The organism is Pontibacter sp. Tf4, from assembly GCF_014212495.1.
Taxonomy (GTDB): Bacteria; Bacteroidota; Bacteroidia; order Cytophagales; family Hymenobacteraceae; genus Pontibacter.
The window spans coordinates 1-57,671 of record NZ_JACKZC010000013.1 but is presented as its reverse complement, the minus strand read 5'-3'; the positions used below and the strand labels follow the sequence as shown (position 1 = coordinate 57,671).

The 57,671-nt window shown below is 44.7% G+C and carries 48 protein-coding genes and 1 pseudogene (1 of these 49 running past the window's edge); 25 read left to right on the top strand and 24 right to left on the bottom strand.

Going from position 1 to position 57,671, the window contains the following annotated elements; translation table 11 throughout:
• Nucleotides 1-2,042 carry the 3' portion of a copper-translocating P-type ATPase gene (locus tag H7F15_RS18540; RefSeq protein WP_185198496.1) on the top strand. The gene continues 61 nt to the left of window position 1, outside the view, so the window shows 2,042 of its 2,103 coding nt (coding positions 62-2,103); the start codon falls outside the window, past its left edge; its stop codon occupies nucleotides 2,040-2,042.
• A gap of 266 nt (nucleotides 2,043-2,308) precedes the next feature.
• A complete protein-coding gene (locus H7F15_RS18535; protein ID WP_185198495.1) occupies nucleotides 2,309-2,980 on the top strand; it encodes a DUF305 domain-containing protein in 672 nt (223 codons plus the stop codon).
• A gap of 237 nt (nucleotides 2,981-3,217) precedes the next feature.
• Here H7F15_RS18535 and H7F15_RS19370 read toward each other — a convergent pair whose 3' ends face one another.
• The 13 genes from H7F15_RS19370 to H7F15_RS18480 all read right to left on the bottom strand — a co-directional run bounded on the left by H7F15_RS19370 (nucleotide 3,218) and on the right by H7F15_RS18480 (nucleotide 19,079).
• On the bottom strand, nucleotides 3,218-3,520 hold the full coding sequence (locus tag H7F15_RS19370; protein WP_221627127.1) for a DUF6122 family protein: 303 nt from the start codon (nucleotides 3,518-3,520) through the stop codon (nucleotides 3,218-3,220).
• Nucleotides 3,521-3,586: 66 nt separating this feature from the next.
• A complete protein-coding gene (locus tag H7F15_RS18530) occupies nucleotides 3,587-6,229 on the bottom strand; it encodes a multicopper oxidase domain-containing protein (protein WP_185198494.1) in 2,643 nt (880 codons plus the stop codon).
• 1,010 nt (nucleotides 6,230-7,239) lie between these two features.
• Nucleotides 7,240-7,572: a hypothetical protein gene (locus H7F15_RS19365; RefSeq protein WP_221627126.1), complete on the bottom strand. Its 333-nt coding sequence runs from the start codon at nucleotides 7,570-7,572 to the stop codon at nucleotides 7,240-7,242.
• 451 nt (nucleotides 7,573-8,023) lie between these two features.
• Nucleotides 8,024-10,051: a heavy metal translocating P-type ATPase gene (locus H7F15_RS18520; RefSeq protein ID WP_185198493.1), complete on the bottom strand. Its 2,028-nt coding sequence runs from the start codon at nucleotides 10,049-10,051 to the stop codon at nucleotides 8,024-8,026.
• Between the two features lie 17 nt (nucleotides 10,052-10,068).
• Nucleotides 10,069-10,434 (bottom strand): DUF3703 domain-containing protein, encoded by a 366-nt coding sequence (locus H7F15_RS18515; protein WP_185198492.1) that lies wholly within the window; start codon nucleotides 10,432-10,434, stop codon nucleotides 10,069-10,071.
• A gap of 65 nt (nucleotides 10,435-10,499) precedes the next feature.
• Complete coding sequence (locus tag H7F15_RS18510; RefSeq protein ID WP_185198491.1) at nucleotides 10,500-10,910, bottom strand: Fur family transcriptional regulator; 411 nt, start codon at nucleotides 10,908-10,910, stop codon at nucleotides 10,500-10,502.
• Between the two features lie 24 nt (nucleotides 10,911-10,934).
• Entirely contained in the window at nucleotides 10,935-11,264 is a 330-nt protein-coding gene (locus H7F15_RS18505) for a YnfA family protein (RefSeq protein WP_185198490.1), read from the bottom strand.
• 11 nt (nucleotides 11,265-11,275) lie between these two features.
• Nucleotides 11,276-12,466: an efflux RND transporter periplasmic adaptor subunit gene (locus H7F15_RS18500; RefSeq protein ID WP_185198489.1), complete on the bottom strand. Its 1,191-nt coding sequence runs from the start codon at nucleotides 12,464-12,466 to the stop codon at nucleotides 11,276-11,278.
• 26 nt (nucleotides 12,467-12,492) lie between these two features.
• On the bottom strand, nucleotides 12,493-16,884 hold the full coding sequence (locus H7F15_RS18495; RefSeq protein WP_185198488.1) for a CusA/CzcA family heavy metal efflux RND transporter: 4,392 nt from the start codon (nucleotides 16,882-16,884) through the stop codon (nucleotides 12,493-12,495).
• 110 nt (nucleotides 16,885-16,994) lie between these two features.
• Nucleotides 16,995-17,312 carry a DUF6660 family protein gene (locus tag H7F15_RS19695; protein WP_370523762.1) on the bottom strand — a complete coding sequence of 106 codons (318 nt, stop codon included), beginning with the start codon at nucleotides 17,310-17,312 and terminating at the stop codon, nucleotides 16,995-16,997.
• A 334-nt stretch (nucleotides 17,313-17,646) separates the two neighbouring features.
• On the bottom strand, nucleotides 17,647-17,973 hold the full coding sequence (locus tag H7F15_RS19690) for a GIY-YIG nuclease family protein (protein ID WP_185198487.1): 327 nt from the start codon (nucleotides 17,971-17,973) through the stop codon (nucleotides 17,647-17,649).
• Entirely contained in the window at nucleotides 17,974-18,258 is a 285-nt protein-coding gene (locus H7F15_RS18485; protein WP_185198486.1) for a hypothetical protein, read from the bottom strand.
• A 62-nt stretch (nucleotides 18,259-18,320) separates the two neighbouring features.
• Nucleotides 18,321-19,079 carry a ParA family protein gene (locus H7F15_RS18480; protein ID WP_185198485.1) on the bottom strand — a complete coding sequence of 253 codons (759 nt, stop codon included), beginning with the start codon at nucleotides 19,077-19,079 and terminating at the stop codon, nucleotides 18,321-18,323.
• 309 nt (nucleotides 19,080-19,388) lie between these two features.
• Between H7F15_RS18480 and H7F15_RS18475 the strand changes: the two genes are divergently transcribed.
• Nucleotides 19,389-19,595 carry a hypothetical protein gene (locus tag H7F15_RS18475; protein WP_185198484.1) on the top strand — a complete coding sequence of 69 codons (207 nt, stop codon included), beginning with the start codon at nucleotides 19,389-19,391 and terminating at the stop codon, nucleotides 19,593-19,595.
• Here the strand turns inward: H7F15_RS18475 and H7F15_RS18470 are convergent.
• The 7 genes from H7F15_RS18470 to H7F15_RS18440 form a co-directional block, all read right to left on the bottom strand.
• Nucleotides 19,590-20,675, bottom strand: coding sequence for a replication initiation protein (locus H7F15_RS18470; RefSeq protein ID WP_185198483.1), 1,086 nt, complete (start codon nucleotides 20,673-20,675; stop codon nucleotides 19,590-19,592). The two genes, H7F15_RS18475 and H7F15_RS18470, sit on opposite strands and share 6 nt — an antisense overlap.
• Before the next feature lie 1,064 nt (nucleotides 20,676-21,739).
• Nucleotides 21,740-22,165 (bottom strand): hypothetical protein, encoded by a 426-nt coding sequence (locus tag H7F15_RS18465; RefSeq protein ID WP_185198482.1) that lies wholly within the window; start codon nucleotides 22,163-22,165, stop codon nucleotides 21,740-21,742.
• 821 nt (nucleotides 22,166-22,986) lie between these two features.
• Nucleotides 22,987-23,397, bottom strand: coding sequence for a hypothetical protein (locus H7F15_RS18460; protein WP_185198481.1), 411 nt, complete (start codon nucleotides 23,395-23,397; stop codon nucleotides 22,987-22,989).
• On the bottom strand, nucleotides 23,373-23,612 hold the full coding sequence (locus tag H7F15_RS18455; RefSeq protein ID WP_185198480.1) for a hypothetical protein: 240 nt from the start codon (nucleotides 23,610-23,612) through the stop codon (nucleotides 23,373-23,375). The genes H7F15_RS18460 and H7F15_RS18455 overlap by 25 nt, the downstream gene beginning before the upstream one ends.
• A gap of 255 nt (nucleotides 23,613-23,867) precedes the next feature.
• The gene (locus H7F15_RS18450; RefSeq protein ID WP_185198479.1) at nucleotides 23,868-24,737 is read right to left on the bottom strand and encodes a cation diffusion facilitator family transporter; all 870 of its coding nucleotides are present in this window, start codon (nucleotides 24,735-24,737) and stop codon (nucleotides 23,868-23,870) included.
• Between the two features lie 478 nt (nucleotides 24,738-25,215).
• Nucleotides 25,216-26,712, bottom strand: a complete 1,497-nt coding sequence (locus tag H7F15_RS18445; RefSeq protein ID WP_185198478.1) for a sorbosone dehydrogenase family protein — start codon at nucleotides 26,710-26,712, stop codon at nucleotides 25,216-25,218.
• A gap of 359 nt (nucleotides 26,713-27,071) precedes the next feature.
• A complete protein-coding gene (locus H7F15_RS18440; protein WP_185198477.1) occupies nucleotides 27,072-27,386 on the bottom strand; it encodes a hypothetical protein in 315 nt (104 codons plus the stop codon).
• 67 nt (nucleotides 27,387-27,453) lie between these two features.
• On the opposite strand from H7F15_RS18440, the gene H7F15_RS18435 reads away from it, so the two are divergent.
• The 6 genes from H7F15_RS18435 to H7F15_RS18410 all read left to right on the top strand — a co-directional run bounded on the left by H7F15_RS18435 (nucleotide 27,454) and on the right by H7F15_RS18410 (nucleotide 34,443).
• The gene (locus tag H7F15_RS18435; protein WP_185198476.1) at nucleotides 27,454-28,551 is read left to right on the top strand and encodes a DUF4856 domain-containing protein; all 1,098 of its coding nucleotides are present in this window, start codon (nucleotides 27,454-27,456) and stop codon (nucleotides 28,549-28,551) included.
• A 132-nt stretch (nucleotides 28,552-28,683) separates the two neighbouring features.
• A complete protein-coding gene (locus H7F15_RS18430; protein ID WP_185198475.1) occupies nucleotides 28,684-29,757 on the top strand; it encodes an imelysin family protein in 1,074 nt (357 codons plus the stop codon).
• A 14-nt stretch (nucleotides 29,758-29,771) separates the two neighbouring features.
• Nucleotides 29,772-31,145 (top strand): HTTM domain-containing protein, encoded by a 1,374-nt coding sequence (locus tag H7F15_RS18425; protein ID WP_185198474.1) that lies wholly within the window; start codon nucleotides 29,772-29,774, stop codon nucleotides 31,143-31,145.
• Between the two features lie 2 nt (nucleotides 31,146-31,147).
• Nucleotides 31,148-33,559 (top strand): TonB-dependent receptor, encoded by a 2,412-nt coding sequence (locus H7F15_RS18420; RefSeq protein ID WP_185198473.1) that lies wholly within the window; start codon nucleotides 31,148-31,150, stop codon nucleotides 33,557-33,559.
• A gap of 70 nt (nucleotides 33,560-33,629) precedes the next feature.
• Nucleotides 33,630-33,950, top strand: a complete 321-nt coding sequence (locus H7F15_RS18415) for a hypothetical protein (protein ID WP_185198472.1) — start codon at nucleotides 33,630-33,632, stop codon at nucleotides 33,948-33,950.
• Between the two features lies 1 nt (nucleotide 33,951).
• Nucleotides 33,952-34,443 (top strand): DUF2231 domain-containing protein, encoded by a 492-nt coding sequence (locus H7F15_RS18410; RefSeq protein WP_185198471.1) that lies wholly within the window; start codon nucleotides 33,952-33,954, stop codon nucleotides 34,441-34,443.
• A 261-nt stretch (nucleotides 34,444-34,704) separates the two neighbouring features.
• Here the strand turns inward: H7F15_RS18410 and H7F15_RS19585 are convergent, their stop codons facing one another.
• Nucleotides 34,705-36,525, bottom strand: a complete 1,821-nt coding sequence (locus tag H7F15_RS19585) for a DNA/RNA non-specific endonuclease (protein WP_255481324.1) — start codon at nucleotides 36,523-36,525, stop codon at nucleotides 34,705-34,707.
• A 689-nt stretch (nucleotides 36,526-37,214) separates the two neighbouring features.
• Here H7F15_RS19585 and H7F15_RS18400 point away from each other — a divergent pair.
• The 6 genes from H7F15_RS18400 to H7F15_RS18375 all read left to right on the top strand — a co-directional run bounded on the left by H7F15_RS18400 (nucleotide 37,215) and on the right by H7F15_RS18375 (nucleotide 43,392).
• Nucleotides 37,215-37,790, top strand: a complete 576-nt coding sequence (locus H7F15_RS18400; RefSeq protein ID WP_185198470.1) for a recombinase family protein — start codon at nucleotides 37,215-37,217, stop codon at nucleotides 37,788-37,790.
• 939 nt (nucleotides 37,791-38,729) lie between these two features.
• Nucleotides 38,730-39,284 (top strand): hypothetical protein, encoded by a 555-nt coding sequence (locus tag H7F15_RS18395; protein WP_185198469.1) that lies wholly within the window; start codon nucleotides 38,730-38,732, stop codon nucleotides 39,282-39,284.
• 127 nt (nucleotides 39,285-39,411) lie between these two features.
• The gene (locus H7F15_RS18390; protein ID WP_185198468.1) at nucleotides 39,412-41,277 is read left to right on the top strand and encodes a S41 family peptidase; all 1,866 of its coding nucleotides are present in this window, start codon (nucleotides 39,412-39,414) and stop codon (nucleotides 41,275-41,277) included.
• A 95-nt stretch (nucleotides 41,278-41,372) separates the two neighbouring features.
• The gene (locus H7F15_RS18385; RefSeq protein WP_185198467.1) at nucleotides 41,373-42,011 is read left to right on the top strand and encodes a hypothetical protein; all 639 of its coding nucleotides are present in this window, start codon (nucleotides 41,373-41,375) and stop codon (nucleotides 42,009-42,011) included.
• 88 nt (nucleotides 42,012-42,099) lie between these two features.
• A complete protein-coding gene (locus H7F15_RS18380) occupies nucleotides 42,100-42,723 on the top strand; it encodes a hypothetical protein (RefSeq protein ID WP_185198466.1) in 624 nt (207 codons plus the stop codon).
• Between the two features lie 120 nt (nucleotides 42,724-42,843).
• Nucleotides 42,844-43,392 carry a DUF6252 family protein gene (locus tag H7F15_RS18375; RefSeq protein WP_185198465.1) on the top strand — a complete coding sequence of 183 codons (549 nt, stop codon included), beginning with the start codon at nucleotides 42,844-42,846 and terminating at the stop codon, nucleotides 43,390-43,392.
• Nucleotides 43,393-43,570: 178 nt separating this feature from the next.
• On the opposite strand, the gene H7F15_RS18370 is transcribed toward H7F15_RS18375, so the two are convergent.
• Complete coding sequence (locus H7F15_RS18370) at nucleotides 43,571-44,152, bottom strand: hypothetical protein (RefSeq protein ID WP_185198464.1); 582 nt, start codon at nucleotides 44,150-44,152, stop codon at nucleotides 43,571-43,573.
• A gap of 545 nt (nucleotides 44,153-44,697) precedes the next feature.
• On the opposite strand from H7F15_RS18370, the gene H7F15_RS18360 reads away from it, so the two are divergent.
• Nucleotides 44,698-44,946, top strand: a complete 249-nt coding sequence (locus tag H7F15_RS18360) for a DUF1016 N-terminal domain-containing protein (RefSeq protein WP_185198462.1) — start codon at nucleotides 44,698-44,700, stop codon at nucleotides 44,944-44,946.
• Nucleotides 44,947-45,141: 195 nt separating this feature from the next.
• Here the strand turns inward: H7F15_RS18360 and H7F15_RS18355 are convergent, their stop codons facing one another.
• Entirely contained in the window at nucleotides 45,142-45,555 is a 414-nt protein-coding gene (locus H7F15_RS18355) for a type IIL restriction-modification enzyme MmeI (RefSeq protein WP_185198461.1), read from the bottom strand.
• Nucleotides 45,556-47,063: 1,508 nt separating this feature from the next.
• Between H7F15_RS18355 and H7F15_RS18350 the strand changes: the two genes are divergently transcribed.
• The 3 genes from H7F15_RS18350 (at nucleotide 47,064) to H7F15_RS18340 (ending at nucleotide 51,810) form a co-directional block, all read left to right on the top strand.
• Nucleotides 47,064-48,692: an RNA-binding domain-containing protein gene (locus H7F15_RS18350; RefSeq protein WP_185198460.1), complete on the top strand. Its 1,629-nt coding sequence runs from the start codon at nucleotides 47,064-47,066 to the stop codon at nucleotides 48,690-48,692.
• A gap of 140 nt (nucleotides 48,693-48,832) precedes the next feature.
• Nucleotides 48,833-50,746: a Piwi domain-containing protein gene (locus H7F15_RS18345; RefSeq protein WP_185198459.1), complete on the top strand. Its 1,914-nt coding sequence runs from the start codon at nucleotides 48,833-48,835 to the stop codon at nucleotides 50,744-50,746.
• An 11-nt stretch (nucleotides 50,747-50,757) separates the two neighbouring features.
• Nucleotides 50,758-51,810, top strand: a complete 1,053-nt coding sequence (locus tag H7F15_RS18340) for an SIR2 family protein (RefSeq protein WP_185198458.1) — start codon at nucleotides 50,758-50,760, stop codon at nucleotides 51,808-51,810.
• Between the two features lie 217 nt (nucleotides 51,811-52,027).
• On the opposite strand, the gene H7F15_RS18335 is transcribed toward H7F15_RS18340, so the two are convergent.
• Complete coding sequence (locus H7F15_RS18335; protein WP_185198457.1) at nucleotides 52,028-52,276, bottom strand: helix-turn-helix domain-containing protein; 249 nt, start codon at nucleotides 52,274-52,276, stop codon at nucleotides 52,028-52,030.
• Nucleotides 52,277-52,384: 108 nt separating this feature from the next.
• On the opposite strand from H7F15_RS18335, the gene H7F15_RS18330 reads away from it, so the two are divergent.
• The 6 genes and pseudogenes from H7F15_RS18330 to H7F15_RS18310 all read left to right on the top strand — a co-directional run.
• Nucleotides 52,385-53,203, top strand: a complete 819-nt coding sequence (locus H7F15_RS18330; RefSeq protein ID WP_185198456.1) for a hypothetical protein — start codon at nucleotides 52,385-52,387, stop codon at nucleotides 53,201-53,203.
• Nucleotides 53,139-53,375, top strand: a complete 237-nt coding sequence (locus H7F15_RS19580) for a GDCCVxC domain-containing (seleno)protein (RefSeq protein WP_370523765.1) — start codon at nucleotides 53,139-53,141, stop codon at nucleotides 53,373-53,375. The genes H7F15_RS18330 and H7F15_RS19580 overlap by 65 nt, the downstream gene beginning before the upstream one ends.
• Before the next feature lie 270 nt (nucleotides 53,376-53,645).
• Nucleotides 53,646-54,077 carry a hypothetical protein gene (locus H7F15_RS18325; protein WP_185198455.1) on the top strand — a complete coding sequence of 144 codons (432 nt, stop codon included), beginning with the start codon at nucleotides 53,646-53,648 and terminating at the stop codon, nucleotides 54,075-54,077.
• Nucleotides 54,078-54,233: 156 nt separating this feature from the next.
• A complete protein-coding gene (locus H7F15_RS18320) occupies nucleotides 54,234-55,520 on the top strand; it encodes an efflux RND transporter permease subunit (RefSeq protein WP_185198454.1) in 1,287 nt (428 codons plus the stop codon).
• Nucleotides 55,521-55,548: 28 nt separating this feature from the next.
• Nucleotides 55,549-57,447, top strand: coding sequence for an efflux RND transporter permease subunit (locus tag H7F15_RS18315; protein ID WP_185198453.1), 1,899 nt, complete (start codon nucleotides 55,549-55,551; stop codon nucleotides 57,445-57,447).
• Nucleotides 57,425-57,671 (top strand): annotated as a pseudogene (locus tag H7F15_RS18310) (hypothetical protein); the annotation flags it as partial. The gene H7F15_RS18315 and the pseudogene H7F15_RS18310, both read left to right, overlap by 23 nt.

Here is a 57,671-nt window from a genome sequence, read left to right as displayed (position 1 = left end):
AGCTGACTGAACGACTGGAAGAGAAGACCCTGCATGGCCACGAACATGCCATGCATAAAGACACGACCGGCCATCCGCCCCACGGCTCGCATGGGCACGATCATCACCGCATGATGATTGATGACTTCAAAAAGCGGTTCTGGGTATCGCTTGCATTGTCTGTACCCGTGATTATCCTGAGCCCAATGGTGCAGCACATCCTGGGCTTTTCGGTAGCTATACCTTATAGCATGTACCTGGCTTTTGTGCTCTCTTCCATCATCTACTTTTATGGCGGCTGGCCTTTCCTAACTGGCCTTGTAGAAGAGCTGAAAAAAGGTGCCCCAGGCATGATGACCCTGATCGGCGTGGCCATCACGGTCGCTTACCTCTATAGTACAGCTATTGTATTTGGCTTGGAGGGAATGGACTTCTTTTGGGAGCTCGCCACCTTGATTGTGATCATGCTGCTCGGGCACTGGATCGAGATGAAATCAGTACTGGGCGCCTCTAAAGCCCTGGAGTTGCTCGTAAGCATGATGCCTGCTGAAGCCATGCTGATCCAGAATGGGGAAACTGTTTTGGTGCCACTTGAAGACTTGAAAAAAGGGGATCTGATCCTGGTTAAACCCGGCGAGAAAGTTCCTGCTGATGGGGCGGTAGAGAAGGGCGAAAGCTACCTGAACGAAAGCATGCTAACGGGTGAAAGTAAGCCCGTTAAAAAAGCACAGGGGGATGCGGTGATTGGCGGCTCGATCAACGGCAACGGTTCGCTGCAGGTGCGGGTGGCAAGTACAGGAAAGGATAGTTACCTGAATAAAGTAATCACCCTGGTGCAGGAAGCACAAAAGACAAAATCGGAGACCCAGCGCCTGGCTGACCGTGCAGCAAAATGGCTGACCTATGTGGCGCTGATCGCTGGCTTTGGCACGTTTGCCGTTTGGCTTCTACTGGGTCAGGATTTGGCTTTTGCGCTGGAGCGGATGGTGACCGTTATGGTTATCTCCTGTCCACATGCCCTAGGATTAGCAGTGCCTTTGGTTGTGGCTATTTCAACCGCTGTTTCTGCTAATAACGGCCTGCTTATCCGCAACCGTACCGCTTTCGAAAATTCCCGCAAAATTACCACCATCATCTTTGATAAGACGGGTACGCTTACGCAAGGCTCTCATGAGATTGCCTCGGTTGTCATGTTTAGCCACGACATAGATCCACGAGAAATGCTGCGTTTAGCAGCTGGGGTGGAGCAGAACTCCGAGCATTTTATCTCGCAGGGCATACTGCGCAAAGTCAAAGAAGAAGGAATCACGGTGCCCCCTTCCGAAACATTTACCTACCTGCCCGGCAAAGGACTGGAAGGCATGGTAGAAGGCAAAGAGGTGAAAGTAGTAGGCCCTAACTACATCAAAGAGTTCAACATCCAGATACCTGCCAGTCAGGCGGAAGAAGGTGTTGAAACTGTTGTTTATGTCCTGCTAAACGGGCAGCCGGTGGGGTACATTTCCATGCGCGACCAGATACGGGAAGAATCAGCAGAAGCCATCCGCATCCTGAAGGCTAATGGCATCAAGAATTTACTATTGACGGGTGATAACGAGCGGGTCGCGAAAAGTGTCAGTGACAAACTAAAGATGGATGGTTACCTGGCCAACGTATTGCCGCACCAAAAACAGGAAAAGGTAAAAGAACTGCAGGCTAAAGGTGAGTTTGTGGCCATGACGGGTGACGGTGTAAACGACGCCCCAGCCCTGGCACAGGCTGATGTAGGCATTGCCGTTGGCTCAGGAACCGATGTAGCCGCTGAAACAGCCGATATTATACTCGTTAACAGCAATCCGCAGGATATAGCTTCGCTGATCCTTTTTGGCAAAGCAACTTACCGCAAGATGATTCAAAACCTGGCCTGGGCCACCGGTTACAATGTGGTCGCATTGCCATTGGCCGCAGGTGTGCTTTATGAGCAAGGCATTATGATCTCGCCGGCGGTGGGTGCTGCGTTGATGAGCCTGAGTACCGTCATTGTTGCTATTAACGCCCAGCTGTTACGAAGGCAAATAAAATAGTACCAACGCTTTATTCCATTTTCAACAGCCTGAAGATCAAACCGTATACATTTAACTTAACTTAATAAACTGAAGACTATGAAAAAACACGTAACACAAATCTCCTTTATACCCCTTATGGTAGCAGGGCCGTTTCATTCTCATAAATTAAGTTACCATGGCGCGAGCGTCCTCGCTCGTGTCGGACTATAGTTGGGCCTCTGGCCCAGTCGGATTGCAAATCCGACTTTATAAGCAAGTCACGGATCGCAGATCCGCGCCAGCAAATGGAGAATGAAACGACCCTGCTTATGGTAGGGGCCTTCCTGTTTATAGCAGCATGTGGTGGAGGGGAAAGCACAACAGAGGAGACTACTACTACTGAAGTGACAACGGGTGAAACTTCAGAAGCTGCCATGGATACCGACATGGCGCCAGGTAGCATGCTGGATCTTATGCATCAGAACATGCAGCAAATGCAGGACATGACTGGTAAGATGACAGGTGATCCCGATTATGATTTTGCACTGTTGATGGAAGTGCACCATAAAGGGGCTGTTGAGATGGCTGAGGAAGAGCTGGCTAACGGCACTGATAGCCAAATGAAAGAAATGGCACAGAAAACAGTGGATCAACAGTCAAAAGAAATGAATGAACTGCAGGCATTTATAAACCAGCACAAGCCTACTTCCGGAGATACTGCTACAACTATGAAAATGGTGCATGCGATGCAAAACATGATGGGAGAGATGCACCAGGACGATAGGAGCGCTAGGAACACGGATCAATCATTTGCACAGATGATGATCCAGCACCATCAAATGGGGCTCGACATGACGAAAGCGTATCTCAGCATGGGCAAAGACCAACAACTCAAGCAAGAGGCGCAGAAAACAATGGATCAACAGTCAAAGGAAATCAAAGAGCTGGAAGCCTGGCTGCAAGAACAGCCTAAATAATGCTTTAACTAAATGTATGAAGTGGTGTGAGGTCTTTGAGGCTTACTTCTTTTCGAAGACTTCACACTTTTTACTCATGCCTGCCCACTTTCTATCACTTGGTAGATCCTTATCCTTAAGTAGCTCACCCCTTTCCTTAAGTGTAGCCCCGGATGCAGGAAACAGGTTGTTTTATGGCTGATCATGCCATTTTGTCCTTTTTGAATTTACTATTTAATTTATTGTTCAGCAAGGTGGTTAAAGACATTCGAGCCAATCAAGCACAATATGGATAACAAGACCGAGGCCCAAAAGCCTGGACTTCGGCCAAAAGCAAAGTAGCACATAAACAGGTATCAACCAGTAGCTATGTAACAGGTGAAACCCTACACTGCACCGTGTGGGATCTACAATGGGATCAGCCAAAAGATGGTCCAAATCAATTAAGATAGCAGAAAACATAATGAGCGAAGCTCGTCTAAAATTAGTGCGAAAGAAAAGCCAAGCAACCAGTATGGGCACTAGCAGGTGTAGCACTAGGTGCCAAACAAAACTTATCATGGAGTTTTTATTTTCTGAAACAGGATCTGCTTCTGATTAAACGAAGTAAGATTTATCTTTAGATGTTTAATAAACAAAAGTAAGTCCAGCACCATACTTCATGTCGCTGTCGTAATGCGTGGAAAGCGAAACATACTTGGTTACCACGTATCGCAGGCCGGCCATGTACTCTTTATCGGTGTTGCCCATCAGGTTCAGGCGCAAGCGACTTGTAAGCGGAATATCCTCCCGGCGTAACTGAAATCGAAACTTACCTTCACTATCAGCTCTGGCTTCTGCCAGAAATAACATTGGCAAAGTATACTGCACACCGGCTACAAAAGCTTTCCGGTTGTTCTGATTGCTTGTCTGGCCCAGCAACGTTTCCTCCGGCTCATTCTTCACACTATTGTAGTGATAGTCAAACCCTATAAACGGGAACAGCCACTGCATTTTACCGAAATAACGGCCAAAGTAGGTCTCGCTCTCAATGCCATACGCCTTCTTAAAACCGATACGCCACTCGGTGGAAAGCTGGTAACGAGAGTTGGCTAGTATAAATTCTCCGTCGCTGCCGTTGCTTTCCAACCCTACCATCCCTGAAGGCAAAAACATCTTCTCTTCCTTATTTAACCTTTTCCAGGCTAGCTTCTGGTCCGGAAGCTCCGGGTTAGGCGGGGAGTTCTGGTAGGTAAACACCCGGCCCATGCCGGCCATCATGTGGTAGAGAATGTGGCAATGGAAAAACCAGTCGCCACTCTCCGAAGCTGCAAATTCTATCGTATCGGTTTCCATTGGCAAAATGTCAACTACATTCTTGAGGGGCGCATTCTCCCCCTGCTTATTGAGCACCCTGAAATCGTGCCCATGCAGGTGCATCGGGTGGCGCATCATGGAGTTGTTAAACATGATAACTTTCACGTTTTCCCCCTTTTTGATCAGGATCTTATCTGACTCCGAAACTGTCTTGTTGTCAAGAGTCCAGACATAGCGGTTCATGTTACCGGTTAGCTCAAAACGCAATACTTTTTCAGGACCGGGTTTAAGGGTCGTTTTTTCAGGAGCACGCAACATGCCATAATTCAGGGTTACTATCTCACCATTGCTTCCACCCATGTTCTGCATGTCGTGCCCCGGCATGTTATGGCCCTGGTGTGAGGTGGTGTCCGCTTCTTTCTGCTTTATTTTCATACTGCTGTCGATAGCGGGTGCAGTGGATTTTTCTTCGTGCATGCTGTGGTCCTCCTCTGCGGATTCCGGATACATCACGCTGTTCATGTCCATCTGCTGGTTGCTCATTTCCATGCCCATCGGTTCCATGTCCCCGTTCATTTTCATCATGTCGTTCATCATCTTCATACCCTCGAAATATTTGAGCTTGCCCAACCTCTGTGCCTTCATTTTCATGCCCCTGCCCAGCCACAGCGAGGTGGTATTGGTGCGGTCTTCGGCAGTCGCCAGGAACTCGTATTGCATGTTGTCAGGTATAGTTACCAGCAGATCATAGGTTTCTGCAGGCGCGATAATCAGGCGGTCCACTTCCACGGGCTCTACATCGTTGCCATCGTTGCCAACCACCGTAATCTTACTACCGGAATACGTCAGCCAGAAATAGGTGGAGGCGCCGCCATTCACTACCCTGAGCTTTACGACATCTCCGGCTGTAAAATGGGTTTGCTCCGCCATATCCTGCCCATTGGTTAAAAACTTCTCGTAGGCCACATCGCTCACGTCCATGGCCGTCATCCGTTTCCATTCATTTTTAAGTTTGGTGCCAAAATGGCCTTTCTTTATAGCCTCTGCATAGCTCTGTGTAGCACCTTTCTGAATGGCAAACCAATCGTTGGCGCTGCGCAATGACCGGTAAACCTCTTTGGGATTCATATCGGTCCAGTCGCTGAGCACGATCGGGATAGCGGGCATGTCCGGTTCATCTACTTTGTTAAAGATTAGGGCTCCGTACATCCCACTCTGTTCCTGGAACCCGCTATGGCTATGGTACCAGTAGGTACCGTTCTGTATGATCGGAAACTTGTACAGGTAAGTGGAGTGGGGCTTGATCGGTTTTTGGGTAAGCCAGGGTACCCCGTCAAAGCGGTTTGGCAGAAACACGCCGTGCCAATGGATAGAAGTTTCTACATCCATTTCATTGTGCACATAGATCTCGGCTGTATCGCCCTGGGTAAAGGTTAAAGCAGGTGCCGGAATGCTGCCGTTTATAGCCACCGCTCTTCTAGTTTTGCCGGTAAAGTTTACAAGGGTATCCCGTACATAAAGATCGTAGCGCACGGTACGCGGTTTATATGTTGGCCCCGGGCTCTCCGGCTTATGCCCTGCTCTATGGATAGACTTTTCTTTTTCTTGTGGGTTCTGTACAGGTGTTTCCGTTTTTTCTTGAGTAGGCTGTGCATGTTTATGAGCAGGTTGAGCTTTCTTCTGAGTCGGCTGCGCTTGCTTCTGCTGCGCAGGTTTCTTAGCCGGTGTTGCAGGTTTGGCTTGGTTTGCTTTTTTCTGCGGGGGCTGCTGTTGTTTAGCCGGGGCTTTTGGTTTCTGCTTTACCAGCGTCATGCCGCATTTGGGACATTTGCCAGGCTTGGAGCTTTGTACCTCCGGATGCATCGGACAGGTATAAATTTCAGTCTTTTGCTGGGCAGATTTGTGTTGTTCGTGCTGCGCGTAAGTTGAAGGAGCGATCCCGAGCAACAGCAATATGATCAAAAGTTTATACATTATAATCGGGATGAAATGTAAAGAATTTAATAAGTAGAGCTTACCACCGAAGGAAATAAAAAATTCAGGGTGTATTCCCTGCCTGCCTTTTCCGGGTGGTCGTGGCCAGAGAAAGGTCAACTGAAACTATAATGAGATAAACATCTTCAGTAGGTACCTCCTGTAGCGCAGGGGGAACGTTTAGAGTCTGTTAGTTAACAGGTGTAAGAAGTAGTTTAACCTCTTCCTGGACGCCTATAATGGAAGGATTGAGAATTTATTAAAAGATCAGTCATCATCTTTAAAAATAACTTCATTGCTATTCTTTTTGGTCTGGAGGAGATCGCATCCGCACTTTTGTCTTAGAGCTGCCCCATCCACCAGTGATCATACCCTTCTCTATTCTGCCAATACTGTGTATGGGACAGCTTAAAAGTGCGAGATTATCACCATCTGCTGTAAACGCTACTATAATTAGTATCAAGTCACTTTTTTTATATTTAGCTAAATCTTACGAAAATGTGTTTGATTATACACTTCGGCGCACCCATATGTTTTACATATTCATGCACTATTTTTTACATATTTTAGCTATTAGTATTAGCTTAAGTGACTTTTAGATAGGTAGCATTTCACCTGGAAGTGACTACAATCCTGTACCTGCTGTAACGCTCCTAATCTGCTACCTCTGTGTATTATTTAACTCCGCATCTGCTATGGTATTGAGAAGAACGTGCTACCAATGCTATTTGCTCTATGAATATGTCGTTTCTCTTCTTGGGAGCTCTATGTTTACTTTCGTTGCTTGGGACATCATCAAGACAACCTTTCTCTTCTAGTGGAGACAGTAGAATACGGAATAAGTATTCAGGGCGGGATCTTTTGTAGTTTTGCCTATCAGCCTGTAAGATTGGTAAGGTTAAGGTCCCACATTCTGTACTTTCTTCATCACCTTTTTAGCTGAAGGTGAAGACACCCAATAGAGTACAAACCTGAGAGTACAGTAAACAACCCGAAGACAGAAAATGCCCTCAAGAGAACATTGCCAAAGTTGTCGCGGCTTTCATAATCCATGGTATGCAACATCCACAAAACTTCAAAACGCGCCATTGGTTGTGCCGGATGGCTTGAAAAGCACCTAGCTCGGCCGACACGTACACAGTACAGTTGTCGGGTTGGCTAAAAGTAACGGCCCAGGCTGGCAGTAGCCTTTCGCGGTATTCATGATGTGAGCCGATCTCAGTCAGATAATCTTCCTTATCCACTTTTACCGGGTCCGCTACCTGGCTGGTGGCAACCTTGATAGCGGCTTCTTTAGATAAGGCTGAAATCAACTGGCCCGTTTCAGCATGCGCTAACTGCACTTTAACATTGGTTTTTTCGCTGGCGTATGTGTGCCAGCATCATGTGCAGCATGCTCTGCTTGACCGGAAAAATAGCGTATCAGGTAAGTAGGTACCCCTGCTAGCTCGATTAGCTAAATAGACACGACAGAATCCACTTCGCTTTTTGCTTTGAGTCCATCCACTACCTGTTGCGGAGATACCGGTTGCATCGATGCCGGGAAATGCTATTTCTCTTTCAGAAAAAGATCACCATGCAACCTGCCTGTGTCATTCCAGCTAAAGTAAAACCCCCAAGTGTTCAGAACAGGAATTGTACACCGGGAAAATACCCAAGTAGCGATGGGATTTGCGGCTGTAATATTGTTTACTTTTTAGCTCCATAAAGCTAATTTACATACTTGTAAATGTGTTTTCAAGGGTTTACTTCTCTGTTCTTTAGGGTGTTCTAAATGGAGGGTTAAGGTTGCTTTTATTTAAACTTCATCCGTTGAATACGCACCGCATTTAAGATTGCCAGGAAGGCTACACCTACGTCTGCAAATACCGCTTCCCACATGGTAGCAAGGCCACCAGCCCCTAAGATCAGCACAATGGCTTTCACGCCAAATGCGAGGCCAATATTTTGCCACACGATCTGCTTCGTTTTTTTACCGATCTCGATCGCAGTCGCTATTCTGGCAGGGTGATCAGTTTGAATGACCACGTCTGCTGTTTCAATCGCCGCGTCCGAGCCGAGGCCACCCATGGCCATGCCTACATCGGCCAGCGTGATCACGGGCGCATCGTTAATGCCATCGCCCACAAAGGCCACTGTTCGGCCTTCTGCTTTTAGTTTTTCTACATGGGCTACCTTATCCTGGGGCAACAGTCCGCCGTACGCTTCATCCAACTGCAATTCTTTGGCTACTTTCTGTACAATGGAGTCTTTATCCCCCGAGAGCATTACTAGTTTCTTTACACCCAGCTCCCGCATTCGCTTCACAGCCAGAGGTGCATCTGCTTTTGTTTTGTCCGCTATGGTAATGTAACCCGCATACACACCGTCCACAGCGACCAGTACAATCGTCTCCACGATCTCCTTTACACTCGGGTCATAACTTACCTTAAACTTCTCGAGCAGTCTGCCATTCCCCACCAGCAACTCTTTGCCATCCACGGTACCCTTCAAGCCGTGACCAGCTATTTCTTCTATTTGGCTTACAGCGTGCTTTTGATAGGTCTGCCCTGCTTTAGCAACGACAGCCTGGGCAATCGGATGGGTAGACTTGCTCTCTAATGCGGCTACAGCGGATAAGAACCAAGTCTTATCGGGCAAGACCGTTTCTATCTGCTGCACCTGGAAAACACCTTCTGTGAGCGTACCGGTTTTATCCATCACAACGGTGTCAACTTGCGTCATCAGGTCCAGGAAATTAGAGCCTTTGAACAGTAAACCGTTACGCGATGCAGCCCCGATCCCACCGAAATACCCTAATGGTATAGAAATCACCAGCGCACACGGACAAGAGATAACCAGGAAGATCAGCGCCCGGTAAAGCCACTGGTTAAAGTCATAGCTTTCGAAAATAAAGTAAGGGATGAACGTAAGCCCTACGGCCAGGAAAAAGACGATCGGCGTGTATACTTTGGCAAACTTGGTAATAAATTGCTGTGTTTTGGCCTTGCGGCTACCCGCTTCTTCTACCAGTTTCAGGATCTTTGACAAGGCGCTATTCTCATAGGCAGAAGTCACCTTGAGTTCGATCACCTGGTCCAGGTTGATCATTCCTGCCAGCACTACTTCGCCTGTAGCCTTCGTATCCGGTTTGGATTCCCCTGTCAAGGCAGCGGTATTAAACGAAGCACGCTCAGTCAGTAACTCCCCATCCAGCGCTATCTTTTCACCAGCTTTCACCTGCACGACTTCACCAATTTGTACCTCTTTCGCTTTCCTGCTAACCACGCCATTAGCAGTAACCACGCCCACTTCATCCGGTCGGTTGTCGATCAGTGCCTTGATGGAGCGCCTGGAGCGTAGTACCGCTGCTTCCTGGAAATGCTCTCCGATCACGTAGAATAACATCACGGCTACCCCTTCAGCATACTCCCCAATATAAAAGGCACCCAGCGTGGCCATGGTCATCAGGAAGAACTCGTTAAAAAAGCTGCTCCGAAGGCTTCTGATGGCATGCCACACCACGCGCCAGCCAACCAGCACATAGGCTATACCGAAAGTTATGAATCTGATATAACCGGTAAACCAGGGTGTGTCCAGGTAGTCAAGCAAGATACCACCCAGCAGCAGAACTAAGCACAGGATAGTAGGCACATAGGAAGACTTGGCTTCTTCAGCAGCATGCGCATGGTCTACGGCCCCTTGCAGCTTTGTTATGCCGTCTGCTGAGCAGCACGCTGCGCCCACGTTTGGCCCCGGTGCTTCTGCCGTTCGGGGGGAAGTAATCTCTAGGGGTTTAAAATCTTCTTCTATGTTCTTAGTTGTTTCAGCGTTCTTATCCATCGTTTTTGCATTTATAGTTAATGGGCAGCAGCTATGATCTGCTGCAAATCGTCCGGAATAGGCATCGGTTTCAGGGGCGGCACGTTTGCCCTGCCTGTATTGCCAAGCGGGATCATCCCGGCCCAGGATTTGATGCCGCCTACTAGCAAGCGCGGCAATTGGCCTATGACTTCTTTTCTGTTTCTGGTTTTAAAGCCAAACGAAAGCATTTGCCAATGCACAGCGGTATGGGCCAGTGGGTACGGTTGTCCCAGGATATGCGCCCGTTCCAAATGCCGCCATGCTTGCAGGACGTGTCCCTTGTTCCAACTAGCATCATAAGCAGCTAGCTCTTGCTGGTAAGAAGATTGGAGCTTAGCAGGCATGTTCCAGTTAAACTTCACGGTGTTGTCCTTTTAGTTTCTGTTACAAAGCTATGGCTTGTTTGCATGCAACTGCATTGCATTCTTTAAGAACAGCTGGCGCAGGTGCCTTTCATAATCAGGCTGATTTCTTCGGTCTTGAAGTTCTCGGGCAAGGCAATCTCCGGGATGCGGGACTTGGGCAGGCAATAGGTTTCATTGCATATGTTACAATGAAAATGCACGTGCAAGTCCTCAGGAGCACATGCACAACCTTCTTCGCAAAGTGCATACTTTACCGAACCCGTTCCATCCGCAATGCTATGCACCAATCCCTTTTCTTCGAAGGTTTTCAGGGTGCGATACAGTGTAATGCGGTCGGCGCGGTGAAAAGCCGCTTCCAGATCATTGAGACTCACAGCGGCCTGTTGCTTTAACAGGAAGTCCAGCACCAGCAGGCGCATGGCAGTGGGTTTTATACTTTTTTGATGTAGTGTATTTTCTATGTTTTGTAGCATAGTTCTATTCATTTAGCGTTTCCTTTATTCTCGGGGCATGTAAATGATGATGCAAGCGCCTAGCAGGGCGATTAAGGCTCCGATTACATCATACTTATCCGGTCTGTGGCCATCTACTTTCCACCCCCAGGCCAGGGACATGATGATAAAGATTCCCCCGTAGGTGGCATACACCCTGGCAAAACTTGCTGTTTGCCAGGTGGCTATTATCCCGTGCAACACGAGAATAATAGCTCCTAATGCACCATACCGCAGTGGTTTGTCCTCTTTCAGCCATTGCCACACCATATAGCCTCCCCCGATCTCACAGAGACCTGCTAAAAAAAGATGCCTAATGATTTTTACTGTATCCATTTCCTTTGCGTTTAGTGGCCATGGCCGCCTGCTTCTTCAGCATTTCGCATTTTAGCAAGCAGCGAGTGTGCGCCTTTGGTGACAAAGTTACTGGCTGCCGTATCGACCCCAGCAGGAAAAGCGATCTGTACAAAGCCACCTTCTTCTATGCCCCGTTCTACAGGTACCATACGAAACTGCTTCATTACGGCATCTCCTTCGGTTACCTGACCAGTGTATAAAAAGATGTAACTGCTGTTGTTTTCCTGCACCACTGCCGCCTCCGGTAAAGCAAGCACCTGCTTGTCATCCAGGGCTACCTGGGCCTGCACGTACATACCGGGTACCAGGTTCTTGTCTTCATCCTCCATATGTGCATGCACCTGCACGGTCCGTTCCGGGCTGATCTCTTTGCCGATCAGGTAGATCGTCGCCTGATGGTTCACCACTGTTTCTCCAGGAAGTGAATAATGTACTTTCTGACCTTTTTTTAACGTAGCTAAGTCCTTCTCAAACACGGTCAGCTCCACGTGCATGTGATCGGTATCAGCGATACGGAAAAGCACATCTGTGGGCGCTACGTATTGTCCCACATCCGCATTCACAAAGGTGATGTAGCCTTCCAGCGGCGCTAAAAGGGGCAACACACGTCTGATCTTGCCACTTCGCAGCGAACCATTGCTAATGCCGATGATGGCTAAACGTTCCTGCAAGGCCTGCACCCGCGTCTGCATGCTTCTATACTCAGCCACGGTTTGCTGGTAGGTCTTAGCGGCCGTGACCTGCTCCGCGTGCAGCTCCTTTTGGCGTTTGTATTCCAGCTCCAAGTAGTCCAGGCGATTCCTGGCTTCCAGGTAATCTTCCTGCAAGGTCACAAACTCCGGGTTTTCAATGGTAGCCAGCAATTCCCCCTTTTTCACGTAGCGGCCTTCCAGCACTTCTGTTTTCCGGATAAAGCCGCCAAGCGGTGCAGTCACCGAAGCCATGTTCTGCGGAGGCAGATCCAGTTTGCCCGTTAGCGTAAGCATGTTGCTCAGGTTGCGCATTTGGGGTTTACCCAATGTAATCCCTGCGACCTGATATTGCTCTGTGGTAAGTTCTGCCCTAGTAGGGCTTTCTTCTTCATGTGCTTCCGCCTCTTCCGCTACAGGTTCAGCCGAGTTACCACAGGAAGTGAAAAACAGAAAGCAGGTAAGGTATGCGATATAGATGATCCTTTTCATGTCGGATGATTTCTCTTATAAATTAGTTATAGTTGATTTTCCAGGAGGTACTGTAATTCGATAACTGCTTTATCATAAGTATAAAGTGTTTCCAGGTAATTAGAGCGGATGGTTAGTCCCCGGTTCAAATTCAGAATGTAGTCCTGGTAACTTATCTCTCCAGCCCGGTAAGCTTTCGTGGCCTGCGTAAGGATAAGTTGCGCCTGTGGCAGGGCCGTCTTTTCGTAATATGTGAGACTGCTCTGCAATTTTAAGGCTTGTTGTAAGGCCACTTGGGCATCTGCCTGCAACTCGTTTCGGGTCTGTTGCAGGTTCAACTTTGCCACGTCTGCCTGCAACTCCGCAGCCGCAATACGGCGCTTCTGTGGTTTTACCCAAAGCGGGATAGCAAGCCCAACAGAGACTTCCTGTGGCGCTTCAAAGGCTTCAGCCCCATCGCTGGCATGGCTTCCTCCTATAGTGCGGTTTGTATACCCAAGCTGTAGGTCTGGTAGCAATTTCGCGCGTTCCAGCTTCGTCTCTGCCTGCCGTACAGCGACTTGTTGCTGTGCCAGGCGAAGTCTTGGATTTTGCTCTAGTTGCGCTTCAGTTATTGTAGGCATAGGCAAGCGGTTCAGTACGGTATCGGCTGTGGCGACAAGCGTATCGGTTACCAGCAGCGCCTGTAGCCTTTCCTGAAAGACGGCGACATCTGTTTCGGCCTGAAAAGCGTTGTTGCGCACCTCAGATAGCTGCGCTTCGGCAGTTACTTTCTCCAGCAGGTTTGTTTCGCCTGTGCGCAACCTCGTCTGGGCAGCCTTAGCAAACTGCACATACAAGCTGTCCTGGTAGGTAAGCAAGCGTAGCCGTGATAAGGCATACACCAGACCGTAATAGTTGAGCCGCACATCGCGGATCACTTCCCGCTGCCGTTGCGTCAGGTTAACTTTGCTGACCTGGGTGAGTTCGCTAGCAAGCTTGGCTTGCCTGCTATACAAAGTGGGCAGGGAGAAGGACTGCGAGACGGAAACTTCGTTATCATAGGTACCCGTAGCCAGCTTGCCAGTTGAAAACTGTACCTGCGTTTTGTCCAGGTCCCAGGAAGTTCCTTGCAACGCTTGACTTCTCTTTACTTCTACTCTCGCTGCGCCTACTGCTGGGTTTTGTTTGAGTGCGCGTGCCTCTGCTTCACGTAAAGTATATTGCTTCACAGGTCCTTGTGCCAGAGCAGCCGGTGCTGCACCTACCAGAAGGCCGAAGGTGGCAAGAATAAGGAATACTGAGACAACAGCAGTAGAGAAATCACTACCACCTGATCTATTTTGCTTGCGTTGCAGGTAGTAGTTTTCTAGCAGGATGTAGAGTACAGGTAAGACCACCAGCGTCAGCAACGTGGAGGTTATAAGCCCACCGATCACCACGGTAGCCAGTGGTTTCTGTACTTCGGCTCCTGCGGTATTCGATAGCGCCATCGGCAGAAAGCCCAACGAAGCCACCGTAGCTGTCATCAACACAGGTCGCAAACGTATCGCCGTACCGTTCAACACCACCTCCCGCAAGCTGATGCCTGGGTACTCTTTGCGCTGCCTGTTAAACTCTGCTAGCAGGACAATGCCATTCAGCACGGCTACCCCAAACAAGGCGATAAATCCGACCCCGGCAGAGATACTAAAGGGCATCCCACGCAACCATAAGGCGAGTACCCCGCCTATAGCTGATAAAGGAATGGCGGTAAAGATCAGCAGCGAATGGCGCACCGAGCGAAACGTCAGGTAGAGCAGCAGGAAGATCAGGGCCAGGGCTGCCGGAACAGCAACTGAGAGCCGCTGGTTGGCTTGCTCCAGGTTTTCAAACTGGCCTCCATACGTAACAAAATACCCCACAGGCAATTGCACGGCACGGTCAATCTTTTCCTGAACCTCCTCGACAACACTCGCTATATCACGGTTTCGGACGTTAAAGCCCACGATGATGCGGCGTTGGCCGTCTTCGCGCTGGATCTGGTTGGGCCCTTGTTGGTATTGGATGTCGGCTACCTGCGTGAGCGGCACCTGCATCCCGGTTGAAGTCGTTATGTAGAGTTCGCGCACATCGTCGATGTCCTGCCGCTGTTCCTGTGTAAGGCGCACCACCATATCAAAGCGTCGGTCCCCTTCATACACCATCCCGGCGCTTTGCCCGGCAAAGGCGGCATTGATGGTCTGGTTGACTGTTTCCACGTCCAGCCCGAACTTGGCGATCTGGTCACGGTTGATGTCCACTACAATCTGGGGAAGCCCTGATACCTGCTCGACATAGAGATCTTCTGCGCCTTCAACCGATGCCACCACGCGGCCTACCTCCTGCGAGAGCCGGGTTAGCTCGGCCATGTCTTCGCCGAATATCTTGATGCCTACGTCCTGCCGCACCCCGGAAATGAGTTCGTTAGATCGCAGCTGAATGGGCTGGGACACCCCAAAGGTGACACCCGGAATAACTTCCAGCGCTTCGGTCATCTGACTAGCCAGCTCTTCCCTGGTTTCTGCGCTGGTCCATTCTTCTTTGTCTTTGAGTAGGATGGTCACGTCAGCCGATTCCATTGGCATCGGGTCTGTGGGGATTTCCGCAGCACCGATCTTGCTGATGACTTCTTTTACTTCTGGAAACTGTTCTTTGAGTATACGGGATGCCAGCGAGACTTTTTCTACAGTCTCTGAAAGTGAGCTGCCCGTCAGGAGCCTGGTTTCCAGCGCAAAATCGCCTTCTTCCAGCGTTGGGATAAATTCGCTGCCCATACGGGCGAAGATCACCATGGCCAAGGCAAATAACCCCACTGCCAGGAGTAATACCAATGCTTTGAACCTGAGCGCCCCTTGAATAACAGGATTATACATCCGCTGGAAAAAGTCCATCATCTTATCGGAGATGTTGCGCTTGCGGTTGGTGTTTTTGCTAAGCACCAGGGCAGACATCATCGGCACATAGGTCAGCGAAAGGATAAAAGCTCCAAGTATAGCAAACGAAACGGTCAGGGCCATCGGGCGGAACATCTTGCCTTCGATACCCACCAGCACCAGGATAGGTAAATACACGATCAGGATGATGATTTCCCCAAAGGCAGCAGAGGTGCGGATCTTACGGGCTGAGTCGTATACTTCCTCATCCATCTGGGCCTGGGTAAGCTTCTGCCCCCCTCTTAAACCCAAATGGTGCATCGTGGCTTCTACAATGATTACGGCACCGTCTACAATAATCCCAAAGTCAATAGCTCCCAGGCTCATCAGGTTGCCTGTGACACCAAACAGGTTCATCAGGATGATGGCAAAGAGCATAGAAAGCGGTATCACCGAAGCCACCACGAGCCCTGCACGGAAGTTACCCAGGAACAACACCAGCACAAAAATAACGATCAGCGCCCCTTCGATCAGGTTACGCTCCACGGTGCCAATTGCCCGTCCAATCAGCTCACTACGGTCCAAAAAAGCTTCCACGGCCACCCCTTCCGGTAGGGACTTGGTGATCTGGGCCATACGCTCTTTCACGCGCTCGACTACCTGGTTGGTATTCTCGCCTTTGAGCAGCATCACAATACCACCCACCGCTTCGCCTTTTGCATCCGTTAACGCCCCGTACCGGTTAGCCGTGCCAAACTGTACCTGGGCAATATCCGAGATCAGCACCGGTGTGTCATCTGATGTGTTCTGTACCACTACTTTTCCGACTTCCTCCAGGCTTTCAATCAGGCCCTCGCTGCGGACAAAGTACGCATTCGGTTTCTTGTCAATATAGGCACCACCGGTATTGCCATTGTTACGTTCTAATGCTTCCAGCACATCCGATATACTCAGGTTGTGCGCTTTCAGCCGGTCAGGATCTACCGCTATTTCATATTGCTTCAGGTAGCCGCCAAAGCTGTTTACTTCCGCCACCCCGGGCGTGCCGAGCAGCTGCCGCCGTACGATCCAATCCTGGATGGTGCGCAACTCGACGGGGCTGTATTGTTTTTCGTAACCCGGCTTGGCATGTACCACATACTGGTATATCTCCCCGAGTCCTGTAGAAATAGGGGACATCGCGGGGCTACCTACCCCAGGGGGAATGTTTTCGGCAGCTTCTACTAACCGTTCTGCCACCTGTTGCCTGGCCCAGTACACATCAACCTTCTCTTTAAAAACGATGGTCACTACGGAAAGGCCAAAGCGGGAAATGGAGCGTACTTCTTCGATGTCAGGGATAGTAGACATCGTTTGTTCTACCGGAAAGCTGATGAGCCGCTCTACTTCCTGGGCTGCCAGCGAAGGGCTGGTGGTTATAACTTGTACCTGATTATTGGTGATGTCAGGTACGGCATCAATGGGCAGCTGCGTGAGGGAATAGCTACCCCATACAACAAGCACCAGCGTAAAAAGGCCGATAATAAGCTTGTTGTAGATAGAAAAATGAATGATTCTGTCTAGCACTTGAATGTTGTTTAAACCTAAACTACCACATACACCAGGTGTATGCGCACGCCTTCCTAGTCACATTGAGATGCGACAAGGCGTGTTTTCCTACTTTAAAAAGGGATAGGTTAAACTTTAGGCGGGTGCCAGAAGGAAATAACAGGGTCTACAGGCCCGCGGACTACGTAGGTAGAAGGGTTAGTGCGTTGCGGAAGCACCAGCGGTTGTGTTACTTTCTGAAGTTGAAAGGATAAGGTAAGGCCCCCGCAGCAGTTGCATTCGCATAAGGGAGAACATAAATCAGTTTCCTGCTCAGCGTCCGAATGGCCAGTATCAGCTTGTACCAGCGTGTCAGTACCCTGGGCATAGGCCGTCCCGCTGTCCGTGCAAGGCAGGCAGGCCAGTAGAAAGATAATCATTCCCCAAATGACAGCGAAGTACTTCATTTAACACAAAGGTATAAAACTATTTTTATAGGTGTACTCTATTTGTTGCGCTGCTGTTACTGTAACGAATGGGGTTGTGCTTAATAAATCATCAGATAAAGAATTTACTAAAGTAACTACCAAAGGTTAATTGACATCAGTCAATAGTAATATTCTTAAAAGGCTGCGCATCATCAATGCTGCTCATATCATTTTTCGCTTTACATAATCCTACTTATAAGTCAGGTTTAAAACTAGACTGACTCCGCTGCCTGGTTCGAAATAGAGAAAACAATAGAGGCGCTACTTGAAGGTAGCGCCTCTCAAAGCTATAAATACGACCTCTCCCCTACCCTTACGCAGCGAAGAGTTCCAATTGCCCTTCCAGGCAGTAGCGGTTGTTGAACTTTGGTTTAAGTATCCGGATGAAATGCTTTTCTAAGCGGAGAACCTCTTCTTTGCTCGGATACTCCCTCAAGTATATCTGCGAGTTCTCACTACATTTTGCTTTGTGCTTGGCCATGCGCCAGAAGATGTTACTTGTCTCTCCTACATAAACACAATCATCACCTTCAAAGATGAGATAAAGAAAATATGTGTTGTTATCACGAACGTACCGCAGGTGCTTAAATGCCTTTAGCACCTCTTTCCTACTATAGGTTTTGAGGCTTTCTAAAATCATCTATTTTTTTAGATAAGGTTTCCCCTTAAAGTATTCCTTTAAGATATATTCAACAAAGTCTGATTTGCTTCTATACATTTCATGCAATGTACCTTTGTCAATATAATCTTCTAAAACTTCATCAACGAAGAAAGTAATTCGCTTTCTATTTGATTCCTTCTTTTTTTTCGATGGAACAGTTATAGTTTTTTCTTCTTTTGATGTATCTATAGTTGTCTCAGAAGGCTTTGATCCATGTAGCTTCCCTAAAACATTATCAAATCTCTTCGTCTCTTTATTTGCCATGATTCTTGACTATACTCTTTGTAATTAATAAAAGTAATAAATTATTAATACTAAATAAAGTATTAACTATTAATAATTTCTTCAGTTAACTCTTTATAATCTTTTGCCCCATTAGAGTCTGGAGCATAAGAGAACACATCTTGGTTCATAACTAAACATTCATGCAGTGCTACATTTGTTCGTATAGAAGTCTTCATCACCTTATCTCCTAACTGTTGCTGTGCTTCCCGTACAATTGTTTTCCCTAGTATAGTTTGTGCATTTTTAGAGTGGTTTGTAAAGAACAAACCTCCAAGTTCTAATTTAGGATTTAGTTCCTCTTCGACTATTATATCAATTGTTTCAAGCATCTTATCTAATCCATTCCAGGCAAAAGGCTCAGCAACCATAGGTATGTAAACCTTATCTGAAGCTATTAAAGCATTGACTGTATAAATACCCAAAGAAGGTGGGCAATCAATGATTACAAATTCATATTTTTCTTTAACCTTTTTCAAAATTGACCTAAGTTTTGCTGCACCAGCTACTGAATGTGCTACGGCATTTTCTCTAGAAATAAGAGAATGGCCTGAATAAGCGATGTCTACTCCATTTACGCATTTAATTACGTCTGTAATTTTGCAGTTATCAAGAAGAGCATCAGATATGTTTAAATCTTCCTTGGGCGATATTCCAACTGACGTTGTTAGGTTAGCTTGTGCATCCAGATCTACTAAAAGAACTTTCTTACCCATCTCCTTTAATGCAAATCCTATACTCTGTGTGCTTGTAGTTTTGGCTACTCCACCTTTTGCGTTTACAATAGAAAGAACTTTTGCCATGACATCTATGAAGTATTAAAAGTTAATAATTTAAATAATCACGTAATTATATTAACATTATTTAATATTAGCAAATTATTCATAATTGGTAATTTATTAATTTTATTAACTATTAATAAACATATTTATATATTGATGATATTGGGCAAAAAATAAACAAAGTAGAGTAGATCAATATTTAACTGTATAACTATTCATGCATTTGGCCCATGGAGGATCCTTGAGATTTACTCAAGGAACCTCCATGGGCCAAATTTGCTAACTAGTTTATCAGATTTATTGGGTATGGCAGTATCTAATATTAAAACTATGATAAACAACACTACTATTGATGGGTTGAAGGAAGTAGAGAAACTAACACCAGATTATATTTATTGCCAAAAATACATTTTAACTAAAGTTAAATTATTAAGGTTATTAACAGTATTAACATTACATAATTTATTAAAAAACAAACCTTTACAAATAGTTAATAAAGTATTAACAATGAATAAAACATTGTATGATGCTTTATAACTGACGTTTGTTCTTTTCTATTTTATTTTCTAGATGTTTAGAAAACCATTCACTTTCAGAAGTAAAGCTCAAGGTCCCTTTATTTGTTGAAAACCAATTGTTAGCTTTTGTAATAACAACTGGATCTAGGAGCCGGATATATCTATCAATCAACTCGTCTGAGAAAGAGTATTTCTCTTTCATAATACGAATTGCATTTTTTGTCACTTTATCTATAGCTGGGTTCGTAGTAGGGGAGAAGAAAAGCTCTTGTTGAATTAAAGAAGCTTCTAACTTACTTGACTTCCCAGATTCAGGTAAATGTATTCTAATAGTTTTAATTAATGAAAAAGTAATAGAATCTGCATTCCGACCTCTTTTGTTAATCTTGTAATCAAAAGCCATGTCTGTATCCTTTAGATCTTCTTTGGCAGCATCTAAAATCCTACGCTTAAATTCAGCAAAAAGTGGATACTTGATCACCTGTACAGTCTCTCCTTCAGGTAATCCTTGCTTTCTAGCTTCTTCGTCACTCAATTCTATATCAAGACCTAACATCAAACGAAGCTCTCTATAGGAGATAGTAGTGGGCTTGTCTTTGAATTGACCTTGCTTTATTAGCATGTAAATCCTGTAAGCCTGGATTGTTTTAAGGCCCAGAAGCTGTTCAAGTTCTGCTTGGGTATAATTTCCCTTTAAATCAAGCAAGTAAGGTGCAAGGTCATTGTTAATTTTAGTTACAATGTATTTACTATCTTGAGTATAAGTAACAGTTGGGAAAATAACCATACTGGCAAAAGTTCTTTTAACTTGACCATTCTTATCAGCACCCAAATTCTCAATTTTGAATTTTATCTCCTGTAAATCAGACGCTAACTTAGCTACTTGTTTAAAGTTCTTACCGCCTTTAGATGTATAAAGAGCAGATATAGGTATTTTTACATGAGTGAGTTCTTTGTCATCCTTATGAATATGGCCTAATGCATAAATAAATGCTCGTAGCTGAACAGTTGGGATGTCAAAATGACTATTAATTAAATTGTTATGTTGCGTAACTATCTTGTTCGGCTGCTTAACAGGTGTATTTAATAATTCACTCATGAGTTTTCATATCTTTTCTTAAATATATGTATAAATTATTTTGTTTGTACATATAATTTCAAGATTTAAACCCCTAAATATCTACTGGGTGGGATTTTGTACATATAATGGGAATCTGTACATGTAAAAGTGGGTAAGTGTACATGTAAAAGTGGGAATCTGTACATGTAATGGTGGGATTTTGTACACGTAATGGTGGGATTTTGTACATGTATTAGATCATAACAGACTTATTTTTAAGTGTTTATGTCCTCGTTAATAATAAATAAGAAAAAGAATAAAGAATAAAAAAAATAGATTTTCCATTCTTTTTTAGATTAAAAACATTAAAAAAGGCCATAAATGAGGTCATTTTGATGCTTTATAAGGAATAAAGAGATCAGCTTTTGTGGGATTTTGTACATATATGCCTCTATAAACTTTGTAATCGGATGTCTCATCTATTTAAAATAGTGGGATTTTGTACATTTATGAGGTCATATCAGGATGAATTTCGATTTTAAGCAGTTGATATAAATTCCTGTAAATCAGTTACTTATATTTTATGGTATACACTGAATTTATGCCTTTGGGGGTATCAAATAAAACCTGTACATATATCCAAAATACCTTCTTTAAAAAGAGTGGGATTTTGTACACATATAGGTGATTTTACCACATTTTACTAAATAATGATAATATTTGGTAAAAATGTGTCTATTTGTTATTATAAGATATAACTTTTTTAAGATGCCTAGAATTGTAAAACCATAGTCCTTGCCGGTATCAAAATAAACATAGGTTTTTTTTGATACCCTTATTTGTAGAAATCAAGCTTTATAAATATAACTTTAACTTGAAAGTTCAACAATTAGCTTACTCTCTAATTCTACTTATCATAACGCCTGTTATGCGCCTTATTCACGTAGAGATGTAAATAAATTATTTCTTCATTGGTAATGAAAACGTAAATAAGCCGCTAATTATTCCGTCTGGAAAGTTACTGCCTTGCTTAGCTAAATTGAAAAAACATGATCAAGACGGCTTAACATATTTAAGTAAAATAGGATTGGTTTTCTGTCAAATTACTTGTCATGGTTTTCCCTGCCTAAGAGCCAGGCTACGGCCTCCTCACGCCGGGTAAAGTTGCTAAATGTAATGTTTCTTGGCACCTGTTTCTGAATTTGGCTGGATGCTTGAGCTACTTTTTCTTCTCGTTGGTTATCCTTACTAGCTACACGAGCTACTTTTTGCAGCTTGGTAGTCATCAATTCCATCGCAAATTGCTTGGATACGGCTGCATATTCTTCTATGCCCACTTCCACAACCGATTTACTGGAGTCGAGTAACAATAGGGTAACTTCTCGGGCGTTGATGTGCTCGAGAACAAATTGCAGCGCATGCCAAACTTGGGGTAGATTATTGGATTGGATGTCGGGCAAGTCAACAAGCATGAGATTTTCTTCCTGCATTAATTCTACAACGAGTAAGCCGTTATTGTATAGCAACATGAAGTTTTGGATATAGGTGAAAACAATATGTTAATATACATATTAATATTAAATATTTATATGGTTTCTTCATCTGTTCAAGTACTATTACTTTTCGCGGCTTATTGCAAAAGCTTGCTACTATTGCAGTTTATGTCAACTAAAATTTTTTGCGTAGTTGGTGCTGCTACAAGAGAAAGAGCAGCTGTGGCAGGGAGCTATCCTGAGTTAGATGCACATCACTTTTGTAGCAGCTCGTAGAGTTTAAGGGTCACCTTCTCTGGCTTAACTTTAACTTCTTATCCTAGTAGCTATAAGAAGCAACAAGGCAGATGGTGCATAAATATTATAAGGAAAAGCTTCAATTAGGCTGCAGCCCTCTATTTATCTGGCTGGCTATTCAGGCTAGTAGTACTGGCGAGGCAATCTTTATGGCAGATACCTGCTCCCTAGGCACCTTGTTTCAGTTGCATGCCTTGTCTGTTCAAGAAATCACCAAATATGAGTATTTACAACTTTTAAATAGCTAAGCTGCCAATAAAGAATATTTGTTGCTCGAAGACAAATAGATATTGCATGCTAATTAACAGACGGAGATTAAATGTGGAAAAGTAGCAGGTGCGAGCGATGGAACAGTTACCAATATTACTTATCAGCATTTGCAGGTAAGCGTAAAAAAGTGGTAGTAATATTCAAGCGTAATGTGTAATACCAGTTAAAAGAAACCGCTAAGGCAACCCCTGATACTGACCAGAAAAGCCAGCCAGGAACCCTAGCGGTTATGCTAAACACATGTACTTTTACGGAAACTGCTACCGTGAGTAGGCAAATAAATAAACTAGTTAAGCGCTAATAAGCCACAGTAGCGCTTCTTCTTTAGTAGTAAAATTTTGGAGCTCAAAGGGTAACTGCAGTGTATTCTCAATAACCTGTATGGTTTTGTCTGATCTCTCTTCCAGGACAGTGTTTGGCGACTGCACTCTGGCCACTTTTTGCAAGCATGTTCGGACCAATCCTTTTGCCAGATACATAGAGATTTCATGGCTTTCCTCGTGACCAATCGATACAACTGTATTGCTGGCATCAAGCAGCATCTTTTTAATATTATAGTTTACAATGGTTTCAAGAATAATGTTGATGCTGTTTTTTATTTCAGGAATTAAGTAATCATGAAGATCCGGATAGGCTACATCCAGGACATCATTCGCTGGATCGAAAGTTAAGGTGATTAAACTGTTCTGGTAAAGTAGCATTGGCGCTGTTCAGTATTGTAATAGAGAAGAAAAATTAAAGGTGCATCTGTAATATGAAAACCAACTTTCAAATTCTCTCCTACAGGAAGAAAATATACCACAAAAGTAGAAAAAAGAATACTCTCTTTAGTCGCAGCAATTTTAACTTTAATGGTTTTATCTAGCTTGCTACATACTCCTTTAATAAACTGATGTGATTCATAAATGGTATTCAAAGGAACAACATTGGCTTTATAAGCTGGGTTAACCAGTTTTCATCGTAGGGGATTTGAACAGCTTTTTATTAACCTAAAGTTACGGGCTAAAATAGTTCTCCGTATGTTATAAGACTATTCCAATTGATGAAAGCAAGAGCAGGCAAGTACACGTGTAAACAACCGTGATTTACATGTCTAATGATCTTATACTTGTTGCAGCAGGTTAATTTCAGTCTGCAGTGATTTGTATTTTGAACTACGGCAGCTTCATGGTTAATCTGCTGGTTCAATATGAATTAAGACATTGCCTATTTCGGGTATCTCTTTTCTTAATCTGTCTTGCACATGATGGGCAATATCATGCCCTTGTTTAACTGTAATGTTGGCATTTACAAGCACATGCAGGTCTACTAGGTAGGTCATACCTGCTTTTCGGATATAGCATTTCTCGGTACCTTCTACACCATCTATTCGTTCTGCAACTTCTCTTACAGCAACTATCAGGTCGTGATGTATATGCTCGTCCATGATTTCTCCGAGAGCGGGCCGGAAGATCAGATAGCAGTTGTAGAGGATAAATCCTGATGCAAAAAGGGCTGCCCAATCATCAGCAGCTTCATAACCTTTTCCCAAATACAGCGCAACAGATATGCCAACGAAGGCAGCAACAGATGTGATCGCATCGCTCCTGTGGTGCCATGCATCTGCTTTAAGGGAAGAACTGTTCGTCTCTTTACTCTTTTTGATGACGATCCTGAAAGAAACTTCTTTCCAGATTATAATCGCCCCAAGGACCCAAAGGGTGAATGGCTTTGGCAGTTGGTGGGGCGTTTGGATGTTCTGTAAACTCTCATAAGCAATGATTGTTGCAGATGTAATTAAAAATCCGACTACAATGAATGTGACCAAAGGCTCGATGCGGCCATGCCCATAAGGATGGTTGTCATCAGCAGGGCGGCTGGAATATTTTAAGCCGAGTAAAACCAGCAAAGAAGAAAAAATATCAGCTGTAGATTCGATGGCATCTGCAATCAGGGCATAGGAGTTACCAAAAAAACCAGCCAACCACTTGATCAGCGCTAAACTTGCATTTCCTGCTATGCTAAAATAAGTTGCTTTGATCGCCGTCTGCTCTTTACTCATTTGACTCGTGTTAAAACACTTCAATTTACCTACTCACAAAGATATTACATATTAGGCGTCACTTTTGTGATAATATTGTTGAAAGCTGATAAAATGATAACAGTAGATCAAATAATTGTTTGAAGTTAGTTTAGCAGACTAAATGAATACTAACAGAGCTTATTTTCAAAGTTTTACTGAACACTATTAAAGATCATCTCAGCACTGTCTAATAATTTGGCAAAACCGACTTATGATTATTTACCAGTGATGCTCTCGCCAGATAAGAAAAAGCCTGACTGTTGCAGAAAGTAACAACTTATTACTAGAACTATTGCAGCCTTTTCCGGCCAATGAAATGAAAGGCTATGCCGAATCTCTGATTCGTTTTATAATGAAGTTGTGAGCTCATTAATAAACTGATAAATTAAAAGCACCTGCCAGTATGAGATTTCATTTCATACTGGCAGGTGCTTTTTACTGAAATCTATAATTTGGCTTATTTGCCCCGACTTGATATTTCGTATACTGATCCATGTGAAAGCGACACTACATACAGGTTTCCGTCAGGGCCTGTCTGAATATCGGTAGTGACACCGAAGTTTGTACCAAACAGCAGGCTTTCACTTTCATTAATGGTCCATTTATCAGGATTATCCGCCACGCGATCCTGTAAGCGTGGGTCTCTTACGCCTACTTTGGTGCGGTTACCGATCAGATTGAAATGGAAAAGGTGGCCTCCTTCCAGAAAATCCCTTGCTCCGCCCATTATTAAATCTCCTCTGTAATGTGAACCAAGTGCTTTGCTGTCAATAAAACCGATACCACCAGGCGATACTTCAAACTTCCATGAAAATTCAGGATCTACGTACTGAGCTCCTGGTATCATAAATAACCTTGAAAGTGCTTCTTCGGGAGAGTCTGCTATATTTTCCGGCGACCAGCGGATCTGCTGAAGCCCGAAATACTGTGCGCTCGTTTCTATTTCTTTGAATTGGGAAATACGAGATACAGGACCCATTATCTGAATCCAGCCACCGTTCATGCCCGGTATTACACGGTTCAGTTCCGAGAAAGCATCATCACCATTCTCTTGTAACCAGAGGTTGCCGGCAATCGGGTCGAAGGCCATGCCGAAACTGTTACGGTGGCCATAGGAAAAGATTTTCTGGATATTTTCTCCAACTTCTCCACCTATGTCGGCACCTGCCTCAAAAAACGGATTATCTCCTGGGGTTGTACCATTTTCGTTCAGGCGAAGCACAACGCCAGTCAGGTGGGCATCGTCTGGCTCCGGCCCGCCAAATTGGTCGTCAGGTATGCCCGGGCCGAAAGGTCCGTCTTCCAGGTTCTGCAGCTGGCCACGGCGGCCTACATCACCTATAAAAATATATAGTTTGCCATCAGGGCCAAAGCGAAGTACGCCACCATCGTGGTTACCGCGCTCAGGCTGGCCGGCATCCTGTTGTATAGCACGTAGTTGTATAATATTCGCATCCTGAGTAAGCGTGGTGCCATTCCAGGTAAACCGGTCTACCCTGTTCCCGAGTAGCGGAGTTTCGCTCAGTACATCGGTATCTGCGCCTGTAGTGCTTTCAGTCCAGTACAGGTAAACTCCAGGGTTATCAGGGAAGTTGGGATGTAAAGCAATACCGAGTAATCCTCGTTCCGACCCGAAATTAACGGCCAGATCAAGAACGGTGCTGTGAACACTTCCGTCTTTTATCCGCTTTACCTGTCCGGTATTTTTTTCCAGGATAAAGAAATCATCATCACCAATGAACGCCATACTGATAGGGGTGATCAGTTCGCTGATTACAGGATTTACTTTAAGTTTATTGTCTACTAAGGTCGGGCTGAAGCCATTATCTATAGCTTCTTCTGTTTCAGTGGCTTCATACTCTTCCAGTACAGGATCGTCCTGGCACGAACTGACCGTAAGAAGAAGGCCTGTAAAGAGAATTGATACAAGAATTTGTGAACGTTGTTTTTTCATAGCTTTTTAGATTTAATAAAGGATAGGTTGAATTATTTAACGGACAGCAATTATCAGTGATTTAATTAGCTCTAATTTTTTTGGTACATGAATTCAGTTTTTGAGTAAGTGTAAAGAATCTGCAGTAAAGGAGAAGTGCTTTCATTTTGTCTTTCAAAAGGGTAGTGTTTTGGAATTTCGTTATGTTTTAGAAATCTTGAACCAAGTATTAAGAGGCCTTTTGATGTGTGCTTTAGCAACCTTAACTAAAACCTCCGATTAATATTTGTGGTTTGATGCTGAAATCATACTAAGGTTACAAATACAGATAGCTTATTTCTTGTCCTCATTTTCCAAGAGAACTATCACTACATACAGAGCTACTTTACTGAACCCGGCACTAATGTGTGAGCAGGGATAAGTTGAATCCGTTTAATGTTTTCTAGTGTTGAGCGTCCAGCTGTGGGATTGGATGCAGTAGAACGAAGCTGTGTGTCTGCTTTAGCAGTTTTCATAGAAACGTTGGCCTTCATTAGAGTCAAATCAACAGACTTCTTCTCGCTGCATAACGTTATAGGAATTTTTAAACTAGGGAGATAATCCTCATATAACTTATGCTTAGGCGCTATATGAGGAATAGTAATTCCATCTTTTAGATGAATTTCTAAGAATTTATAGCGTAATGCTTGCTTCATATAAAAGCACGCATTTAATTTGTATCGTTATTTAAAATAAGTCTAAATAAAAATACTTCACACCTTTATGTTTAATCTCTACAAATCTAAAGCATTAACTTTTGCAGTGCTGGCTGCTTGTACAGTGTTCACTTCGTGTTCAGAAGATGAGGATGACCTGCCTACTTATACTGTGCCAACCACATACAATTTTGAAAACGTGAATTACAGTGGCCAGACGGCACGTATGGCCATGCTTGGGGAACTGGATACTTATATTAAAACAGGTAACAGCGGTGCTGTGCTGAATGCCCAGGTAATGAAAAATATGTACGCCAATGCAAATGCACCATTTGCAGATGCCAGCCTTAACACCTCTGGAAAACAGTTAAAAGATAAAACGATAGCTACTGCCCAGGCTGAGTTTGAAAGCCTTTTTGATGCTGTTGCTACTGCCAGCCAGTCTAACGGAGCAGCAGCCAGCCCGGGCACAGCAGGTATACTTACTACTGCTGATAATAAAAAATACCTGGTTAATGCCAATGGCGTGGAGTACCAGCAGGTAATATCTAAAGGGCTGATGGGTGCTGTATTTTACTACCAGGCTGTAGAAGGCTACCTGACACAGGAAAAAATCGGCCCTACAATTGACAATACTACTGTTAAACCAGGTGAAGGCACTAAAATGGAACACCACTGGGATGAGGCGTTTGGTTATTTCGGAGCTCCTGCTGATTTCCCGGCAAACACTACTGGCCTTAAGTACTGGGCTAACTATAGCAACCAGGTAAATGGCGCTCTGAACAGCAATAAAACTTTAATGGATGCTTTTCTTAAAGGCCGCGCTGCTATTTCGGCAAAGGATATGAAAGGCAAAGATGCTGCTGCCGCAGCCATCCGTACAGAGTGGGAGCGCCTGGTAGTTGCCTCTGCTATACACGAACTGAATGCAGCCAAAACAAACATTGCTGATCAAGCTAAAAAGAGCCACTACTTGTCAGAAGCTATTGGTTTTGTAATGGGCCTTAAGTATAAAACCGACAGAAAACTGACAAACCCACAGTACGATCAGGTAATGGCCAAGATTGGTACAAACCTATACAACACCACCAGCGCCGATATTACAGCAGCTATTGACATACTGAGCACTGCTTATGGTATGAATACGATAAAAGGACAGCTGTAATAGCTGACGGTTATAGTTTAAATATTTTAATGCAGCAGCTATAGTACGTTATGTGCTGTAGCTGCTGCTTTTACCTTAATTTTGTAGTGTATAATGAAGGCAAAAATTTACGTGTTAGCTGCTTTGGCTTGCATGGCTACGTTAGCCGGCTGCAGCTCTGATAACGGGGACGACAATACAGGATCGGATTTTGACAGGAAGGCCATGCTTACAAGCTATGCCAACAACTTGATCATTCCGGGGTACGAGCGCTTTAGCGAAACAACCCACCAAATGGATGCAGCTATAGAACAATTTGTGGCCACGCCATCTGTTACCACGCTGGCTACTGCCCGCCAGGCTTACCAGCAAGCTTACCTTGCCTGGCAGGAAGTAAGTATATTTGAATTTGGCCCGGCTGATGAGCAGATGTTGCGTACAAACCTGAACATATACCCTACTTTTACCACCCAGATAGAGAATAATATTTCGTCAGGCACGTATGACCTGCAGGCTGCAGCCAACCTGCCAGCTAAAGGTTTCCCGGCACTGGATTACCTGCTGTATGGCCAAAGCTCTGATACGGAAATTGTGAATAAGTATACTACGGCCGCAAACGCTGCTAACCGTAAAAAGTACCTGCAGGATGTAGCAAACTTCCTCGACCAGCAGGTGCATGCGACGTACAATGGCTGGACTTCTCAGAACTATAGCAACACATTTATACAATCAGAAGGTACAGCAGTGGGCAGTGCGGTTGGTAACCTGGTAAATCAACTTAACTCCGACATAGACCTGACCAAGCGCGCCAAAGTAGGTATCCCTGTTGGTAAATTTACTGCCGGCACAGCGCTCCCTGAGAAATCGGAAGCATACTATAGCCATACTTCGCTGGAGCTATTGCTGCAAAACCTGAGAGCCGAGAAGGCTGTTTTCATGGGCTTGTCCGCAAACGGAACAGATGGCCTCGGACTGGACGACTACCTGGATCACGTAAATGCTAAAAAAGGAAATATGCTGCTATCGGATGCTATTGAGCAGCAGTTTAACCTGGCTATTGCAGCCGCCGAAGCTGTAAATGCCCCTGTAAGTGATGCAGTAACTACCAACCAGGCGGCGGTAAACAAAGTGTATGATGAGCTGCAGAAGCTGATCGTGCTTACCAAAACCGATATGCCTTCTGCACTTGGCGTAACTATTACCTACACCGATAACGACGGCGACTAAGCACAAGTACAGCCATGCTGCAAAAGCTCCAGCCATTTCTTACTGCTCCTGTATCTGCCGCTCCGCTGGCTGTGTTCCGTATCATTTTTGGCGGGATGATGCTGGCCAGTATTGTGCGCTTTGTATGGAAGAGCTGGGTAACGGAGCTGTATGTTATGCCCAAGGTATACTTCCCGTTCTATGGATTTGAGTGGGTAAAACCCTTAGGCGAAACCGGGATGTATGCTTTGTTCGGGCTGATGGCGCTTGCTGCGCTGGGCATACTGCTGGGTCTGTTTTACCGCTGGTCGGCAGTGCTGTTTTTCCTGAGCTTTACCTATGTAGAGCTTATCGACAAGGCCAATTACCTGAACCATTATTACTTTGTAAGTATAGTAGCCTTCCTGATGATGTTGGTGCCGGCGCATCGCCATTTTTCATTGGATGTGCTACGCAAACCGCAACTTTGGATAAGCCACGTACCACGCTGGGCTGTACTTATTTTTCAATTGCAACTGGGGCTGGTATACTTTTATGCCGGTGTAGCCAAGCTAAACCCCGACTGGTTGTTTGATGCCATGCCCCTGCGCTACTGGTTACCAGCACACACGCACCTACCGCTTATAGGCCCACTGCTGGATGAAGTATGGGTTGCCTATTTGTTCTGTTGGTTTGGTGCTTTCTACGATCTTACAATTCCTTTTTTCCTGAGTAGGTGCAAGAGCAGGGCATTGGCTTATATTACAGTTATTGTATTTCATGTGCTTACGGCCATGTTGTTCCAGATAGGCATGTTCCCATACATCATGATGGTGAGTACGCTTATATTTTTCTCTCCTGCTTTCCATGAGCGCGTGCTTACATTCCTGCGAAACATAGCAAACATTAAACTGCCGCAACACCAGCAATTGGCAACTATAAAATCACATCCTGTACTTTTATACTTACTGGGTTTCTACTTTATACTTCAGGTGCTGGTACCTTGGCGGTTTGCGTTTTACCCCGATAAACTTTTCTGGACGGAGCAGGGCTATCGCTTTTCGTGGCGTGTTATGCTGATGGAGAAAGCCGGAACTGCCTTTTTTTATGTCAAAGATCCGCGTACCGGAAAAGAATCAGAAATAAATAACCGCGATTACCTGACAGCAAACCAGGAGAAAATGGTAGCTACACAACCCGATATGCTACTGCAGTTTGCTCACATCATCCACGACGACTATAAAAGGAAGGGCATGCCGGCACCGGAAGTTCGCGCCGAAGTATACGTAACCCTGAATGGCCGTGGCAGCCGTATGTTCATCGACCCAACTATAAACCTGGCCGCTGAGGAAGACAGCTTTTTACCTAAACCCTGGATTTTACCTTTTGATGAAAGTGCCCCGCCACAACAGGCGATAGGCCAGAAATAACTATGCGCTGTACGCTTACTTTACTTGCTCTGCTTTTTAGCCTGCCAGCGGTGTTGGCACAAACGTATTCTATTACAGGTAAAGTTACCGGCATCGGTACGCAACAACCAGTGCCCCAGGCCGAAGTGTTGCTTACCAATACAGGTAAACTAAGTAAAACGGATGCGCAAGGCACCTTTATACTTCAGAATTTGGCCCCAGGCCATTACACGCTAACAGCATATAGTATAGGTTGGGGAAGTGCTACGCAGCAGGTAACTATAACCAACAGCAACGTAACACTCAACTTTGAGCTTAGCTCACTCGAAAAACAGCTGCGCGAAGTAAATGTTACTTCTAAACGCGAAGCAACATTTGGCATCACCCGCTTAAACGCTGTAGAAGGTACTGCTATTTACGAAGCTAAAAAAAGCGAAGTAGTTGTGCTTAGCGAGATTACAGCTAACAAAGCCACCAACAATAGCCGCCAGGTTTTTGCTAAAGTAGCCGGCCTTAATATCTGGGAGAGCGATGGCGCCGGCCTGCAATTAGGCATTGGCGGACGCGGCCTGAGCCCAAACCGTACATCTAACTTTAATACCCGCCAGAATGGGTACGACATCTCTGCCGATGCGCTTGGTTACCCTGAAAGCTATTACACCCCCCCTACCGAAGCCCTGGACAGAATAGAAGTAGTGCGCGGTGCAGCATCATTACAATATGGGACGCAGTTCGGGGGCATGATAAATTTTGTAATGAAAGATGGGCCGGAAGACAAACCATTTGAGCTTACCTCACGCCAAACTGTTGGCTCCTGGGGCTTGTTCAATACATTTAATAGTGTCGGCGGCAGCAAAGGCAAATTCAACTACTATGGTTTTTACCAGTACAAACGGGGAGACGGCTGGCGTAAAAACTCGGGCTTTGATGCGCATACAGCGTTCAGCTCAATAAACTATAAACCAATTCAGAACCTGGAAATAGGCTTTGACTATACGTTTATGGACTACCTGGCACAGCAACCAGGAGGTTTATCTGATGCCGACTTTAACCAGGATGCAAGGCAATCGAAGCGCGACCGTAACTGGTTTAAAGTGAACTGGAACCTGATGGCCCTTACTGTAGATTACCACCTGAGCGAGCGCACCAAGCTGAATGTGCGCAACTTCGGGTTAGTAGCACAACGTGATGCCTTAGGGTATATGGGTAAAATAAACAGACCAGATGACCTGACAGCTCCCCGCACGTTGCTTCAAGATAAATTCCGGAATGTGGGGAATGAAACGCGCCTGATTCACCGCTACGACCTGGGCAATTCGCTTTCTACCTTATTGGTGGGTACCCGCTACTACCGTGGCTTTACCGACCAGAAACAGGGCGATGGCTCTAAGAACGCGGATGCAGATTTTAACTTTTACTCCGAGAACGGCGGACCTAATACCTCCAGCTACGATTACCTGAGCCGCAACATGGCGGTATTTGCTGAGAATATCTTTAACATTACATCAAAACTAAGTATTACACCCGGCCTGCGTTACGAATGGATAAACACCAATGCCGATGGTAGTTACCGCGATGTAGTAACAGACCAGGCAGGCAATGTGATCCGGGATGAAGTAGTGCCGGAAGACCGGGAAAGTTCGCGCAATGTTTTCCTGATGGGTTTGGGCCTAAGCTATAAGCCGAGCGAGCAGATGGAAGTTTACGCTAATTTTTCTCAGAATTACCGTGCCATCAACTTTAACGATATGCGCGTAATTAACCCGAACCAACTTGTAGACCAGAACCTGAAAGATGAAAGTGGTTACAGCGCTGACCTTGGATTTAGGGGCAATATAAGTGGTGTTCTTAATTTCGATGCCAGCTTGTTTTACCTGGCCTACCAGGACCGTATCAATTTCCAGAACATAGAGGGCACGACCAACCGCATCCGTACCAACGTAGGAGATTCGCGAAACATCGGGTTGGAGACATTTGCGGAAGCCGATCTGCTTAAGTTATACTTCGGTGCTGACCACCCTGCAAGTCTTTCTGTTTTCTCGAACCTGATGTTTGTTGACACAAAGTATAGCAGCCCTAAAAAAGAAATTAATAGCAATAATGTAGAGCTGGCTCCGGCTGTTATTGCTAAAACAGGGCTTTCGTTTAAACGCAACAACTTAAAGCTGGCGTACCAGTTTGCGTATACGGCAGAGCAATTTACAGATGCTGATAACAGCACACTGGAGCCAACGGCTGTAGTAGGTAAGATTCCGGCTTATTGGGTAATGGACCTTTCTGGTAGCTATACTTACAAGCGCTTTACACTGGAAACTGGCATTAATAACCTGACAGATAATACTTACTTTACACGTCGCGCAACTGGTTATCCGGGCCCGGGCATAATCCCATCTGATGCCCGCAATTATTATGTAACCCTGGAATTTAAACTATAGCTTAACTATAGTTATATCTGAGGATTTATTCAATAAAGTATATATTTACATAACACTAAACCTGTAAAACATGAAAATTACAAAAATGCTTCTTCCGGCGCTGGTAGCAGTTGCCCCATTCTTTTATAGCTGCAGCCAGGAAAAAACCGATGTTGTAGAGTCTGGCACGTACCAGGGCACACTGCACGAGGTAGAGCCTGAAAAAAATGAGATCTACGTTAAAACGGATGACAACAAATTGTTGGAGCTATACTTTACAGAGTCTACTATGCTTACCAAAAACGGAGAGACGGTGCCTTTCGACCAGCTGAAAGAAGGTGGTAAAGTAGAAGTACAGGTAGAAAAAACCGGCCAGCGCCTGGATCCTGTGGCTGTTAAAATTTTAGAATAGCATGAGTGAACCGACCTTCTGGCGGACTGAAGTATGGCACCCGCTTAGCGTACACTTCCCGATTGCTATTCTGCTGCTGGCAACTATAGCCAAAATAGTGGCCTTCTTGCTGAGAGGAGACCAGGAAGCTTTCTGGCAGAAGGCCGGTTCTTATTTACTTTACCTGGGTTGCCTTACCGCCTGGCTTGGCATTTATACCGGCGACATGGCCGATGCCATTGTATCCCGGAAAATATGTGACCCTACCGTGCTGAAAGACCACGAAATTGCCGCATTTAATATGGCTTATCTCTTTTCAGCGGCTACCGTCCTTAATATCATTCTTAGTTTCAACCTGCTTAAAGTATGGCCTATGTTGCTGCGCTTACTGGTAGTAGCGCTAATGCTTGCTGGTTCCAGCTACCTTGCCTATGCCGGCCACCTGGGGGCACAGGTGGTATATGAGCAGGCCGGTGGTGTAAATATTCCGTCTACTAACTGCGCAGAATTTTAAATAATATGAACTTTTCTATTCCTTTTTAGACACCTGTATCCGAACTTTATGCCTTCGTAAGCAAACCGTGGCTTTAAGCAAGTCAGTGTCTTTTCTATATTTAGACTTGTTATAGTAGTATTAAATAGGCATTCTTTAACTATATCATTGAATTAGGTATAGATTTAAACAAAAGCTTAATAGTGATGGACTATTTGGAAACAAAATCGGCACGCTTGATAAGGCGTGCCGATTTTGTATTATTTATGTTATTGGTAAGCGTTACAATGCATCTACTTTTGCTTCGATGGTGTTTTCTACATTATCACTTATAAGGCTAAAGAAGTCATATCCGGTCTTGGCTTCTATGGCATCTACCGATGTACGGTATGCTCTCCAGTCAGTGCCAATAGCCTGATCGTTTGGCATATCTACTGCAATTACACGGGTGCCGGTAGTTACGCGGGCCACATCATTGGTGCCATCCGGTATGATCATGATCACTTTCCAGGTGCGGTTAGGTACTGTTACTTTGCCGCCAGCGATAGTGGTAGCATAGCCGACAGAGCCTGTACCACCTACACCATATCCACCAGAGATAATGTAGATTTCATACCCGCCGGTAAGCATAGTACGGCAGTAACCTTCTAAGGTCGCCCATGCACCCTGGTTGTTTTTTGGAGCCTGCGGTATCATGTTGGTCATCAGGAACGTGGCAGAGTTATCAGCAACAGTTGCAGTTCTGTCAGCAGATGGGCTCATATGTCCTCTGTCAAATCCGCTGCCTGTGTAATCGGTTGAACCTACCTGGTACCAGCCTGCTGGCAATGTATTGTCTGCTCTAAAGTCATCCTGGCGAGGCGCGCTGCCTAACCACGATTCATCCAGGTGCCAGCTTACCCAGTTAGCCGTGCCTTTATCGCGGCTATACGACATCACAAACTGGGATTTCTGCAACAGGTAGTTATTGATATAGGCAACATCGGTTTTAGCGCCAGATGGGTTACCAAATGTAAGGTGTACACTGCTGTAGGTAGTTGTATCTGTGCTACCGCCAGTGCCCGGATCAGTTGGGTTAGTTGGTTCTCCCCCTGGAGCAGCTGACCCACTGATGGTAAAATTATCGATGTTTATGCGCAGGCCACTGCCCGATAGTTTTACTACTCTGAAACGAACTGCAGAAGTATAGTTTACAGCAAAAGTAGCTGTCTGAAGTGTAGCAGAAGAAGTCGTAACGGTATTGCCCACTGCAGTCCACGACGTACCACTGTCGGTAGAGGCTTGTAACTGCCAGGTGCTTGCCGCATCAGTACCGTAAACCGCGTGCGCTATACTTACTGATTGGGCACCCTGTACATCAAACTGCATTTCCAGCGAGCCTAAGTCACGGATACGCACTGATTTAGTGCCAGCTTTAGCGTCGCCGGTTAACGTACCAATCAGGGCTTCGTTCAGGTACCAGTTACCAGTAGCAAGTGTTACTGAACCCGCTGCGTAACTGCCTTTAGAGCCTGACTCGTAATCTTCGATCACATCTGGTGTGGCAACTACAGGGTTAGACTCTACCTGTATGTTATCTACGTTTGTGCGGTTAGTGGTACCGTCCGTTTTTCGGATCTCAAACCTTACTTTACCTGTCACATTAAGTGTATAAGTTACAGTCTGAAGGCTGGTAGAGCTTGCCGTAACGGCTGTTCCGGCGCTGGTCCAGGTAGATCCGCTATTGGTAGAATAAAATACCTGCAGCGTCGTGTTGGCATCGGTGCCATACTTGGCATAGCTCATCTTAAATGACTTGGCACCATCCGGAAGGTCAAACGACATGGTTAGCTTTCCGCTGTTACGCACACGGGCAGACTGCGTGCCTGTTTTTCTGTCCGAAGTAGTGTTGCCTGTTAAAGCATCTGCAAAGTTCCAGGTACCATTGGCGAAGGCTACCGGGGCAGAAGTATAGCTGCTTTTGTAAACACCTTCAAAACTTTCATCATAAAAGGTGGATGCTGTAATAGCATTTAAAATTCCTGCTTGTGGAAAGATTTCTTGTTCTTTTTCGCAGGATGTAAACGTAAAAAATGCCGTTAGGATAAAAATCCACTTGGACATGTAACTGTGTTTCATTTGTATATAGGTGTTTAGGTTGATAATACAAAGGTCGGGGAACAGTACTAGTTGAAATACCCGAGATATTTCATTGGGCAAATATAGGGGAATTGTATGGTTGAGTATCTGCACTTAATAATTTGATAATCTGAAAGTTGGTGTTGCAACATGCAGCTAAATGGAATAATGCTATACTTTAGCTTTATTGTGCCGAAGATAGCCTTTGCCACAACAATTAGTATGAAAGCGACTAGCGTTTACATTTAAGCGTGTACACACCTAGTCTGTGGAGACATAAGATAGGAAAGCTGTTTTGAAGGGGTTCTAAAAGACTTATTATATTGTCGATAGAAAAACAGAAGCCTAAGTAATAATCAATAGGAAGATAAAGTTTTATTTTATTTAGCACAGAGTAGAGCCTATTGTGAAGAAGCATTTTAAAACCCTATTTGCTATCCCTAGGGCTGGTAGGATTAAGTAACAGCTGTCAACCTAGGGTAGGATAAACAGTGTAAACTGTCAACTTTTTTCAGGACGAGGTATTAGTAGACGTTCTCACAAAAACCTCCGTTTTATGAGATATTTTCACCAAGGCAGCATTAACTTCATATCCTTTGATAACCTTTCTCAAATTGCCATCTCACAAATCAAAAGTATTTTCCTATATTTGAGACGAGTTACTGAGACAAATTATGAAGATAGGCTATGCCCGGGTCTCGACCCAGGATCAAAAATTAGAATTGCAGCTTGATGCCCTTGCCCAATACGGGTGCAATCAGATCTACAAAGAAAAAAAGTCCGGCAAAAGCAAAGAACGACCTGAGCTGGAGAAGATGATCTCTCAGCTCCGAACTGGAGATACGGTAGTAGTTTGGAAGCTCGACCGGCTGGGCCGCTCGCTTCGAGATTTGATCGATCTGGTAGCTGAGTTTCAGCAAAGGGGAGTAGATTTTGTGAGCTTGCAGGATGGCATCAATACCGCTACAGCAACAGGTCGCTTTACCTTTAACATATTCGCTTCCCTGGCTGAGTTTGAACGCGAGATCATCCGCGAGCGTACCAAAGCCGGACTTGATGCCGCTAAAGCACGCGGCCGGAAAGGGGGAAGACCGCAAGGGTTATCTAAAGCTGCGATGGAGAAAGCTAAGTCAGTCCGCATCTTGTTTGACTCTGGTACCAAGTCTGTTGAAGAAATAGCCAAGATTTTGCATATCTCTAGGGCGACCTGCTACCGCTACCTTTCCCAGGTTGCTCCAGTTGTAGTTTAATTTAAGCCTATACCACTTGTCTATTTAACACCCAATAAGGCTATTGGATCATTTTGTTTTCTTTAAAATTAAAAATTGCACTGCTTTAGGAGTTAAGATCTTGTAAAGTGCATCTACAAAGCCTCCAGACTTTAAGCCTGCTGTTTAGCGAAAGCTCGCTTTTGATAGCTAGAGTCGTTTGTATCCGAGTATACGCGGGTATATCCGGATAATACGGATACATACGGCTAGCAGTAGTTAAGGAAAATTGCACTGAATTGAAGTGGTATTAACTCCCCGCTTAGTGAAAGCTGCTGGTTTTTATAGTAGTGATGGTATAGAAATTCAAGAATCTGTTCCTTATCGAAACACTTTGCCAATACCAGAGCCCAAGATTCCTATTTTATTAGTACAATGCTGAAGAAGAATAGGAGAGGAGCTGGTAAAGCTGATTTATTTTCTTATATTGAATAAGCGAAATATAAAGGAAGGTGAAGGCTTAATGGCCTTCTGATCTTTAAAATCGGACACTTTTAAGGACAAGTCCACCTTCGCATATAGTGCAGATAAACGTAATAGACTTTCGTTTATACTATAGTTAGGTGTAAGCTCAATGATGAAAGGGGAATATGGATGTTAAAAACTTAGTGGTCGGTATTATATTTATTATCGTTGGTTTGATGATCATGTTTAGCCATAAATTTTATAAACATGACTCAAATGATATGAGATTTTTGACCAAATTTGATATCTACTTAAGTGGTTTTTTTCTTACAGCTTGTGGAGTAATGATAATAGTTTTTGATGCTTTAGATGTTTTTTGACAATACTATTTGCCCACTTATTTTTCAAACTGAATATTTTAAAAATACCTACACCTAACCCTGCACATAAACCAAGCTGCAGTTACACCTTGCTCGCTTTATGTACGCGGCCGTTGTATAAAATAGAAATTATAGAATGAAGAAGAAGCCGCATAAGAAAATTGATGTGTTTTGTATCAGAAGCTCTTCTGTACTTATATTCTTTCTTCTTATGACGAGCTGTAATCCTGTAGTAAAGTCGGTCGGGCCTTTTTCAAGTTCCAGCATAGAAGAATCTAAAAAAAGAGATGTCTTTATGTGGGAATACGAACCGACAAGTGTTTTGATTTATGACTCTATTGAGTTTGAAATACAAGAAGCATTTGCAGAGAAGATGTATTACTACTATAGCCCAAGTGACCTCAGGTATAAGGTCTCGGATGATGATACCCAGATTGTCATCAAGCTAAAGGATAACCTTTCTCAACTTGGACACTTTGAGCTTTGGACTGTGGATGGGTTCTACGGTACGTCAGATAACGGGATTATTAAAATGTATGATGGAACTATACCTGAAGATACATTAATGGTTAAAATCAAAAAGGTGGTAGTGAACGAGAATGGGCTTGCAGGAGAAGAAGATGGACGAGTGATAGGCTCGTTTCAGTTGAAACGCAAGTTAGTTACGGCTTTGAACAAAACTCAGGACTGAAGAAAGAACTCCTTTACACAACAAGGTTTATACCCTATGCTTCGGCTGATAGCCTTGCACAAGGTATACACGAACACGTTAGACAGAATAATAAAATAAACTTAAAGCTCCTCTATAATACCTGAGAATGAACCGAAGACCATTTCAGCTCCCACTATTACTGTTAATCATTTTTCTGCTATGTTCCTTTCCTGCATTGGCGAGTTCAAGTTTTCACACAAAAAAAGATGGCGCTTCTCTCGCTAAAGATTCCCTTTCTGAGAGGCAGATAAGCAATCTGTTTGCATTTGCAAAAGCATACGGGTACGTAAAATACTTCTACCCCCTAAAGAAGAAAGATAAAATAAACTGGAGCTACATCGCAGCGGATGGAGCTTCTACAGTACTTAAAGCCGAAGATGATGCTGCGCTGCAACAAGCGCTGCAGGCTCTATTTACCCCCATTGCGCCCCTCATGAGTTTTAGTGGGTCGACAGCATCTGTTACCGTATCTGGGAAAGACATAAAGCAGACAAGGGCTGACTTAATGGAAGATGCAGGGAAGTATTACTACAATTTGCACAAGGGGCTAGGGCAGGACAAAGCTGAATTGCCGCTTCTCACCAGAAACCTTTTGGGCTCGCGTTATAAAAGCTCAACAGAAGAAGTAGACAGAAAGAATTATCTGGAAATGGTTAAAGCTGGCTTCCTGCTTCCTATAGACAGCTTGTATACAGGGCAGCTTACCCAAGAATTGTACTGCACTTTTCCTATTACGTTAACAGCGGATGCCTACAACAGCAACAATGCCTATAAATATCTTAAAAGGAAGTATGAACTCAACCTGAGTTTACACCAAGACAGGCTTGCCACCATCGTCATCTTCTGGAACGTGTTCCAGCACTTTCATCCATACCTTAATCAGACGTCGGACTGGGATGCAGTGTTTGTACAGGCTATGCGCGGCCTGTCTTCCTCAATGAGCGAAAGGGAGTTTGTAAGCGCAGCAAGGAAAATGATTCCCCCTCTCAGAGATGGCCACGCAGTACTAGCTTATACCAACAAGAGTGGCATTTACAACAATAGGTCTACGGCTCCTGCAATCAGCACGGGTTGGGTGGAAAATAAACTTGTAGTAACCAAAGTCAATGTGGAAGGTGCCGACTTGCATCCGGGTGATATTATCGAAACCATTAATTCAACTGATGCCACAGAACTCGTTAGTCAGCTAAGAAGTCAGCTTTCTTTTGCGAACGAGCAGAATGGAAACCTGCTAGCGGGTGAAAGGCTGTTAGGGAGTTACCTGGCAAGCGACAAAACAATTCACTTGGTGCTTTCAGACAGCCTCGGAAACAAAAGAGAAGTGCAGTTTGATGGAAAAGCTTACCACTTCAAGCAAAAAACAGCCGTGCCTGTTATTAGTGAGGTGGAGTCCGGTATATATTACTTGGACGCATCCAGAATCACAGAAAAGGACATAAAGAATAACCTGGAAGTTCTAAAACAGGCAAAAGGGCTAGTATTCGATCTAAGGTTACGACCTACACCTGCGTTCACCTCGAAGGTACTGCCTTATTTTATCCAGAATGATCTGCAGACAGGAAACTGGATGACTCCAAATTATACCTTTCCAGACCAAAAACGTGTGCAGTATAAAAAGGCAGGAGGTTGGCATATCAAGCCAAATAGCAATTACATTGAGGCAAAGCTGGCCTTCCTGATTGGTCACAGCACCTTCAGCTACGGTGAAACCTGTGCCGAGATCATTGATCACTATAATTTAGGCACAACTGTGGGCTGGTACACAGCATCTACCAATGGCGACATGAACTTCGCCGCTGCAGGCAGACTGCAAGTAGTATGGACTGGGTTGAAGGTGCTGAAGAGAGATGGTAGCCCCTACCATGGCGTGGGCATTAAGCCAGCTATACCTGTGGAGCCTAAAATATTAGATGTGAGAGCAGGCAAGGATACACAACTGAATGCTGCCGTAGAATACCTGAAGAAAATGTAGTTAGTAGTTAAATCAAGAAATATAAAACTGTCTAACAACGCCTATAATTTAGCTACGCCACATTATAGGCAAGTCCGTTACCTAAAATTATAACGATGAAATTTCCTCTATTGATTGTAGTTCTACTTGTAAGCTTATCTGCGTTAGGGCAGATAACAGAACGGCAAGCGTATTGGAAAACCATAGTTGATAAAGACGCAAAAGAGCTTGGAATGACTACTCTTGATTCGGCAGGTCATGTAAAGACTTATCGAATTTGGTATAACAGCATGCAAGTAGTGGAACTGGTACAACTTAATGACTCCACATTTGACGGACATATAGTAAACTATGTAACTAAAAATTCTGGTACAAGGAAAAAGCCAAAGGAAGAGACACTCATACATAAAACTAAAATACCTCCCCTAACTGTAAGAAATCTTATCGATACGCTCCACAGCGCGAACATTGAGACCCTGCCTGACTCCGATAAAATTAAAGACTACCCTCAAGGGTTCGACGGAAGAAACTATGTCTTCGAGATAGGAACACAAGGAAATTACCGCATTTACTCATATTGGGAACCAGAAAACGAGCAGTATCAGAATGGTAGTTTAATGGAAATTATCAATGTTAGGAAAATTCTACGGACACTACAAACTGAATTAGGTCTTGCTAAACTTTTCTCAGGCTTTATTGACAGGCTACCGAAAGGAAGCTATACTTATGGAATAACTAACATGGTAAAGCCTTAAAAAATAAATTTAGGTAACACAGTTTATACCCTATGCTTCGGCTGATGGCCTCGCACAAGGTATACACAAGCACGTCGGCATTAATTTGATGAACGTAAAGAACTGTTTCAACATACTATTACTATGCACTTTTACTCTTGGCTGCTCAAATAACGAGTCGTCAAGGGGTGAAAAAAATCTGCCCGATGACAGAACTGAAGTAAGCAAAGGTGTGGCAGCAGTAAGTTCTGATGAGCTACAAACTGATACTGTAGCTGGTAACAAGCAGGCAACTTCATCAGATAAGGCAAAGAAATACATAAAACCAGATTTTACAGAAAACTATAAAGTAAACCTTACCCTGCCTCAACTTGAGATAACTGATAGCACATTTTATTACCTTCTTGACTCTTTGAATACACTGGAAAAGAAGTGTATGGGTTCCGAAATTCAAGGACTTCACTGGACCCTCAACTCATTCCCAGACAAAGTAATGGAACTGACTATGGCAAGTGGTATAGGTAAGGGGTATAAAGGTTATTTTTATATCAATAATATGCTTTACCTCACTTCAACAGACCTGTCACAGGTTAGCCGTCCGAGTGGAAAAAAGAAGGATTTTCTTTTTGAAGGTAAGAACTTCATTATGGTTGAAGATTATTCTGTTTACCTGTTAGCAAAAGAAAATAATGAAGTAAAAATTGTAAAGGCATATAACTTACCGTGTAACTAAAAAGGAAGAAAAACCTATGCCAACCAAATATAGCAGTCATGCTTCGGCTTACGCCTCGCCTCTGCTATACCAGCACGTTGGCAAAGAATAAAAATTATATGTAACTCTTACCTATACTTTATGAAAACACAAGCTTTACCCTTACGTTTCCTTATTGTCTTTCTGTCTTTTGTCTTTCTGTCTTTTTCTTCCTGTAAAAAGGATGATGCAAATCCTAAAGAGGTGCTTCCAGCGGCTACTATGGAAGGTAAGAATACCTTTGGGGCTAAGGTAAACGGTAAGGTGTGGTTGCCAAAAGGTAGAACGAGCTTCTTTCAACCCAATCTGGACGTGCTTTTCGATACTGGTTTCGAAGGAGGTTCGATTTCTATCAGAGCATATCGGGTAGAGGAAAACCCCGACTCTCACGAATTTATGGTAATATTTATGACTCAAGTGGATGGGACAGGTAGCTATAACTTGGGGAACCCTCAGGCTGGAAGTGTTTTATTTGAAAGGGAGGAATGTGTGTACGAAGGGAATGAGGGAGAAGTAGATGGCACGCTGGAAATAACAAAGCTGGACCTCCAGAATGGTATCATTGCTGGTAAGTTTGACTTCACAATAACTCATCCAAGTTGTGGCACTGTACGTGTCACAGAGGGAAGGTTCGACAAAAAGATTTTTTAATTCACCTACGAAGAATATCCTTTGCTAACCCAGTACATGAGCAAAGACTCGGCTGATGCCTCGCTAACCTCATGTACCAATCCGTTAAATACATCTCACAAAACCCTCGTTTTGTTGGACATCTAAGAATCTAACGTGTAAAACCATACTACTATCACAGCAGCAGATGCCGAAGGCATTACCAAGGTATATAGTCCGGATCCTGGCTTTTTTCTCGGATGTGTTGGATGCGCTTACGAATGCCTACAATGTTCATGTCTACCTTTGATTTTTCTTCCTGCAGAAAATACCGTTCACGATCCGTTAGCTTTGTCTTGTCGGCATTGAAATCTGCTAAGTAAAGATCTTTCAGACTTTTGTAATAGTATTCATGCTCTTGAATGCGGAGCATATGAAAGTCGACCACTTCTTCAAGTGTTCTTGGGTGTTCGCCACTAAGGTGTTTTTTGCCAAAGGTATCGTCTGGGTCTAACTGCTTTCGTTTTTGGCGGTAAGGATTGTAGTACACCAAGCGTAAGTCTCTGCCTGCTCCAACAAGCATAGGCTCCAAGCCTTTTCTACCTTCTACTTCCAACGAATTTCCAGCTAAGACCTTGGGCATGTCCGCTTCCCGTTTTGCTTTATTGGCATATACCCTACACTTATCCGAGCAGTAAATAGCACGGGGTTTATTGGCCCAAAAGTCTTGGTTACAATAGGGGCAGACTTTCTCATATACAATCGAGTTTGCAGGAAACTCTTCGCGGCTATATTTAGGCATAGGGGTGGAGGCTTTTCTTAAAATTTATCAAATTACGTAATTATTACAGATTAATTATATAGTATTTATGGAATTATTTCAGAATAGCAGTATTTGGCATCTAGAGGCTCTTTTAAATTTAGCTGCTATTCATATGATGAGTAGAACCAGCTTAGGGTCAAGATACTAATATATAACATATACATTGCTAATGTAATACTGTATTCATTTAAAGTATTACTTTAAGTAAAATAAGCCTACGTTGTTTTATCGAAGCTGATAACCTGAGCTTCAATTGTCCCAATTTGCAGTACACCTTTACAAATGAACAGGAGTAACTATTGCTTTGAAGAACTTATCAACTCCACGCCTGTTCTATCTTTAATTGGCATGTGGCTACGGTGTTAAAGATGGAAACGCACAACTAACCGGGAGCTGGTCGAGCAGCTAAAACAAGAAATCAAGGCAGTCCGCGTGCAGGCTGTTCTTACTGTAAATGCCCAGATGCTGGAGCTATACTGGAAGATCTCCCATGCCATTCTGCAACAGCAGCACCAGGAAGGGTGGTGGCAAAAGTAACCGAGTGGCTAGCGACTGATTCAAGAACTGCTTTTCCGGATATGAAAGGCATGTCGGCACGTAACTTAAAGTACATGCGCGCCTTTGCCGAAGCCTGGCCTGACTTTGTGCAAGGTCTACTTGCACAAAATAGCTCATTACCTGCAAGTCCAGAAACTGGTTCAGTTGTGCAAGCACCTCTTGCACAAATTGCTTGGTATCACCACATCACAGTCTCAGATAAACTTAAATATTAAGAAGAACAATATTTAACATTTAGCAGGCTGCATTAATAGCTGGAGTCGCAACGTGCTAGTGCATCAAATCGAAGTGCTCTGCCTGTCTTATATCAGTTAATGATTATAGGTTGTCTTTATTATTAATAAGTAGAACCTAGCAGCACAGATAACCATAACCTTTTGTAATCGTGGATTTGTAAAACTTTATCAGAATTAAAAGAGTAAGCGTAGGGCCTGTTCCTTGGCCTTTTTCATTTCGCGGTCCCAGGTGCGGGTGTCGCGGGTGGCGGTTCCGGTTTTGGTCTTTGCCCGTTCAGCGCCCAGTAGTTCTGCTTCGGTTATAGTTGCTTTGTCGGCGCCCTGCTTGGCTTCCAGCACAAAGCAGTCTTTTTTGTAAAGGTCAATAAAGTTGGTGCTCGTCCTGCCTTCACCGTCATCAAACACCACAGGCCGCTCAAAAGTATAGTTGGCTTCGTGTACCTTGTCGGTGGCCGGCATCGGCTTTTCAACGCCCAGCAACTCGCACAGCTCCGTTAAAAACAACTGGTAATTAGCGCGTTCCGAAGCACCGGAAGCTTTCCAGCGGGCGATGAAGTTTTGGATGGCTAGGGTAGGGGCAAGGCTCATGCGGGTATTGTCGTTTGCTTTCCGGTGGACTGATCTTTTACAGGATGCAGTATAGGAAAAAAGCGGGAGAAAATATAGAGCTTGCTGGATACAAGGAGTCCCTTTGCGGCGGAAAGTACCGGAAAAGTAAACGGATATGTTGACCGGAAGGCGCACTCCGTCAACCTATCTGTTGACCGGATGCGGTTCGAGCAGCCCGCCTTTTGTCGGATAAAGGAGGCTTATGTCGGATAAATGTCGGATAAAACGTGCGCCCGACTACGGTTGGCACATAGGCATTTTGTCAAGTTTTTCTGTTGTTAAACTTGACAAAATGCCTTGATCTATATTTCCGCGCTGAAGCGTAGCCGGATTGCTGCTTACCATCACAAGCGTAATGTAAACTGTGGTTTACAAAGAAGCAGGTTTTTGTAAACCACAGTTTACGTTACGGGCGAAGTAACCCTGCTAGCAAGGCTGATTCTTGATGTAGCTGCGGCCGCAAACACGGATTCCGTCCTGGCATTGCGGTTGACGGAACTTCCGGCGCATTCCGCACTGACCGAAAAAGTCTGGTTTGCGGTGTTGCGGCGCTGCATACGCGCCCTTACGGACTAAAATGCAGGCGCGACAGTTTACGGCGGTGTCACGACATATTGTGGTGCCGCCGTTACACTTTGTGGCGCTTGGCGCTCAGCGAGTTGCATGTTTCTGTCTTTCCGCAAAAGCGGCCGTTCCGCGTTCCGTTTCTGCGCATTCACGCCGCCGCGACAGACGCAAACGGCACAGCGGTAACCGGTATTTTCTAGCGGTAACCTGCCTGCTGCATGCGGACTCCATTGAAGCATGCATTGCTTTGGCGCACAGCGATTTAGGAAATTTGCTAATTAGTTAGTCCGCAAGTACGGAATTGCGAGGTGATCTGCCGCCGCTGCAGAAACGGTTACCGCTTTTTGCTCCGCATTTGCTGTAACCGGCAGCAATTGTTGCACATATTACAAAATGCTGCAAATGTTACCAGTTACTGCTTTTGTAGCGCTTGGCGCACAGTGACTTACATGCTTTAATTCCGATGCGCACTGACAGCGGCGGACTTTGTCCGCAACGGCCGTGCCGGCCGTAAACATGTACATTTTCCCACCGCGCCACCGCCTTTTCCGCTCCATGATCTTACCGGCCAAGCATCACGCAAACTGCGGATGCGGCGCCATCCGTCCGGCGCTCGCGCTCAGGCGATCAAGAAAAAGGGGGCTGGGGCAAACATTTTTTTGATAACTTCATTTTCATCGCTTTTTTGTCGTCCCCAGATCTCCTGCTCGCGCTGTCTGATTATAGTGATAGTAACACTTTAAATGAAAATAACCCTGTAAGTGACCCCACAAATGACCCTGTAAATAAAGCAGGGTGATGCTACAGAAATTAGGCGCCTTCCTTGACTGTAGCAGCGGCGGCTAGCGAAACTACTGCCTACTCTGAAATGCGCATCTTCAATAGTTGCTCATCCGGTCCGTTGGTGTTACTTTTACCTTATGCCGCTACACGTAAACATAGAAGACCTGCTGCACCACCGCTCCGTAGAGTCAGACCGCATTGAGTTCAAGGAAGGCTGGAACCCCGATGCCATTTACCGATCCGTCTGCGCCTTTGCCAATGACTTTGACAATGCCGGCGGCGGCTACATCATTGTGGGAATCGTGGAGCAGGACGGCGTGGCAAAGCGCCCGGTGAAAGGGCTGGCTTCTGCCGAAATTGCCGAAATACAGAAGAAGATGATCGGGTTCAACAACCTGATCAGGCCAATCTATAACCCCAAGGTATTCATAGAGGAAGTGGATGGGCAGCAGATCCTTATTATCTGGGTTCCCGGCGGCTCTAGCCGCCCCTACGAAGTGCCCGAGCAGGTTACCGCCAACCAGAAGAGGTATGCCTACTATGTGCGCCGATACGCAAGCTCCGTCAGGGCAGACCAGGAGACGCAGCAGGAGCTTATCAGCCTGGCCAACCAGGTTCCCTTCGATGACCGCGCCAACACGCAGGCGAGCCTAGACGACATCTCTATGGTGCTTGTGGAAGATCATCTAAGGAAGGTCGGCAGCAGGCTACATAATTTGACAGGGATGATGGATAAGGTCGATGTTTTGGAGCAAATGCTACTTATTGAAGGCCCTCCGGAGCATCGTTTCCCCAAAAATGTGGCCCTGATGATGTTTAACGAGCAGCCTGACAGATTCTTCCCAGCCACCTGGGTGGATGTGGTTTCTTTCCCGAAAGGGGAGGGCTATCCGGAGTTCACGGAGTTCCCTAGGATAACAGGGCCTGTGCCGTCGATGATCCGCAGGACGCTGGACCTGCTCAAAACGAATTTCCTTCAGGAAAAGGTCATCAAGCAGCAGGGCAGGGCTGAGTCGGTCCGTATCTCAAACTACCCCTACGCCGCCCTGGAAGAGGCAATCGCCAATGCGCTTTATCACCGGGACTACCAGGTACGGGAGCAGGTCGAGATACGCATCACACCGGCATCCATCGTCATCCTGAATTACGGTGGTCCGGACCGCTCTATCCGGCAGGAAGACTTGGACACTGGCAGGATCAGGCCGCGGCGCTACCGGAACCGCCGACTAGGCGATTTCCTGAAAGAACTTGACCTGACAGAGGGCAGGGCGACGGGCATACCGACCATCAAACGAACGCTTTATGCCAACGGCTCCCCTGAGCCGTCCTTCAGGACTGACGACAGCCGTTCTTTCTTTGAGGTTGAGATCTTTTGCCATCAGGCTTTCTTAGGTGCAAGCTTAGTCGTTAACGACCAAGGCAGCGACCAAGCTAACGACCAAGCTAAGCACAAACATAAAATTGTGGAAGCTTTCAGATATGTTACTGGTGCAGATGCAAATTCAGATTTGGAGAGCATGGTAAATGAAATAGGAGAGGAGTTAATGAAGGTGCTAGAGTTTGCAACCAAGCCAGTAAAGCGAAAAGAGATACTGGAGCAAGGATTGGGATTAGCCAACCACACAGACAACGCAAGAAGGTACTTTGATCCATTGCTTGAGCTAGGCCTACTGGACCGGACAATCAAGGATAAGTTGAGCAGTCCACAGCAACAGTACTACACAACCGAAAAAGGGAAGGCCTTGATGGAGTATACCTCTAGGTAGTGTGAATAAAAGTGTACCTTATAAAGTCAATGCTTAGCAATGCTATGGGGAAAGGCAACTATTTAGAGGCACAATTATCTGCTTAACCCTTACAAGGATTAAAACAAGTAGAAACATATCTTCAATAAGAACTGAAATTGATGGCAGAGATTAAGCTAAACTTTTTACCGATAGAGCAGCGTGACTTCTCATTCCGAGTTTATAGAAAACTGAGAACAGATACAGTTGTCAATGATGACACGCTCTACACATATTCACTGCCAACTGATAAAAATGCTTCGAGAGATAGAACCGGATATTTGATCTCGTTTCATCAAAGAGAAGGTTTTGAACCTTACGATGTGTTCTTTTTAGAATCTCGCGATTTAACGAAGAAGCTCTTAACAGTAAAACTAATTGATCAACTCCGAAAGAGTTCATCTTTACCGTTTAATCTAGCGGAGTCTAAATATAATGGGGATAGAATTGAGTTTACATTAGATGAGCTCAGCCATGGCCGTAGAGTCATATTTTTAATGCCCTATTTTTTAGAGTCAAAGGGTAAATATGGGTTTCTTGTTGATTATAAGTTTATTAAAAATGCAGATGTGCCTTTTGATAAAGAAGTACAAAAGCTAAGCTTAAGTTTAGATAAAGCAGGTAACAGTAACAAGAACTATTACACTGACAAATACCGTCTTTTACAATCTTTTCTTCGAAGCGCTTACAATGACTTTCAGAGTTTCCCGATCACCGATGATTTGGAAATAACAGTAAGCCACGCGTTATGTGCCATGCAGTGCATGCAATTAGGAAAAAAGGAATACATGTTTCATCATAGCAGTACTTCTTACTCTCAATTTCAGGGTATAAGAAACTACGGCCCCTATAAACGAGTGAGCGCAAGCACGCAATTTATCTTTATTTTCGAAGACAAATATAGGTCCTTTGCGAATGATCTATACTTGAGCCTAGTTGGGAAACTTAACCCCGGTACATTTCCAGGACTAGAGATCATGTTTAAGCTTGATTTTGGACTTGATAGTGTCAAACGTATACAGCTTGAAGATTACAGCAAACAGGCTTTGCTTAAAGCTGTAGAAAAAGTCAAAGACTTTAAGCGACAGAGCCCCGAAACAAAGTTTATAGGTATCTACATTGAAGATTACTCATCTGAAGACAAGGATGAAACAGCATCAGAGAATTACTACTTTTTGAAGTATCATTTTATAAAAGAGAATATTGCACTGCAGGTGGTAAATTACAGGAAACTTGGCGCTAAAAATGCCCTTAAGTGGTCGACATCTAATCTTGCGTTGCAGATATTCTCAAAGTTGGGAGGCATTCCTTGGCTAGTAAAGCCAAATAACAGCAACTGCTTGATACTGGGGATAGGCAGTTCACACAAAAGAGATCCTAAAACAAAAAAGACCACGAAATATTTTGCTTATACAGTTTGCTTGGACTCAAGCGGGCTCTACAAAAGTTTAGATATTTTGGCTGAAGCTGTTGAAGAAGAATCTTACTTAGAGCAGTTGAAGAAAAATCTAGTCATCCTTTTACAGTCTGGTAAATTCGATAGCTATAAAACTTGCGTATTACATCTCCCTTTCAAAATTAAACGGTCTGAAATAAAGGCCTTAACTCAGGCTGTAGAGCAAGTTAAACAGATGAACTTTGTAGCCATAAAAATTAACTTGGATAACAAGTTCTTTGGTTATAGCAGCCATAATACCTTAGTTCCCTATGAGAGTAGCTACGTGCAGCTTTCTAAGAGAGAGTTTCTCATATGGTTCGAAGGACTTCTCTACGGTAAAGAGGTGGTTGATAAGAGATTGTCCAACCCGGTTCACTTAGAGTTTCTGAATCTTACGGATAATAGTGAGCCCAATAGTCGGGATTACCTTCAGGATGTACTGAATTTATCGGGTGCAAATTGGAGAGGTTTCAACTCTAGATCAGTTCCAATATCAATCTATTATTCTAAAATCATTACAGAATACACAAAGGCTTTCGAGGAGTTAGAGGAGTATAACGAAGGGGCCATCTCAAATGACAGACCTTGGTTCTTGTAAAAACTGTGACTATGGAGATCAAAGGTGAGCATCTGCTCTTTTTATTTGGCGCTGGTGCCAGCGTAGACGCCAATATTCCTATTTCTAATCATATGGTAACCCACATAGAGAAATTGATTGATGAAAAGGAAGAGTGGCAACAGTATAAGGATCTATACTACTATCTAAAAAGTAGTATTCATTACTCTGACGGTATATTTGGTAGATTCGGAGAGACCTTCAATGTAGAGAAACTGCTTGTTGTAATTACAGAGATAGAGAAACGAGACAAGAATATCATGTATCCCTTCATAGGGGCATGGAATATCCGTCTGTTAGACTTAGCTGGCAGCAATTTTGGCAATATCACAAAGTTAAAAAACCTGATAAGGAAGCAACTGAATGAGTGGGTGAGAATCAAGAATTATGACAATGCCAGCTATTATGAAGCGTTTGACAGTCTACAAGGGGAAATAGGCGAACTCATTAAAGTCTTTACTTTGAATTATGATCTGTGTTTTGAAAGAGTAGTAGGTCGAACTCGGAACGTAGAGGTAGGGTTCAATAAAGGAACCAGAGATTGGCACTTTTCAAATTTTGAGAATACGGAGGGCAAGCACTTCTTCCTGTACAAGTTGCATGGATCAATTGATTGGTACACAGAGAATGAGAAGCTCTATATAAGTGATGACCCTGTGGATGATCCGGAACTAATTTTTGGGATACAGCATAAAATGACATCTGTTGATCCCTACTTTTACTATTCATCTGAACTTAGAAGGGCCTGCATTAATGATGCAAAGCTGATTGTGACAATTGGGTATTCGTTCGCAGATGAGTATGTCAATGTAATTTTATCACAGGCACTGAAGCAAAAGAGCCATGTTAGATTGCTTTGTGTAGGACCTGTATGGAACGATGACAAAGAAGCGGAAAGAAAATCTATCGCATTAAAACTATCTTTACCTGAAAATACCAATCAGATTATAGTGGAAAGTGAGAAAGCCAAGCAATTTATGGGTAATATTTTAAATAAGGATTATTTAGCTAGTTATATGGCAGAACCTGATAATGTACCTTTCTGACATATCCTCAATCTTATTTAACATAAGAATAATTATAAGGCGGAGAAACAGTTTAGACTAGAAACGACTATAATTCTGAAAATATAGGGTAATTAAGGCGTCTAGTTCATAGCTTAAAGTCTTATAATCGGATTACTGGTGTTTGTGCAAGCGCCACTTGCACCAAACGCTAGTGGCTATGCTTCAAGGAGAAGCTTTTATCAGCAGCTATCTAATCTTATGCATCACCTGCAGGTGCCACTTCTTCAAACCCATCGGAAAAGAATTCAGCAAGCGAGATTCCAAAGTAGTTACAAACAGCTTCTAAAGTAGAAAGCGTAATATTGGCGCGCCCTGACTCAAGCCGTGCCAGGTGGATGCCCGTATCATGAAAAAAAGCTTCAAGCGTGACACCTTTGCCCTCCCTGAGTCGCTTAAGACGTGCCGCCGTGGCCTTGATGAGCTGTTCGTTTCTAAGTCTTGCCATCCTAAGATGCAAGCTGTAAAAACATGGCTTTCTTTATAATGACATATATGTCATTATAAAGAAGTTGTGCTTATCTTTACAATACTTTGTGCCACCCTACAATAGGACATGATGACTGAGCAACTTCCAAAACTGACTTTCAAAAGAAAAAGTAGCAAGCGCATTCAGGAAATGTGCCGGCAATACTGGTCATTTGTAAAAACCCAGCAACAGGAAACATCTTTTACTTATACCTTAGAGGGGCTGGCCAACCAGCATCGCTGCGACCCTACCAACGTGGAGCACACTATAGCGCTGGGCTGTAAGGCTGAGATCTCGTGTAGCCTCTGTCATAACCCCATTCCTGTAGCTAATCGCCGGGCGTTGATTGCCTTGCGCACAGCAGGCGAACATGCCGTAAACTGTGATGATTGTACTGATTACTTGCGTATCAACTATAAGATTTTGTTTGCCCTCGAACAACAACATACCTATACTAGGCCAGTCATTAACGTCAACCACCCTAAGTATGACTTTTTCTCAAAACTACTGGCCTACTTTCCAAGAGTTTATCCAAATCTGGCGCCCTCTACCTTCATCCATCATACTTCGCCACTCTATCCTACCAAAGACGATACATGGTTTGATTATTTTCTGAAGACGAGGGTAACTTTTACCATCTGCAATGCCAAAAATGAGCCAATAGCCATCATAGATTGGCCATCTGGTGAAGGTGAGAACTCCAGAGAAACTATGATGAATTACAAGCGACGCTTGATGGTAAAGTCGGGTATCAAGTATTATGTCTTCCCAAATGACGAACATATATTTTTAGCGGAAGCCCAGACTCTAAAAATGCGTTGTTTTCTTTCAGTTCTTCCTAATAGCTTGGAAGAGATTCTTACAGCTACTCAAAAAAGAGAGGTTCTATCCTACCAGCTGCCCTAGTTGCGGGCACCAGAAAGAAGAGCAAATGCCTACAGACGCTTGCCAGTACTTCTATCAATGCCAACAATGTGACGTTATTTTGAAGCCCAAGCCGGGAGATTGTTGCGTGTTTTGCAGCTACGGCACCGTGCCGTGTCCACCTATCCAGGAAGACAAAAGCTGCTGTAGATAAGCCTTCCCAAACGGTAATAAAGCCACCTTCGAACAGTAGGTTTTAATATAGCTTTCCTATTGGCTTTCGCTGATTTGTGCAAAAATGAAGACAATCTATACGTGGAGATAATTAGAAAGCATTTGCCTCTATTTACTGATTAGAAGCATTTTATAAACCTCTGGCACGATAAAAAGAAAGCAGCTCTCCATGAATATGTAAAAGTTTTTTAGAATTCTGTAAAAGTAATTACGCGTTTGCTACTACCTTTGCCGAAGCATAACATAAACCATGAAGCTACTTAAGCGGATCCTATTACTCACCCTAACCCTGCTGGTGCTTGTCTCTTCGACAGGCATTTCGGTGGGCATGCACTTGTGCAGCGGTGAGTTAGAAGATCTTGCTTTTTTTGGGGCCAAAGCGGACTGCCCGATGGAGCAGCAAAAAGAAACGCTGCCACCCTGCCACCAGGTTTCATCTACTGGCGATACAGCAGATTGCTGTGATGACCACAAGCTGTTTTTCGAACACTCGGAAGCTTCTGCTGCGACAGAAGCGCAGCTGCTGGCTAAAACCTTAGACCTGAAATTTGTAGCTGCTTTTAAAGCCGTTATACTTCAGTTCTTCGCTCTTGAGGCGGACCTTAAGCCTGCTTACGCTTTTTACAAAGCTCCCCCGCTGGCCCGTGACATACCGGTGCTGGTACAATCTTTCTTACTATAACCTTATAGTTTCGGATGCCATCGTTTGGCTGGCGTAGCTGTGTCTTTTCTTAAAGGTATGGACTACTCAGGCTATACTTTAGTTGTTGGCGGCCACTTATACTTGCCACTCTCCTGTGGCTTCTCAATTTCCTGTTAAGGTTAATCTTATACGTACATGATTGCGAAATTAATTTCCTTTTCGCTCCGTAACCGGTTCATCGTGCTGCTCATTTCTGCTGCGCTGTTCGGTTGGGGCTTATACTCGGTACAGACAAACAAGGTGGATGCTATCCCCGATCTGTCTGAAAACCAGGTGATCGTTTTTACCGAGTGGATGGGCCGTAGCCCGCAGATCATCGAAGACCAGATCACGTATCCGCTTGTTACCAACCTGCAGGGCCTGCCCGAGGTGAAGTATGTGCGCGGCAGCTCAATGTTTGGGATGAGCTTTATTTATGTCATTTTCGAGGATGACACAGACGTTTACTGGGCCCGTGAGCGGGTATTGGAGCGTTTAAGTTCTGTCGGCAACATGCTTCCTGAAGACGTCGCTCCTACCCTTGGCCCGGACGGAACGGGTGTGGGCCACATTTTATGGTATACCTTAGATGCGCCCGGCATGGACCTTGGCGAGCAACGCGCTATCCAGGACTGGTATGTTAAATTCGGGCTGCAGAATGTGAAAGGTGTCAGTGAAGTGGCGTCGTTCGGTGGTTTCCAGAAGCAGTACCAGATCACCTTAGACCCTAACAAGCTAACCTACTACAAGCTATCCGTTCCGCAGGTCATTCAGTCCATCAGGGCTAATAACAATGAAGCAGGCGGACGCAAATTCGAGCTTTCTGATATTGGCTACATCATTAAAACCACCGGTTATCTACAGTCTGCTGAAGAGATACAGAACATTGCTATTACCACCAATAACACCATTCCGGTGCGGGTGCGCGATGTAGCTACTGTGCAGATGACCGGTGAAAGCCGCCTCGGTATTTTTGACCTGAACGGCGAAGGCGAAGCAGTGGGCGGTATTGTTGTGATGCGCTACGGCGAGAACGCTGACGAAGTGATCGACAACGTGAAAGTGAAGATGGAAGAAGTAGCGAAAGGCTTGCCGGAAGGCGTGAAATTCAACATCGTGTACGACCGCAGCGGCCTAATTAATGAATCCATCGACTCGATCAAGAAAACGCTGATAGAGGAAATGCTGGTTGCTTCTGTGATCGTGTTCCTGTTCCTGTTCCACTGGCGAAGTGCGCTGGTCATACTTATCCAGTTGCCGCTTTCGGTTGCTATCGGGTTTATACTTCTTAATGCGTTTGGTATCTCTTCCAACATCATGTCGCTAACCGGTATTGCCCTTTCTATAGGCGTGATCGTGGACGACGCGATTGTGATGGTAGAAAATGCTTACCGGCATTTGGCAGATGCCCAGAAAGGCAAACAATGGATAGAAGAAGAGTAATCATTCAGTTATTCAAAATTGAATCAACATGAAATTATCAAAAGAAGATAGAATCCGGATCATAGAGAAGGCTGCCAAACAGGTGGGGCCAAGCGTGTTCTGGAGTACCGTAATCGTTATCATGTCGTTCCTGCCAGTGTTTTTGCTTACCGGCCAGGAAGGCAAGCTATTCGGACCGCTGGCCTGGACAAAAACCTTTATTCTTATAGTTGATGCCATCGTAGCCATTACGCTTACACCTGTACTTATCTCCTTCTTGTTGAAAGGGAAGTTTAAGGAAGATAACGCCAACCCTATAAACAGGGCCCTGGAGTACGTGTATGGCCCTGTGCTGCGCTGGTGCCTGAACTGGCGCAAAACAACGATAGGCGTAAACATACTTGCCTTGCTGGTTGCCATACCGATGCTGTTTAGTTTAGGGACAGAATTTATGCCGCCACTGGATGAAGGCTCTATCCTGTTCATGCCGGTAACCTTGCCTGATATTTCCAATGCCGAAGCCAAGCGCATTCTGCAGGTGCAGGATAAGATCATCAAATCGGTGCCGGAAGTAGAGAGCGTGTTAGGTAAAGCTGGTCGGGCCAGTACAGCCACCGACAACTCCCCTATCAGTATGATCGAAACCATCATCATGCTGAAACCGCAATCTAAATGGCGCGAGGGCATTACAAAGCAGGACATCATCCGGGAACTCGATACAAAACTGCAGATACCGGGCGTGGTAAACGGCTGGACCCAACCGATCATCAACCGCATAAACATGCTGGCAACCGGTATCCGTACCGACGTAGGCGTGAAAGTATATGGCCAGAACCTGGATTCGATTGCCTCGGTTTCTGAGAGAGTAAGAACAGCTTTACGCGACGTGCCGGGTGTGAACGACCTGTACGTGGAGCCTATTACGGGTGGTAAATACCTGGAGATCGACATTAACCGCGAAGCACTGGGCCGCTATGGTTTAACGGTAGATGACGTGAACATGATCGTGGAATCTGCTTTGGGCGGAACCTCCATTGGTAACACTATCGAAGGTCGTCAGCGCTTTTCAATTAACGTGCGTCTGGCGCAGGAATACCGCAACAGCGTAGAGCGCATTCAACGCATTCCGATCCAGACGGCAGCATCCGGAACTATACCGTTGTCTTCGGTAGCAACTATACGCTTTACAGACGGTCCGCCGATGATCAACTCTGAGAATGCGCAGTTGCGCGGAGCCGTGCTCTTTAACGTGCGCGACCGCGACCTGGGCAGCACCGTGAAGGAAGCGATGGAGAAGATAAGCAATGAAGTAACCGGCATACCAAACGGCTATTACCTGGAATGGAGCGGCCAGTGGGAAAACCAGGTGCGTGCTACCCAAACACTGCAACTTATCATTCCGCTGGTGGTGCTCATCATTTTCTTTATTCTTTACTTCTCATTCAACTCTCTTAAAGAGGCCTTTTTTAGCCTGATAACGATACCATTTGCGCTTATTGGCGGCGTATTTATCGTTTACTTCTATGGCGTGAACCTGTCGGTGGCGGTAGCAGTGGGCTTTATTGCGCTGTTTGGAATGGCCATAGAAACAGGTATGTTGATGGTGGTTTACCTGAACGAAGCTATGAAAGAACTGACCGACCTGAAAGGCAACTCCAGCGAAACGATAACCAAACAGGACATCCGCGACTTTGTATTTAAAGGTGCTGTAAAACGCCTTCGCCCCAAGATCATGACGGTTTCGGTTTCGTTGTTTGGCCTGATTCCGGTGCTTTGGGCGACTGGCGTGGGCACCGATGTGATGTTACCAATTGTGCTTCCGCTGATTGGAGGAGTGTTTACCTCTTCCATTCACATTCTGCTGGTAACGCCGGTGGTGTTTGAAATGATGAAAGAATATGAGTTAAAGAAACACGGTAAACTAGATGTATACGATGTTAAGCACTAAGAAATTAAGTTGGTTGTTTGTGTTTGTAATGTTGCTGGCCAGTGCTCCGGTGCTGGCCCAGCAACAGCAAACAATAAACCTGGACAGTGTGCTGCAGCGGATAAGTGCTAATAACCCGATGTTGCAGCAGTACAATTACCGCGCAAAAGCGATGGATGCTTATGCCGAAGGAGCCAAAAGCTGGATGGCCCCGATGGTAGGTGGCGGCGTTTATATGGCGCCCT

Bases quoted from the DNA above. Each gene is read 5' to 3' on its own strand.
- H7F15_RS18535 (WP_185198495.1), top strand. From the start codon at position 2,309: ATGGAGAATGAAACGACCCTGCTTATGGTAGGGGCCTTCCTGTTTATA.
- H7F15_RS19370 (WP_221627127.1), bottom strand. From the start codon at position 3,520: ATGATAAGTTTTGTTTGGCACCTAGTGCTACACCTGCTAGTGCCCATA.
- H7F15_RS18530 (WP_185198494.1), bottom strand. From the start codon at position 6,229: ATGTATAAACTTTTGATCATATTGCTGTTGCTCGGGATCGCTCCTTCA.
- H7F15_RS18520 (WP_185198493.1), bottom strand. From the start codon at position 10,051: ATGGATAAGAACGCTGAAACAACTAAGAACATAGAAGAAGATTTTAAA.
- H7F15_RS18510 (WP_185198491.1), bottom strand. From the start codon at position 10,910: ATGCTACAAAACATAGAAAATACACTACATCAAAAAAGTATAAAACCC.
- H7F15_RS18505 (WP_185198490.1), bottom strand. From the start codon at position 11,264: ATGGATACAGTAAAAATCATTAGGCATCTTTTTTTAGCAGGTCTCTGT.
- H7F15_RS18500 (WP_185198489.1), bottom strand. From the start codon at position 12,466: ATGAAAAGGATCATCTATATCGCATACCTTACCTGCTTTCTGTTTTTC.
- H7F15_RS19695 (WP_370523762.1), bottom strand. From the start codon at position 17,312: ATGAAGTACTTCGCTGTCATTTGGGGAATGATTATCTTTCTACTGGCC.
- H7F15_RS19690 (WP_185198487.1), bottom strand. From the start codon at position 17,973: ATGATTTTAGAAAGCCTCAAAACCTATAGTAGGAAAGAGGTGCTAAAG.
- H7F15_RS18485 (WP_185198486.1), bottom strand. From the start codon at position 18,258: ATGGCAAATAAAGAGACGAAGAGATTTGATAATGTTTTAGGGAAGCTA.
- H7F15_RS18480 (WP_185198485.1), bottom strand. From the start codon at position 19,079: ATGGCAAAAGTTCTTTCTATTGTAAACGCAAAAGGTGGAGTAGCCAAA.
- H7F15_RS18475 (WP_185198484.1), top strand. From the start codon at position 19,389: ATGATAAACAACACTACTATTGATGGGTTGAAGGAAGTAGAGAAACTA.
- H7F15_RS18470 (WP_185198483.1), bottom strand. From the start codon at position 20,675: ATGAGTGAATTATTAAATACACCTGTTAAGCAGCCGAACAAGATAGTT.
- H7F15_RS18465 (WP_185198482.1), bottom strand. From the start codon at position 22,165: ATGTTGCTATACAATAACGGCTTACTCGTTGTAGAATTAATGCAGGAA.
- H7F15_RS18460 (WP_185198481.1), bottom strand. From the start codon at position 23,397: ATGCTACTTTACCAGAACAGTTTAATCACCTTAACTTTCGATCCAGCG.
- H7F15_RS18450 (WP_185198479.1), bottom strand. From the start codon at position 24,737: ATGAGTAAAGAGCAGACGGCGATCAAAGCAACTTATTTTAGCATAGCA.
- H7F15_RS18445 (WP_185198478.1), bottom strand. From the start codon at position 26,712: ATGAAAAAACAACGTTCACAAATTCTTGTATCAATTCTCTTTACAGGC.
- H7F15_RS18440 (WP_185198477.1), bottom strand. From the start codon at position 27,386: ATGAAGCAAGCATTACGCTATAAATTCTTAGAAATTCATCTAAAAGAT.
- H7F15_RS18435 (WP_185198476.1), top strand. From the start codon at position 27,454: ATGTTTAATCTCTACAAATCTAAAGCATTAACTTTTGCAGTGCTGGCT.
- H7F15_RS18430 (WP_185198475.1), top strand. From the start codon at position 28,684: ATGGCTACGTTAGCCGGCTGCAGCTCTGATAACGGGGACGACAATACA.
- H7F15_RS18425 (WP_185198474.1), top strand. From the start codon at position 29,772: ATGCTGCAAAAGCTCCAGCCATTTCTTACTGCTCCTGTATCTGCCGCT.
- H7F15_RS18420 (WP_185198473.1), top strand. From the start codon at position 31,148: ATGCGCTGTACGCTTACTTTACTTGCTCTGCTTTTTAGCCTGCCAGCG.
- H7F15_RS18415 (WP_185198472.1), top strand. From the start codon at position 33,630: ATGAAAATTACAAAAATGCTTCTTCCGGCGCTGGTAGCAGTTGCCCCA.
- H7F15_RS18410 (WP_185198471.1), top strand. From the start codon at position 33,952: ATGAGTGAACCGACCTTCTGGCGGACTGAAGTATGGCACCCGCTTAGC.
- H7F15_RS19585 (WP_255481324.1), bottom strand. From the start codon at position 36,525: ATGTCCAAGTGGATTTTTATCCTAACGGCATTTTTTACGTTTACATCC.
- H7F15_RS18400 (WP_185198470.1), top strand. From the start codon at position 37,215: ATGAAGATAGGCTATGCCCGGGTCTCGACCCAGGATCAAAAATTAGAA.
- H7F15_RS18395 (WP_185198469.1), top strand. From the start codon at position 38,730: ATGAAGAAGAAGCCGCATAAGAAAATTGATGTGTTTTGTATCAGAAGC.
- H7F15_RS18390 (WP_185198468.1), top strand. From the start codon at position 39,412: ATGAACCGAAGACCATTTCAGCTCCCACTATTACTGTTAATCATTTTT.
- H7F15_RS18385 (WP_185198467.1), top strand. From the start codon at position 41,373: ATGAAATTTCCTCTATTGATTGTAGTTCTACTTGTAAGCTTATCTGCG.
- H7F15_RS18380 (WP_185198466.1), top strand. From the start codon at position 42,100: ATGAACGTAAAGAACTGTTTCAACATACTATTACTATGCACTTTTACT.
- H7F15_RS18375 (WP_185198465.1), top strand. From the start codon at position 42,844: ATGAAAACACAAGCTTTACCCTTACGTTTCCTTATTGTCTTTCTGTCT.
- H7F15_RS18370 (WP_185198464.1), bottom strand. From the start codon at position 44,152: ATGCCTAAATATAGCCGCGAAGAGTTTCCTGCAAACTCGATTGTATAT.
- H7F15_RS18355 (WP_185198461.1), bottom strand. From the start codon at position 45,555: ATGAGCCTTGCCCCTACCCTAGCCATCCAAAACTTCATCGCCCGCTGG.
- H7F15_RS18350 (WP_185198460.1), top strand. From the start codon at position 47,064: ATGCCGCTACACGTAAACATAGAAGACCTGCTGCACCACCGCTCCGTA.
- H7F15_RS18345 (WP_185198459.1), top strand. From the start codon at position 48,833: ATGGCAGAGATTAAGCTAAACTTTTTACCGATAGAGCAGCGTGACTTC.
- H7F15_RS18340 (WP_185198458.1), top strand. From the start codon at position 50,758: ATGGAGATCAAAGGTGAGCATCTGCTCTTTTTATTTGGCGCTGGTGCC.
- H7F15_RS18335 (WP_185198457.1), bottom strand. From the start codon at position 52,276: ATGGCAAGACTTAGAAACGAACAGCTCATCAAGGCCACGGCGGCACGT.
- H7F15_RS18330 (WP_185198456.1), top strand. From the start codon at position 52,385: ATGATGACTGAGCAACTTCCAAAACTGACTTTCAAAAGAAAAAGTAGC.
- H7F15_RS18325 (WP_185198455.1), top strand. From the start codon at position 53,646: ATGAAGCTACTTAAGCGGATCCTATTACTCACCCTAACCCTGCTGGTG.
- H7F15_RS18320 (WP_185198454.1), top strand. From the start codon at position 54,234: ATGATTGCGAAATTAATTTCCTTTTCGCTCCGTAACCGGTTCATCGTG.
- H7F15_RS18315 (WP_185198453.1), top strand. From the start codon at position 55,549: ATGAAATTATCAAAAGAAGATAGAATCCGGATCATAGAGAAGGCTGCC.